This is a genomic window from Neisseria sp., from assembly GCF_030527965.1.
In the GTDB taxonomy this organism is placed as follows: Bacteria; Pseudomonadota; Gammaproteobacteria; order Burkholderiales; family Neisseriaceae; genus Neisseria.
Genome location: NZ_JAUMZU010000015.1, coordinates 1 through 57,671, shown reverse-complemented (window position 1 = coordinate 57,671; position 57,671 = coordinate 1). Strand labels below are relative to the sequence as shown.

The following is a 57,671-nucleotide window of genomic DNA, read 5'->3' as shown; positions in this document are numbered from 1 at the left end:
TTACGGCAGAAAACAAACAGAAACCGCCCATATCGATTGCAGGCTTCCTATTTAAAATTACAGGCAAAACCAGATTCTTCTCCAAACCTCATTTTGCCTGCAAAATTACTCAATATCCATATTTGATTTCTTTGATGGTACTGAACGCCCTAGCCTCACCATTTTGCGAAACCGGCCGCAGTTGCTGGTGTAACATCCATTCTACCGCCGCCTCATCAATCTTTTGAGAACCACTACTGCGAGCCACTTTAATATTTTCAGTATAACCATCCGGCTTGATGGTCAAACGAAGCGCCAATTTGCCTTTGATGGGTGTTTTCGCTTGGCTGGCCTTCTCATAAAACTGCACATCTTCAACTGCGGCCAACGCCATACCTGAAAAAGCCAGGCTTGTAATAAGTCCAAAAAAGATTTTTTTCATAAGATTAAGCTCTCTCTGTTGTTTTGAAGTATTCTAAGATTTATAAGTAACTAAGAGTCATTCTAAATTAAGAAAGTTCCAGTGGCGCATAATAAAACCCGGGCGGTCGATATTTCGAATGAATATCGACCGCCCGGGTTTATGTTTTTCTAAAAACTTATTTATTCATACCTAACGTAGAAGCACTTTGCAGAGTCTGGCTCAATACCTCAGCACCCGGCGTTCCGATTGGGTTGCTATGTGTCGCCAACGTTTGAGGATCGCTCATCAAAATAATTGCCAAAACAACAAATTGCAGAAACAATCCTATTGCTAACGGAATAACAGTATCCATATGTTTTTTCATGACATTTTCCTTAGTTCGTAATGTTGTAAGATGTAATTTTTTTGTATCAGCAAGCGCTTTCGCTGCTTTGCTTGCGTTGTTCTTGAGCGTATTTTGTCTGTTTCAAAGAAAAATATCAATAGCAGTTTTGTCAAAATTATTTTGAAAAACGAAAGAAAAAACCATGTTATCCATATAGGATAACCAAAACGCTTGCCGTTAATAGTCAGCAGATGACAATTTACGTCGTCCAAATAAAAACACATGCCATAATGATAAATTTATTCATTTAAAAACAATGTATTAATTTTTTATTTAAATGGTATTTTCATAATTAAAATGACATTTTTTGTGCATCTCACAATCAATATTTTATTTAAATAAATACCGATTATTTAGATAAATTGCCGTTTATAATGTTTCTTTTTTACCACTTCAACTAAATACAAGGAATAAAACACAAAAGAAATTGTTACGAAATTTACAAAATTCATCATGCACAAAAATATAGCATCTAAAGTTATGTAGCCAAATGTAACCATACTAATTAATACACTTACCTATGAAACAGCTGATTGCTGGCACTGATTAAGAGAAAAAGAAAGCCATAATCCTTGGTATAGGATATAGAACAAGACGAGAGCTTGTGTTATAAAGTCGTCCTGACAATAAAAGACATCGGTTTTGCACTTGCAGCCGGTCAAAAAGGAAGCTGTTTAGAGATGAAAACGCTGAAATTTACAAAGATGCACGGTTTAGGCAATGATTTTATGGTGATTGATGGCATCAACCAATCATTTAATCCAGCTGAAGCACCTTTAACTCAATGGGCTGACCGTCATACCGGCATCGGCTTTGATCAATTGTTATTAGTAGAAAAACCGCAAACCGATACCGCAGATTTCCGATATCGTATTTTTAACGCAGATGGCAACGAAGTGGAACAATGCGGCAATGGCGCCCGCTGTTTTGTGCGCTTTGTAATCGATAAAGGCCTGACCGATAAAAATGAAATTATCGTAGAAACGGCTCGCGGCATTATTCTGCCGAGGTTGGTAGAAAACGGCTTAGTAACAGTCAACATGGGCAAGCCACACTTCTCTCCGGCAGACATTCCATTTATTCCGCCGCATTCTGAAGACGAGCAGGCGCTGACCCATATTATTATGATTGGCTTGGAATCGGTACAAGTGAGCTGTGTCAATATGGGCAATCCTCATGCCATTATTTTGGTTGATGATATTTCAACCGCCCCTGTTGACACTTGGGGAGAAGCAATTGAAGCACACGAACGCTTTCCCAGCCGTGTCAACGTAGGATTTATGCAGGTGGTAGACCCTGAGCATATTAATTTACGCGTATTCGAACGTGGTGTCGGTGAAACTCAAGCTTGCGGAACCGGCGCCTGTGCAGCAGTCGTAGCAGGCATTCGTTTAGGATTATTATCAAGCGGGAGCCTGATTGATGTCAAACTACCTGGGGGAAACTTATTAGTAACTTGGCAGGCAGAAGCGGATGTTCTTATGACGGGGCCCGCGAAAACGGTTTTCGAAGGTAAAGTGCAGTATTGATTCGAACTGCGGGGAAAAAAATGCCGGAAAATTTCGGTTGGTGGTGCCTAATAGTTTATATCGGCATCTTCTTGATAACGGCCTATAAAGAAGGTATGTTTCAATGGCTGTGGGCAAGTGTATTATTATGGCTGGGAACTGGCATGTTAATGGGGAAATTGCTACCCGGCATGGCCGGAATTACCCATCTTTCAGCATTTTATGCTCCTCAATTTTATATTACGATAGCAAGTCTTTTTTTCTTCGTACACAAATGGCACAAATCACCAGATAAAAAACTATGGGTAGCGGATGCCGGCACGTTTATCAGCCTATTTGCCGTCAGCGGTGCCTTGATGCAAATTGCTTTCATGTGTCTGCTGGGCTTGGCTTGGATAAACTATCCCCACGGCCTGTCTAGTTACATCCTACCGGCGCTATTGCAAATGTATGCGTTAGAACCAATTTTCTGGATAGGAATGCAAATATTGATGATTTTGCTGTTTTATTTGCATCGTGTATCAGTAGAAAAACAGCAAGGCAATATATTCAGCTCAGGTCAGCTGCAAAGTGGTTTCTTACTGGCCTTACTATATCAAGTCGTCTGGATAGCTGCTTCAATTTTACGTATCCGCTATTAAATACAAAAAGCATTGATTGAGTTAAAAGCTTAATAACTTTTAGTTGTAAGCATGTTCGAATAAAGTATTTGTTTTTCAGACAGGCATTATTTTAGTATAACCTGTTCGTTAATTTAAGGAGTATTAGGAAATGAATATCGCAAGCAGCATTACTGATTTAATCGGCAACACCCCTTTAATCGAATTAAACCGTTTGGGTAAAGACTTGCCCGGACGAGTCGTCGCCAAATTAGAGTTTTTTAACCCGGGCAGTAGCGTTAAAGATCGTATTGCGGCTGCTATGATTGATGCGGCGGAAAAAGCGGGCAAAATTAATGCAAACACCATCATCGTAGAACCGACCAGTGGTAACACAGGTATCGGCCTGGCTATGGTATGCGCAGCACGCGGCTACAAATTGGTTATCACTATGCCTGAAAGCATGAGTAAAGAACGCCGCATGCTTCTTCGTGCATTTGGAGCTGAATTGGTATTAACACCTGCGGCGGAAGGCATGGGCGGTGCGATTTCCAAAGCGCAAGAATTGGTAGACAGTAATCCCGGCGTATATTTCATGCCGCAACAATTCGAAAATACAGCCAATCCCGAAGTTCACCGTAAAACAACCGCGGAAGAAATTTGGCGAGATACCGACGGTCAGGTTGACATTTTTGTTGCAGGGGTCGGTACCGGCGGTACAGTAACCGGTGTGGGTGAAGTATTGAAAGAGAGAAAAAAATCGGTTGAAGTTTATGCTGTTGAGCCAGAAGCCTCTCCTGTATTGAGTGGCGGTCAAAAAGGCCCTCACCCGATTCAAGGTATTGGAGCGGGTTTTGTACCCAAAATTTTGAATACCGGTATTTATGACGGTGTTATCCAAGTTCCTAACGATGCAGCCTTCTCTGTAGCTCGGGCCGCAGCTGAAAAAGAAGGCATTTTAGTTGGCATCTCCTCTGGAGCAGCAATTTGGAGTGCCTTACAACTTGCCGCAAAACCGGAAAACAAAGATAAATTGATCGTGGTGCTCATTCCCTCTTACGGCGAGCGTTACCTTTCAACTCCGCTATTTGCAGATTTAGCATAATAACGTTTTTCGGATGACTGATAGCTTTACTTAGGTATTTGCCTATTATCAGCAGATAGTTCTTTTGGAAATTCAGTAAATATAAATAAAGGTCTTATCAATGATAAGACCTTTATTCTAACTAGCTGCCGTTTAGAAATACAACAGACATCAAATAGTAAAATCTTTATTAAGCCTAATATATAAAATAACGAAATAATGTAGTTTACATCACATTCAGCGCATGCTCTGCTTGTTCATCTGCATGATAACTTGACCTTACCATAGCACCGATAGCGGCATTGGTAAAGCCCATTTCATAAGCCTCACGTTCAAACGCTTTAAATTGCTGTGGCGTAACATAACGTAAAACCGGTAAATGACCATCGCTCGGCTGGAGATATTGGCCAACCGTAATCATTTCGATATTATGCGCCCGCATATCACTCATGATTTCTCGCACTTCTTCATCAGTTTCCCCCAAGCCAACCATAATGCCTGATTTGGTAGGAATATGAGGCATCATTTCTTTATAACGACGCAGCAACTCGAGAGAATGTTTATAGTCCGAACCGGGGCGAGCCTGTCTGTACAAGCGCGGGTGGGTTTCCAGATTATGGTTCATGACATCAGGCGGCGTTTGCGAAAGGATATCCAAGGCAATATCCAGACGACCGCGGAAGTCCGGCACAAGAATTTCGATTTTAGTGTGGGGACTAGTTTCGCGAATAGCGCTGATGCAATCTGCAAAATGTTGCGCACCGCCGTCACGCAAATCGTCGCGGTCTACCGAAGTAATCACAACATAACGCAGCCGCATGGCGGCAACGGATTCCGCTAAATTTTTAGGCTCCTCTACATCCAGCGGATTGGGTCGGCCGTGGCCTACATCGCAGAAAGGACATCGACGCGTGCAAATATCACCCATAATCATGAATGTTGCCGTACCTTTGCTAAAACACTCGCCGATATTCGGGCAGCTAGCCTCTTCGCATACGGTATGCATTTTTTGGTCGCGCAGAATATTTTTAATCTCAAAGAATTTCTTACCGCTAGGTAATTTGGCGCGTATCCAATCCGGCTTCTTCAATTTTTCTTCGAGCGGCACAATTTTAATCGGAATGCGGGCTGTCTTCGCCGCACCTTTGTGCTTCACACCCTGGCTATTATCCAATATTTTGCTTTCGCTCATTTTGAGGTTTCTTTCATATTCAAATTTAATTTATCGACCAAATGTGCCGTTAGCTTGTCGGCAACCTCCGCCAACGAAGGCGACGGATTTACATAATCTGCGATTTGCGTCATTTCTAGGCCTGCGTAACCACATGGGTTGATATAGCTAAACGGCGTTAAATCCATATCAACGTTCAGAGCCAATCCGTGATATACCGAACCGTTTTTGATTCTCAGACCTAAAGATGCGATTTTTTTATGACCAACATAAACACCCGGGCGTTTCGGATCATTTGTAGAAACGATGCCGTATTCGGCAAGGGTTTCAATAATACTTTCCTCCAGCGCCGTTACAATCGTGCGTACGCTGCTTTTACGTCGTTTGAAATCGATCATTGTGTAGACAACCAGCTGCCCCGGACCATGATAAGTTATCTGCCCTCCTCGATCGATTTGCACAACCGGTATGGCATCGTGCACCAAAAGATGCTCGGTTTTTCCGGCCAACCCTTGCGTAAAAACCGGCGGATGCTCGACAATCCACAATTCGTCTTCCGTATCGTCAGCGCGGTTGCGGTTAAACGCTTTCATCGCTTCAAAAGTCGGCTCGTATTCCACCAACCCCAAATGCACGATTTTCATTTATAAAACCACTTTAACCATAGGATGCGATGTGAGCGTACGGTAGATATTGTCGAGCTGCTCCTGATTTTCTACGTATACGGAAAGCGTGAGTCCAGTATAATTGCCGCTCGAACTTTCTCTTTGCTGCATATGTGCTTCGTTTGTATCCGGCGCATGCGTCTGCACTGCTTTTAATATTTCCGCAGGAAATTCGGCGTGTTTCGCACCCATAATTTTCAGGGGAAAACGACAGGGAAATTCAATAAGCGTTTTTTGTTCTTCAGCCACAGCTGTATTCCTTATAAATTTTTCAGACAGGCATCAATATGAAGACAGATTGTTAATATTCAATCAGTTTAAATTATGTCGGCAAGCGTAATTTAAGCTATACTGAATGCCTGTCTGAAATAAAACACCATATATATTCTAACGCAAAAGCCACTTCCAATCCATGCACCGTCTTTGTTGCGAAAACAAGTCTTCAGAATCCCTTGAAAAAACATTTTCCGACCCAATTTGACATTCATCAAAATACCCGTAAGATTTTTATAGAAAGCAGAAAATCAGATGGCAACCAAACAGTTTGAAGAATACGGCACCCTGCCGTTGTTACCCTTGCGCGATGTGGTGGTTTATCCTCACATGGTGCTGCCTTTATTTGTAGGCAGGCAAAAATCCATTGCCGCGCTTGAAGCCGCAATGGAAAAAGACTCTCCTGTTTTCCTGCTCGCCCAACGCAACCCAAATGATGAGGAACCCTCTGCCGACAGCCTTTATGAAATCGGCACGGTCGCAACGGTTTTACAAGTATTAAAATTGCCCGACGGCACGGTTAAGGTTTTGGTTGAGGGAATGCATCGCGCCCGCACCGTTTCTGTGAATGGAGACGGCGATTATTTTTCCGCCCAAATCACCAACATCGCCGAACCGGAACACACACCGTCAGACGCCGAAGCTTTGCGTCGCGCCATTTTGTCTCAATTTGATCAGTTTGCGAAATCCAATAAAAAAATCCCAACCGAAATCATCAATACCATTCACGGCATCGAAGACAATGGTCGGTTAGTCGACACCATCGCGGCTCATCTGCAATTGAAACTTGAGCTCAGACAAACCATTCTGGAGAAAATCGACGTTCTTGCCCGAATGGAGTTTCTGCTGGGGCAATTGGAAGCCGAACTTGATATTCTCCAAGTTGAAAAACGCATCCGCGGCCGTGTAAAACGGCAAATGGAAAAATCGCAACGTGAATATTATTTGAACGAGCAGGTCAAAGCAATTCAGAAAGAATTGGGAGAAGACGACGAACGCGGCGAACTCGAAGCATTAGAAAACAAAATCAGAACGGCCGGCATGAGTAAAGAAGCTGAAGAAAAAAGCCTGTCTGAATTTAAAAAACTAAAAATGATGCCGCCTATGTCTGCGGAATCAACCGTCGTGCGCAATTATATCGACACACTGCTTGAATTGCCTTGGAAAAAGAAAACCCGAGTTATCAAAGACATTGCGAAAGCCGATTTGGTTTTAAACGAAGACCATTACGGCTTGGAAAAAGTTAAAGAGCGTATTCTTGAATATCTGGCAGTGCAAAAACGCACGGATAAACTCAAAGGCCCGATTTTATGTCTAGTAGGCCCGCCCGGAGTTGGCAAAACTTCGCTTGGCGAATCCATCGCCAAAGCCACCGGCCGCAAATATGTGCGTATGGCGTTAGGTGGCGTGCGTGACGAAAGTGAAATCCGCGGCCATCGCCGTACTTACATCGGTTCAATGCCGGGAAAAATCATTCAAAGCATGATAAAAGCCGGTGTTAAAAACCCATTGTTCCTGCTCGATGAAATCGACAAACTGGGTAACGATTTCCGCGGAGATCCAGCCAGTGCGCTGTTAGAGGTATTGGATCCCGAGCAAAACAACAGCTTTGCCGATCATTTTGTTGAGGTGGATTTTGATCTGAGCGATGTGATGTTCATCGCTACGTCCAATAGTTTCAATATTCCGCCCGCTCTGCTCGATCGCATGGAAATTATCCGTCTTTCCGGGTATACAGAAGATGAGAAAATCAATATTGCCATGCAATATCTAATACCTAAGCAAATCAAGCGCAACGGCGTCAAAGCCGGTGAGGTGGAAATTAAAGACAGCGCCGTTCGCAACATTGTCCGTTACTATACTCGTGAAGCGGGGGTTCGCTCATTAGACAGGGAAATCGCGAAAATTTGCCGTAAAGTTGTCATGAACGTGCAGCTTGCAGAAGATACCCAAAAAGGCAAAACCCGTAAACGCAAGCCAAAAGCCATCGTGGTAGACGACAAAAACCTACACGACTATCTGGGTGTGCGTCGCTTCGATTACGGTGTTGCAGAAAATGAAAACCGAATCGGGCAAGTAACCGGCCTGGCTTGGACGGAAGTGGGCGGAGAGCTGCTGACCATTGAAGCGGCGGTTATGAAAGGCAAAGGCAATATCATACGCACCGGTAAACTGGGCGATGTGATGCAGGAGTCTATCTCCGCAGCGTGGACCGTAGTGCGCTCACGTGCCGACGTTTTGGGCATAGCGCCCGATTTCTACGAGAAAAACGATGTTCACGTACACGTTCCAGAAGGAGCAACGCCCAAAGACGGCCCCAGCGCCGGTATTGCCATGACTTTGGCAATGGTTTCCGCTTTTACCGGCATTCCCGTGCGTGCCGATGTTGCCATGACAGGTGAAATCACTCTGCGGGGCGAAGTGTTACCGATCGGAGGGTTGAAAGAAAAGCTGCTGGCTGCCTTGCGCGGTGGCATCCGCCATGTGATGATTCCGCACGGCAACGTCAAAGACTTGGAGGAAATTCCACAAAACGTTAAAGACGGTTTGGAAATCCACCCGGTAAAATGGATAGACGAAGTGTTCGCGCTCGGCTTGGAGCGTCAGCCTGGAGGCTTTATTGCAGAAGCCGCCGCGCCCATTAAAGCACCCGCCATGCCCAAAACGCCACGCCGCACCAAGTCAAGCACTAAAGCAACGCAACATTAAAAAATGTGATATGTGTTGTAAAGGTCGGATGGGAAGGGTTAAATACGTACAAACCCCTTACCATTCGTACCTTTTCGCTTGACACCTGCTTTTTATACTTGCTATAAAGGCGAAAATGTAAGAAAAGCTTATCTTTCATTACTCAAGAGCCATATTCTCAAGTGGATGCCCGCTTTATAAGCGGTTTCATAAATTTCCAACGATAGAAAGGGACTTAATCGTGAACAAGTCTGAATTAATCGAAGCAATTGCTCAAGAAGCTGACATTTCTAAAGCCGCCGCAACCAAAGCGCTGGATGGTATGATGAATGCCGTTACCAATGCGCTAAAAAAAGGCGATACTGTAACTTTAGTGGGTTTTGGTACTTTCTACGTTGGCGAACGTGCCGAACGTCAAGGCCGCAATCCTAAAACCGGTCAGCCACTGACAATTGCCGCAGCCAAAACGCCAAAATTCCGTGCAGGCAAAGCGCTGAAAGACGCACTGTAAAGAGCCCTATAAAAAGAAAAGCCAGATAGATTTATTACTATCTGGCTTTTTTATATCTCGAACTAAAAACGACGGCTACCAAAGCCTGTCTGAAACAAGACGAGAGGATTCGCTGAAACTTTGAAAAATACCGTGGCTGACCAGATTTTGCGTTTTCATTATTTCGACTTTACTCTACATGACTTAAATCGTCATTCCAAACCGTCAAACCTGTATTACACCGGATATCAATTGATAAGCCGCCACCGAGCGGTAATGCAACAGTGCAGTTACCGTTATTCAGCTGCCTTACCAACGAGCAAATACCTTCCAGACCACCATCGGTTTTTGTTTGAAATGTATTCGCGTTATTTTGGCCAACCATATCTTTGTTAACCTCCAAAACAGGCAAATCGTGCTGGCTTTGCTCATTGCATAACAACAACCAGCAACTGCCTCCTTCCAAACCGGGCGGTTCTGCTTCATTACACCAGCCGACAAGCGCACTGCCGCCGTTCTGCCCAACATGGTTGGCCGCTACCAACAGCGGCTTGCTCCATGCTTCGGTTTCTTTTCCAATCGTTTGAAAAACAGTCGGGCCAGCCAAACCCAAAGCCGCTGCAACGTGGAAAGCGGGGGCATTATGAAGGTTGGAGAGAAAATCTAAAGGCTTAGCCAACTGTTGCTCGAATACATTATCCATCATTGCATTAAACAATGTGGGCGAACTAAACTTACTGCCGACATAAACAGGTGTTTTCTCATCCGGCTGGTATCTTGCCAAAAGTAAGCTGCCTGCCAACGATAACATCGTCAACCTGCTAAGACGGCGCGCGTCAATATGATAATGCGTTTTCAGATAACGCTTTAAATCACGATCCGTACGCCCGCCAACATTGAAACATGAAGCAGCCTTAAGATAAATCTGATGTTTCATGCTTGCCACTTCCATAAGAAGGAAACATTATTGCCGCCGAATCCGAAAAAATTAAAAAGGTAATTACCGTCTTTTAACAAATATTCCGTGTCCGGCAAGGCACCTGCAGTTAAACGGCCTGTTTGCAGCGCCTGATAAAACAAAGCGGTTTCTAACGCCGTACTGGCGCCCAAAGTATGCCCGATCATCGGCTTGAATGCTGCCAAAGGCATCGAGCGGCCGAACACTTCAAGTAAAGCCTCGGCTTCTGCGGAATCGCTGCTCTTACTACCGACCGCATGGGCTTTAACCAAAACGATATCCTCCGGCGCCGCTGCTCCCTGCCGTAATGCCTGCCGCATCACACTACTCAAACCGGCAGCGGCGGTTTCCACCGGATTATGGATTGACGTTGCCGCTGCCGACGAAATCAGACGCAACCGATGACGCTCCGGCATTTGATTTGATAAGGCTAAACAAGCAATTCCTTCGCCCAGCACAAACCCGTCGCCTTCAAAAGGCCGGCAGGTTTCGGCCAACAAGCCCAAGCTGTGAAAATGCATTAAAGTCAGTAAATTAAAACTTTCCACTCCCAACACCAAGGCACGATCCGTCAGCCCGCCTTCAATCATGGCATGCGCCTGCATCAGTGCATGGCCGGATGATGTGCAGGAAGTGGCAAAACAGTAAACTTGATGGTTGCCGCAATACTGCAACAGATCATCGGCAAACTGGTTGAGACTGTGTTCGCCCATATCCGATTGATTTGCCAAGTAAGCCAACTCATAGTCAGAAAGCAAATAGCCTGTAGAGCCGATAAATATCGGTGTGCTCTCCAATGCCTGCATACCCCATCCTGCTGCTTCAGCGGCAAGGGAGAGATGTTGCTTCAAAAGTAAAAACAAGGCCTGACGGCTTAAACGTTGCTCATCAAATGATCGAAAATAAGCCGCTTCTTGCGGCTGGTTCAAAAAATCGAAAGCAATCTTGGCTGGCGGTTTAAACTTGGCCAAGGTAGCATAGACACCCTGCCCCGCTCCTTGCGCACACTGCAGGCTGTGCCCGACTAAATAGCTCATCCGGCATGCTCCTTGCGCACAAAAGCCGCTAAATCGCGTACGCACATCATATGCTTGCGCACCATTCTGTCTCCCTGCAATCGAACTTGGAAATGCTGCTGTAGTGCTACAGACACTTGCAAAGCATCCAGCGAATCCAGACCAATCGGGCTTTCGTCGCCAAATAAAACCGTATCGTCGCCAAAGTTAGCCATATCGATTTCATCCGCTTTGTCAGCTTCGGCAAGAATCAGTTTTTTTAATTCGGTTTCCAGCGAATCCGGAGCCAATGTAAAGGTGTAAGCCATTCGTTTTCCTTGTTTTCAGACAGGCATAGCCAATTGCAGGCTAATCGCCCATCCCCGCCAACAATTCCGCCTGATGTTCGGCAATCAAAGCACCCGTTAACTCATCCAGATCGCCATCCATGATAAAGTCGAGCTTATGCAGGGTCAGGTTTATCCTGTGGTCGGATACCCGGCCTTGAGGATAATTGTAGGTGCGGATGCGCTCGCTTCGGTCGCCGCTGCCGATAAGGGTTTTGCGCTCTGCCGCCTCTTTTGCCTGAGCTTCGCGCTTTTGCATATCGTTTAAACGCGCAGCCAGCACTTTCATGGCTTGGGCTTTGTTGGCATGTTGCGAGCGCCCGTCTTGGCACTCAACCACCATACCGGTCGGCAAATGCGTGATACGTACGGCGGAATCCGTTTTATTAATATGCTGCCCACCCGCACCGGATGCGCGAAAAGTATCGATGCGCAAATCGGCGGGATTTAATTCGATTTCTTCTAATTCGTCCGCTTCGGGCATAACGGCCACCGTACAAGCCGAAGTATGAATCCGCCCCTGGCTTTCGGTGGCAGGAACGCGTTGCACGCGGTGCCCGCCGCTCTCGAATTTCAGCTTGCTATATGCGCCCAAGCCGATAATACGGGCAATCACTTCTTTGTAGCCGCCCAAATCGCTTTCATTGGCCGATACGATTTCCACCTGCCAGCGGTTACGCTCGGCATAGCGGGTGTACATGCGCAATAAATCTCCGGCAAACAAAGCCGCTTCATCGCCTCCCGTACCGGCGCGAACTTCGATGAAAATATTTTTATCGTCATCGGCATCTTTGGGCAAAAGCAGTTTTTGCAGCGCCAAATCCAGCGTTTCGATTTTAGCTTTGGCGCCTTCGATTTCTTCTTCGGCAAAGTCTTTCATCTCCGGATCAGCCAGCATTTCTTGCGCATCGGCCAAATCGCTCTGCGCCTGCCGATATTGCTGGAAAACTTCCACAACCGGCGTAATTTCCGCATGTTCTTTATTTAACTTGCGGTAATTATCCATATCTGCGGTAGATTCCGGCGCACCCAAAAGCTGGGTAACTTCTTCCAACCGGTCTGCCAGTTGCTGCAATTTTTCTAAAATAGACGGTTTCATGCGACCTTTACCATACGAAAAAAGACGATTCCACCGAATCATCTTGTATCAAATCAATTTGCCCGAATTTATTGTTTTTTCAGACAGGCTTCATCAAGCCTGTCTGAAAAACGTGATTGTAAATTATAACACATGCCAAACGTTTGATTAATAAAACACCGCCGGCAAAACTACGCTGTTTTGCAAGAAGGCAAGGCGGCCGGGTAAACCGAAACCTTGGTTTGTGTTAATGCAAATAAGGTTTCGAGCTGCGTTTGAGCCTGCGCCTGAGCATATTTCAAAATATCGGCGCGACAAGCGCTATCGAGAATCTGGGTTTTGGCCTTATTCTGCACCTCTTGAAAAACGGATTTATCCACCGGAGTCAGCCCCAGCGAGCCGGTTTTAATGTCATAAACATCCAAATTATCCAGATTAACGCTGAGAATTTCCACTTGCGGCATGCTAATAATCACCGTGTCGTCAACCACTTGTACGTTTTCCGGCTTCAGCTTATCCAAATCCACGCCGGCCAATACGCGACCCTTGGCCATAAACAAACCCGTTTGCGCGTCTTGCCACAGCAAATACCATTTGCCTTGTTTTTCCGTTTTGATAATGGTGTCAATATAAAAAGCCGTGCTTTCCAAACGGTTCAGCCGTTGGATTTGAGTGATAATGCTTTCGCGGCTAACCGGATGGTGCACTGTTTTTGCAGCTGTCGATAAGGCCTGATACTGCGTATAGAAATACATGGCTGCCGCACCTGCCACAACCAATAACGGCAACAATAGAAAAGACAAAAACTTTTTCATAAACCTTTTACCCGAAATAATGAATAATGCTAAACCTTTATTTCCAATCTAACCCAAATGACGCTACAAACTGGTTCAAAAGCATGCCGTTCACAATTAGAAGCCTATTTTCTGTTGGCTGCACCTCGATTAATATCTGGTTGTAACCAAACATCCGTCTATTACAAATGCCTGTCTGAAAACATTTTTCAGACAGGCATTAATACAGATACAGTAATGCCGCTACATTCTGCCTAATTCACGTTGCAATGCCTGAATATTTTGTTGGCGGTCAAGCACATGGCTTTGCAATCCGCTGATTTGCTGTTGATTGATTACGCCGTCTTTTATCGCTCTGGCCCGAATCAAATCAGCCTGAGCCTGCGCCAAGGCTTTACGCTCGTTATTTAATTCCTGCTCCAAAATAGAGCGTCGGCCGGTACCTTCGGCAGGTTTGGTAGCAACGACACTAGGCACACTTGCCGACGGCTGAGGCATTTTATAAGCGGCCTGCTGTTCTGCAGAAGGCCGCCGCATCGGTAGCGAGCGGGAAACCGTACGTTTGGCTGCCTGACTCGGTGCTCGCTCAACAAAAGACGACATATCCGACACCTCTGCCGCCCTCGGCCTGAGTGAAGTATATTTGCCGATGGAAGGCAAATCGGCCTGTCCGCTACTACGGCACTCGGCACTCGGCTTGTCGGTATAAACACCGTTGCACTCGTAAATCGTACCGGCCTGAACGTAAGCCATACTGCCCAACAGCCCTGAGGCCACGCATGATATTTTTAAAAACGTCTTCATTTTCCCAAGTTACCATATAATTATTCGGCAAATGCAGCATCAATTTCCTGATTGAGCTGCTCCAGCTCATCCTGCCACATCAACCAATTTTCTTCCAATTGGGATAATTTTACTTTGACCGCTGCCAAATCGTTAAGCGTTTGCTGGAGTTTTACTTTATTTTCCGCTAAGTAGGCCTCTTCTTGTGCCAAAAATGCTTCAAACTCAGTCTGTTGCCTGCTTAATTCTGCTATTTCTTTTTCTGCGCTGTTAATTTTCTGTTGTATCGGCTTACTACGGCGTGCCTTCTCCTGCCTCATCTGTGCCTCAAGGCGTTTGGTTTCTTTACGGTTTTGTGCCTGAACGGAGCCTGCCGGGGTAGAAGCCGCATTTTCCTGAGCGAGACGCCATAACCGATAATCGTTCAAATCGCCGTCAAACGGCTGCAGCCGGCCTTTGTCGATTAATAAAAAACTATCGGTAGTGGCTTCCAGCAGGCTTCTGTCGTGCGACACCACAATCAGCGCCCCCTGAAAGCTCTGCAACGCAACGGTCAGCGCATGGCGCATATCCAAATCCAGATGGTTGGTCGGTTCATCAAGCAGCAGTAAATTCGGCTTCTGCCACACGATCATTGCCAAAGCCAAGCGTGCTTTCTCGCCACCGGAAAATGGCTCGATTTTTTGCAGCGCCATATCGCCGACAAACGCAAAGCCGCCTAAAAAATTGCGGATTTCCTGTTCACGCACATCCGGCGAGAGCTGCTGGATATGCCAGACCGGGCTTTGGTCGCCGCGCAAAGTATCAAGCTGATGTTGGGCAAAATAACCGATGTTCAGCTTCTCCGATTTGATAATCTGCCCGGCCAACAAATCCAACTCGCCTGCCAAGGCTTTGATAAATGTGGATTTACCGCTGCCGTTGACACCCAACAAACCATAACGCGCGCCGCTTTCCAGCGACAGGCTCAAATCGTGCAAAACAATGGTCGAGCCATAACCCAAATCGGCCTTTTCCAATTTCAACAGCGGGTTGGGCAGATGATCCGGGCTGGCGAATTCAAAGCTGAATTCACTGTCAAGATGCGCGGGCGCGATGCGCTCCAGTTTAGCCAGCGCTTTCATCCGACTCTGCGCTTGCACGGCTTTGGTCGCTTTAGCTTTAAAACGGTCAATAAAGGATTGCAAATGTTTGATATGCGTTTGCTGCTTTGCATACGCCGCTTGTTGTTGCGCCAACCGTTGCGCACGTTCGTTTTGATAAAAATCGTAATTGCCGCCGTATTGGGTCAGTTTTTGGTTGGCCAATTCAACCGTGTGGGTCGTGGCGGCGTTCAGAAAATCACGATCATGGGAAATGATGATTTGCGTACACGGCAGCCCGGCAAGGTGGTTTTCCAGCCATAATACGGTTTCCAAATCCAGATGGTTGGTGGGTTCGTCAAGCAGCAACAAATCGGCCCGACACATCAGGGCTTGTGCCAAATTCAGGCGCATCCGCCAGCCACCGGAAAACGATTTCACACTTTTCCCGTGCTCTTCTTGGGAAAAACCAAGGCCGCTTAATAGCTTGGCGGCACGGGCAGGTGCGGCATAAGCTTGGATTTCTTCCAGCTTGGCATGATACCCGGCGATTTTCATACCGTCGTTTTCCGCCTCGGCCTGAGCAAGGCCTGTCTGAAAATCTTGCAGCTCTCTATCGCCCTGTAATACATAATCCAACGCGGAAACATCCAACGCAGGCGTTTCCTGCGCTACCGCAGCCAGTTTCCAATGTTTAGGAATCAGAATATCTCCGCCATCCGGCGTAATCTCGCCTTTGATTAAAGCAAACAGGCTGGATTTACCAGTGCCGTTTTTACCGATTAAGCCGACCCGCTGATTAGGGTTGACGGTTAGGCTGGCCTGATTCAGCAACACTTTCAGGCCGCGCTGGAGGGTAAGGTTTTTAAGTTCGATCATGATGCAACGAAGCGGAATTAAAAAGACATTATTTTAGAATTAAACCCTAATATGGGTTTACATGAGCTTGAATGAGATAAATGCCTGTCTGAAAAAAAGATTTCAGACAGGCATCTGATTTTATTCTCCGATAATAACAACCGCATTACTGCCGCCAAAGGCGAACGACGAGCTGGCGCCGATACGGCGTTGTTTCTGCCAATGGCTTTCAAGGTCGGTCAAGCCGATGGCGGGTAAGGCGGGATCAGGGCAGCCGTCCCATATTTGTGGCGGCAGCTTGCCGCTCGGGTTGCAACGGCGGCTGACCATGCCCCACAAAAACGCCGCTTCTATTGCGCCAGCAGCGCCTAAAGTATGACCGGTGCTCGGTTTGGTTGAAGTACACGGCGTATCATTGCCGAAAACCTGAGCAACAGCAATACTTTCCATACTGTCGTTATGCAGCGTGCCGGTACCATGCAAATTAATCCAACCTACGCTTTTCGCCTCAATTTGCGCACGCGCCAATGCAGTTTGAAACGCCTGCACCGCACCCAAACCATCCGGACGCGGAGACGACATATGATGGGCATCACTGCTGGCACCATAGCCCAACAACGGCAAGCTCTCGCAAAAATCAGCCTCACGCGTCATCACAAACACTGCCGCCGCCTCGCCTATGTTGATACCGCTCCGATTAACGGAAAACGGGCTAGCCAAACCGTTAGATAAAACTTCCAACGAAGCAAAACCATTGATGGTTAAAGGAGAAAGCGTATCCACGCCACCGCAAATAACCGCATCGCATAAACCCGCATGCAGCAAACGCGCCGCACTCATCAGCGCACGTGCTCCAGAAGTGCAGGCCGTTGAAACCACATAATTGACATTCTGCAAACCGTAAACTTCGGCAACAAACTCGGCCGGCGCATCCATCAATTGCTGCGCTTGCTTAAACGACACATCCTGCCAAGGCGCACCCTCCGCCACTTTGCGGAACATGCCGATATTCTCGTCTACTCCGCTGGTGGAAGTGCCAATCACCACCGCCACCCGCTCTGCACCAAAACGAGCTTTCGCTTCTTCAATCTGCCCCTCAATTTGCGCCAAAGCATGCCAAAGCAATTGATTGTTGCGGCTGCGGAACGAAGCGGCCAAAGTTTCCGGAAAAGGCCGCAATACCTGCTCGACAGCGCCGCAGGCATAGCTTTTACCTTTGACCCACTGGTCTGAAAAGGCCAATGGCGAAGTGGGCGACGGATTAAGCAACGCATCGATATGCGCCTGCAAACCATCACCCAGCGCACTGGTCAGCCCGGGGGCGGAGAGATAAACGGAAGCATTCATGATTTATTCCTGAATCGGCAGCACAGACCACTGCGTTTGATCGGGGAAACGGATCAGCCAGCCTTTATCTGCCTTCTCAGCACACCACAAAGCTTCCCCACGTTGAAAATAACATTCACCGCCACTTTCGGATTTTCGTTCCAACTCGGGATAAACTTTGCTCGAATCAACGGCAAGCAACGGCAGCATGGCGCTGAACAGACGACGGGCTGCCGCATTAGGCATCACAAAGCCGTCATTGCGCCAACCCTTTTTACCAACAACCTGCCGAGAAAGCGGCGCACCCAGCGCATCGGTTTGAACGAAACGCATTTCGCCTGCGCTTTGCTCCACCGCCAACAAACTGCTTTGCACAACATGCCCTTCCGCATCGCGCTGCTCAAGCTGGAACCAACCGCCATCAGCTTGAAGCTGCGGTACCACCTGCGGTTTAGGCAGGCCCGCCGCGCAAGCTGCAAGCATCAAAGCTGCCGTCAGGCTGACCATATATTTTCTTATCTTCAACTAATATCCTTTTCAGACAGGCATGACATTCGAAGAATAACGCATATTAAGCCGGCTGCATATTACCGACCATTCCAGCCAATGCAGCCAAGCGCTTGGCATGTTTTTCCACAAACGGATTGGTCTCATCCCAAGCATAACCGGCCAATATCGAAGAAATCATGCGGCTGATTTCAGGGCTGCGGTTAGGCGCATAAATGGCATTCTGGAAGCGGGTATCATACCAGCCGTTCACATAGGTGCGAAAAGTGTCCACGCCCTGCATCAGCGGTTCGGCAAATTCTGTCTGCCAATCTGCCGGAGAGCCGCTCAATTGTTTGGCCAACAGATCGGCTGCCAACTTAGCCGAGTGCATCGCAATGGTTACACCCGACGAGAATACAGGGTCGAGGAACTCGGAAGCATTGCCCAACAAAGCAAAATGCTTGCCGTATAAAGATTTAACGTTGGCTGAATAGCCTTGAATGCTGCGGAACGGAAATTCGTTTTCCCATTGTGCATCCGCCAATATCTCAGACAGCAGCGGGCATTCGGATGCAAATTTTTTCAATACGGTTTCCGCATCGCCTGCCAGTTTGTCAACTGTGCCCACCACGCCGATGGAGCAATGATTGTCGCCAAACGGAATCGTCCACAACCACACGTCGCGATACTGCGGATGGGTTGTAATCAGGATTTTATTGCGGTCGAATTTTGGGCTGCTAATGTTGTCTTGAATATGAGTAAAGTGCGCGATGCGCGGCGGCAAATCGGAAGGGATTTCCAAATCCAGCAAACGCGGCAACACACGACCGTAACCGCTGGCATCCAAAACAAACTTAGCCGTCATCTGATAGGTTTCGCCCGCCTCGGTTTCGATTTTCAGACAGGCCTCGTCATTCCGCTCTTCAAATGCCGTTACACTGTGCCCGAATCGGACTTCAACACCCTGCTTTGCCGCTTCATCTATCAGAATCTTATCAAACAAAGCGCGGCGCACTTGAAACGTGGTACCCGGGCCATCAGAAAATTTTTCAGTAAAATCAAAATAAGTGTAGCGGTTGCCCCAAGAAAACGCGGCGCCGTTTTTAAACTGAAACGACGGCTCGGCCTTCACGGCCTCCAGAAAGCCCGCCTCTTCAATCATTTCCATGCAATGCGGCAACAAACTCTCCCCGATAACAAAACGGGGAAAATGCTGCTTTTCCAACACGCAGACCTTAAAACCTTTTTTATTGAGCAAAGCCGAAGCTACCGAGCCGGACGGGCCCGCGCCGATAATCACCACGTCAAATTGAGCATTCATTTTGGAAAAGTTCCTTAAAAACTTCTGAGATTGAAATTTTGCTATTTTATAATAAAAATCAACTGAAAAAACCAAACCCCTTGAGATTTTCTCAAGGGGTTTGATGGTGTCTGGCACGCCCACGGGGAATCGAACCCCGGTTACCGCCGTGAAAGGGCGATGTCCTAACCGCTAGACGATGGGCGCGGATATATTGTTTTTGGCGCACCCGGAGCGATTCGAACGCCCGACCCTCTGGTTCGTAGCCAGATACTCTATCCAACTGAGCTACGGGTGCAATATCGGCTGAAGTTTTTCAACCCAACCAACGAAGAAGCGAGATAATATAGAAATTCTGCCAACCTGTCCAGCAGGCAAACCCGATTATTCTCAAATAAAAAATAAGGAAATGAATTTTAAACAGATTATTTTCAGACAGGCCTCACAAAGCCTGTCTGAAAAATCAAAGCATACCGATACCGGACAATTCTCTTGCCATTTTTGCGGCGGTATTGTCGGTCATGCCGCCGACGAAATCCAGAATTTTCATGTAAGCAGTATACAGAGTGTCTTCTCTATTTAAAGGTTCGTCTGATAAAAGCTCCAGCGCCAGCGAATGACGGAAACTGAGCTCCCCACCGTTTATCCATTGATAAGCAGCCGGAACCAATAAATCGAGCACGGAGCCTAAACAAGGGAAAGACGCGATGGACGTCATCAGCTTGGATTCGTGACGGAATACTCGGGTGCGCGCCAAATCTTTGGCTTTCTGCAAAGTGTTTTGCACGGCCGGGCTGCATAAGGCCAGCAGGTCTTTACCTTTGAATTGCCCGTTGAGCAAATCGGCCTGATGCATCATGAAGGTTTGCGCCACATCGTCTACTGCGCGCCCAATGGCAATACCGCGCAACATGGCGCAACGCTGGCGGCTGGATTGGGCGTGCCACGTATTTTCGGCAAAGGTCAGCTCCGACAGAATGCTTTCTAATTCGATGTCGCCGAGCAAGCCTATTTCAACCGCATCTTCCAAATCGAGCAAGGCATAGCAAATGTCGTCGGCTGCTTCCATCAAATAAGACAACGGATGGCGCGCCCAGCAATCTTTGCCTTGCTCGGGCAACCCCAATTCTTGCGCTACCCGACGGATAAACGGCAACTCGGTCTGATAAATATTGAATTTCTTGCCGCCGCGCGGGTCGAGTGTTGTCCACGGATATTTGATCAGCGCGCCGATGGCAGCTGAAGTAAGCCGCATACCACCTTTGCCGCGGTACATTTCCAGATTGGCTACCAAACGCAGGCTGTGAGCATTGCCTTCGTAGGTTTGAATGTCGGTGCGCTCCGCTGCGCCCAAACCTTGCAGATATGGCTCGTGAACCGGTGCGCGAAACCAGTCGCGCAACGCTTCTTCTCCGACATGACCGAAAGGCGGGTTTCCCAAATCATGCGCCAAACAGGCGACTTGCACGATGGCACCGACATCGCTGGGCGTGTTCTCCTGCGGCAGAAATCCGCCCGCCGCCAGCATCACGCCGACTCTGTTGCCCAAGCTGCGCCCCACGCTGGCCACTTCCACGCTGTGAGTCAGGCGGTTATGCGTATGGTCGTGCTCGGCAAAGGGATGCACTTGGGTTTTTCGGCCTAAGCGACGAAATGCGCTGGAAAAAACCACCCTGTCGTAATCGATATGAAAGTCTGTACGTAGTGCGTTCATACCTTCTTGGGTAGACAAAGTGCTGGTCGGTTCGATAACGCCATCTCTCGGGCGGAAGCGCTGCGGGCTTAAAAGCTGCTGCCAATTCATTTGAGCCATGTTAAGGATTCCTTTTGCTGCGATGCCTGTCTGAAAAAAGGGGGCTGTTTTAAATATTCAGCCGCTTGCTTTCAGACAGGCATTAATGAGTGTCGGTTAATCATAAAACATAAGAGTAAAGGCCGCCCGAATGTTTTCAGACAGCCTTTTTTTAATTTATTTACCGCGCATCAGTTCGAAAAAATCGTTGTTGTTTTTAGAGGCTTTCAACTTGCCGGTTAGGAATTCAGCGGCTTCGAGCTCATCCATCGGATGCAGGAATTTACGCAGCAACCACATACGCTGAAGCTGATCGTTGGGCACCAGCAACTCTTCACGGCGGGTGCCGGATTTGTTGATATTGATGGCGGGGAACAAGCGCTTCTCGGCCATGCGGCGGTCAAGATGCAATTCCATATTGCCGGTACCTTTGAATTCTTCGTAAATCACGTCATCCATCCGACTGCCGGTTTCCACCAATGCGGTGGCGATGATGGTTAACGAACCGCCTTCTTCCACATTGCGTGCCGCACCGAAAAAGCGCTTGGGCCGATGTAATGCGTTTGCGTCCACACCACCGGTCAGCACTTTGCCGGAAGTCGGCACCACCGTATTATAGGCACGGGCCAAGCGGGTAATCGAATCAAGCAAAATAACCACGTCTTTCTTATGCTCGACCATGCGCTTGGCTTTCTCGATAACCATTTCCGCCACTTGAACATGTCGGCTGGCCGGCTCGTCAAACGTGGAAGAAACCACTTCTCCCCGCACCGAGCGCGTCATTTCGGTGACTTCTTCCGGCCGCTCGTCAATCAGCAATACAATCAGCTCGGCCTCCGGATAATTGGCGGTAATGGCATGCGCGATATTTTGCAGCATCACGGTTTTACCGGTTTTCGGCGGCGCCACCAACAGCGCGCGCTGGCCAAACCCGATCGGAGCAACCAAATCAATGGCGCGGCTGGTCAGGTTCTCTTCGGCTTTGATATCGCGTTCGAGTTTGAACTGTTTAGTCGGAAACAGCGGCGTCAGGTTCTCAAACAAAATCTTATGTTTACACACTTCCGGCTTGTCGCCGTTGATGGTATCCAGCCGCACCAGCGCAAAATAACGCTCGTTGTCTTTCGGCACGCGCACGGTGCCTTCGATAGTATCGCCGGTGTGCAGATTGAAACGGCGGATTTGGCTGGGAGAAACATAAATATCATCCGGCCCGGCCAGATAGGAAGTATCGGAGCTGCGCAAGAAACCGAAGCCGTCGGGCAGAATTTCAAGTGTGCCCGAGCAGGAAAAATCTTCGCCCTGCTTCATCAGTTGGCGCACAATGGCAAAAACAAGGTCTTGCTTTCTGAGACGGTTGGCATTTTCAATGCCTAATTGTTCGGCTTGCTCTAACAGTTTGGAAATATGTTGGGTTTGTAATTCGGAAACGTGCATGATATTTGGTTCTGGTTTGCAATAGAAAGATGACGTTAAGATTCAACGCACTCGGAAACGGCATAATTCAATGATGTTTTGGCACATCAAAAACATTACCCACCCAATCTGGCGCTGAATAGCTGGAATACAAAATAAATTTATGAAGGATTTAAACGATTTAGAATGATTTCGGGAAATTATTCGGAAAAATGGAGAAATCCATAGCGGGTTTATTCTATGGAAAACGGCTTTCCATGTCAACAAAATACGTTTTTTCAAAATTAAATATCAGATGCCTGCCTGAAACGTTGTCAAACAGGCTGTTTACCCGCTTACGGTCAAACCGTGTCGGCACGCCCCAAAATCATGGCATCGCCATAACTGAAAAAACGGTATTGTGCTGCAATTGCATGCGCATAAACCTGACGGATATGTTGCGTGCCCGAAAAAGCGCTGACCAGCATCAGCAAAGTGGATTTCGGCAAATGAAAATTGGTAATCAAGCGGTCGACCACCTGAAACCGGTATCCCGGCGTGATAAAAATATCGGTATCGCCCTGCCCCGCCTGCAACTGCCCCGAACGAGCGGCAGATTCCAACGCGCGCATCGACGTGGTGCCCACCGCCCAAATGCGCTTGCCTGCCGCTTTGGCTTGTCTGATTTTTTCAGCCGTATCCGCCGGCACTTCATACCATTCGCTGTGCATGCGATGATCGGCAATATTTTCCACCCGCACAGGCTGAAACGTACCCGCCCCTACATGTAAAGTTACCTCCGCCGTCTGCACGCCTTTCCGCTGTAATTCGGCCAACATTGCTTCGGTAAAATGCAGGCCGGCGGTTGGCGCCGCTACGGCGCCTTGTGCTTTTGCATAAACCGTTTGATAACGGCTGTCGTCCTCTTCAGCGGCCGCCCGCTCGATATAAGGCGGCAACGGAAGATGGCCATATCGCTCCAGTAGCTCGTAAACGCTCTCATTGGCCTCGAAGCGCAAGCAGAACAATTCGCCCTGCCGCTCTTCCATTACGGCACGAACCCCACCTTCAAACTGCAGTTCCGTGCCCGGCTTCGGCGATTTGGAAGCGCGCACATGTGCCAACGCCCTGGAAGCGTCCAATACCCGTTCCACCAAAACCTCGATTTTGCCGCCGCTGGCTTTTTGCCCGAACAGACGCGCTTTCAGCACCTTCGTATTATTGAACACCAGCACATCGCCCTCATCCAGCCACTCGGGTAAATCAGCAAACACTTTATCCTGCAAAGGCAGGTTCGGCAGCGCAACCAGTAAACGGCTGCTTCCGCGTATTTCAGGCGGATATTGTGCGATTAACGCTTCGGGTAAATCAAAATCGAAATCGGAGATATGCATGAGCCAATTATCTGAAAAACTAAAAACGCGATTATACCTGCTACCAACAGGCGGTATGACTTTAAATCAAACAAACTTCGTGATTAGAAAGAACAATGCCTGTCTGAAAAAATTCAGACAGGCATTTGAAAACGTATATTGAGGCCATCACGCTCAACGCATCAGATTGCAATGCTTCACAACCAATGGAGCTGTTGGAACAAATCGCACACAAACCACCAGCAATAATGCAAACTGATGCCAACAAACCAAGCCAACCCGATACGGTTATTATCCTGAAAGGTACGGAAACAAACGTGGCGGTCTCGCGTTTTAATCGCCTGATATTGCTGCCATTGCCAATACACAACCAAGGGCAGCATCAGCCAATAGGGCCAAGTCGCGTTAATTTTAATGCCCAACACAATCATCAACACGGTAAACCAAAAATGACACAGCATTACGGCGGCAACGTCATTTTTACCGAACGTAATGGCGGAGGTTTGGATACCGATTTTCAAATCGTCTTCCTTGTCTGCCATCGCGTAAATCGTATCGTAGGCCAGCGTCCACAACACATTGGCCATAAACAACAGCCACGCAATGGAAGGCACCCGCTCCTGCACCGCCGCAAACGCCATCGGTATGCCGAATGAAAAAGCCAAACCGAGATAAAACTGCGGCAGCGGGAAAAAGCGCTTGGTAAACGGATAAGTAACGGCCAGAAACAGCGCAGGCAGGCTCATCAGCCAAGTAAGGTTATTCAAAGGCAACAGACACAACGCCGCCAGCATGCACAGAATCAGCAAAAGCAGCAACGCCTCGCTTTTACTGACCAAACCGCGTGCAAACGGGCGCATTTTGGTACGCTCGACCGCACCGTCGATTTCCCGGTCGGCGAAATCATTGGCCACACAGCCGGCGCTGCGCATCAGAAACGTGCCCATAATGAATGCGGCCAGAATAATTAAATCGGGTATGCCTCCCGAGGCAATCCATAAAGCCCAGAAGGTCGGCCAGAGCAGAAGCAGCGTACCAATCGGCTTTTCCACCCGCATCAGGCGGCCGTACACCCAAATCCGCCCGACCATATAACGGGGCAGTATTTGCAAAAGTAAGCGTTTAATTTCCATGAAAAATTGGTTTTCCGTATTCGTTTTAAAACCGCCGGTTCATTTATTATTATCCGTGCGGCCACTATCTAATTTTCAGGCCTTCCGAAACAGGCCGGTTATATCATTATTATATGACTTATGCATCAAAAGGCGGCTGAATTATATAGCAAATACAGCCGGATAAGCTGTTAAAAAACACAAAAGGCAGTAACGCAGTCAAACTCGTTTCAAAAAGAAGTAAAAACGGCGTAAACCTGTTTTCCTCAGATGCTCGTCGGAACGGCTATAAAAAACATTCCACCAAACCCAGCTTGTTGCCGTTCAAATCAAACACCGAGCGTCGAAGCGCCCACATGGGCAAGCCATCATGCGGCGAAACCATACCGCCCCCCGCGCAAAATTCCAACGGAGAACGCGCCAGCGGCAACGTACCGTCAAACAAACGCTCGCCCAACGGCTGTGTGCCGCAATCGAGTACTTCCCGCCAACGCACATCATCACAATGGCAAACGCTGCGCGCCCAAACCACAGGTTTGCCGCTCAAACAAAGCAAAACATCGCGGGCAAACACTTCATCGGGGAAAAGCTTGTCTGAAAACCATACGCCGCGTTCAGACAAACCCAAATGCAACAAGCGCACGGAAAACGGCTCGTCCAGCGATTTCAAAGCAGCCGTTAGCGAAGGTTGCGCCGCAAGCCATTGCTGCTTTTCAGATAAACCCAAAGGCAATGTTGGCTGCCAGTTTAATAAAGGTTGCATCAATCTATCTTTACATATTCGACCGACAAAATTTCGATTTCCTCGTTGCCCTCGGGCATACGCAGCAACACCTCATCGCCTTCCCGCGCCTTAATCAGCGCACGAGCCAACGGCGAAACCCACGATATTTTGTTGTCCGCCGTATTGATTTCATCAACGCCGACAATCCGCACCGTTTGCTCGCTGCCGTCGCCGCGCAAAATACAAACCGTCGCGCCGAAAAACACCTGATCGGTCGCCTCGCGCGTTGCCGGATCAACAACTACGGCTTCTTCCAAACGCTTGGTTAGAAAACGGATGCGGCGGTCGATTTCGCGCATCCGTCGTTTGCCATAAAGATAATCGCCGTTTTCACTGCGGTCGCCGTTGCTCGCCGCCCAGTTCACAATCTGCACGATTTCCGGCCGCTCTTTGTTGACCAGTTGGAAAAGCTCGTCTTTCAAAGTCTGCCAACCAGAAGGCGTGATGTAATTTTTCGGTGGAGACTGCGGGTTGTCGGTACTCATATCGTTTTTAAAATGGATTTATTTAGAAATTGATGAACAAACATTTTACTGCATTTTCAGGTAAAGCAAGCCTTTGCCAATCAAATGCCTGTCTGAAACCGGCTTTCAGACAGGCATTCCAACGAAAAACCTTATACGTCCAATTCATCGCTCAGATACACTTTACCACCGCCATCGCGCGGCATAACCAAATTCATCAGCAACGCCGCCATACCGCCCATGCAAATCGGATTTTGAAACAATTCCTTCAAAGGCAAGAGCGCAAACACTTCGGGCTTGAAACTCACGCCCAAGCCCAAGCCGATGGACGTGGCCGCAATAATCGTTTCACGGCGATTAATCCCGTTAGTCATCATAATGCGCACGCCCGCCACCGTAATCAGACCAAACATCAACACCATCGCACCACCCAAAACCGGGCTCGGAATGGTCGTAAACGCCCTGCCCACCATTGGAAACAGGCCCAACAACACCAGAATAACCGCAATGTATTTCCCCACATGGCGCGAAGCCACGCCGGTCATCTGAATCACACCGTTATTCTGCGCAAACGTTGTTAACGGCAACGAGCCGAGCGCCGTCGCAATCACTGAAACCAAACCGTCGGCAAACACACCGCCGCGCAAACGCTTTTGAAACGCCCCGCCCTCATAATCTTCGCCCGACACCATCGCCGTAGCAGTCAAATCGCCCACCGCCTCGAAAATACTCAAAAGATAAACCAAAGCTGCCACCAAAAACGGAACCGGCTGAAAATCAAAGCCGTATTTAAAAGGCACCGGCACGGTAACCAACGGCAGCTTGTCGAGCACCGAAAAATCCACCATCCCCATCGCCAGCGCCGCAAGATAACCCGCAATCATCCCGACCGCAATGCCGCTCATCCGTAACAACGGGTTTTTCAAAGTATTGAAAAACAGCACCACCACCAGCACGAACGTCGCCAAACCGATATTCTGCCAAGCGCCGAACGTATTATTCGCCATCGAAGCATAACCGCCGCCATATTCGGTAATCGCCACGCCAATCAGGCTCAACCCGATCATCATCACAACCACGCCACTGACCGTCGGCGTAATGACCCGTTTTAAATAAGGCAGCACCCAAGCCGAGGCCGCTACCAGAAAAGCACCGGCAAACGCCACGCCCAGCAGCGACGAAACCATGGCATGCTCGTCCATTCCCTGCGCTTTCATGCCGGAACCCAAAGCAATCATCACGCCGACAAACGAAAAATTAACCGATTGAATCGACAACATGCCCGAACCGACCGGCCCGAAACGGTTAACCTGTAAAAAAGTGCCGATACCCGATGCCACCATCGCCATCGACACCAAATAAGCCGTCATTTCCGCCGGCAGCTTCAGCGCACCGCCCACAATCAGCGCCGGCGTAATCATCGGCACGAAAATTGCCAGCAGATGCGTTACCGCGCTCAACAGCGCATTGGCAAACGGCGGTTTGTCTTCCAAACGGTATACCAAATCCGGCGTATCAGAATCTCTTTGAACAGGCGCGCCCATCAATCATTCCTTGAAAAAGCAAACCTTTAACCATCCGCAGGATGCAGAAGAATCCGCCCCGCGGCAATCGCCAAACGTTTGCGTTAAATGTCAAATTTTGTAATGGCGCGCATTATAACCCAAGCCCCTTTATCCCACCCATTTTTTACCATCTATCAGAAACAAAAGCCGAACAACATCAATTGCATGCCGAAACGGCACGTCACCACTCTTCACATATCATGATAATGCCTGTCTGAAAATTACTTGCGCTCACATTACCCCTATTTCACAATGCCGGAAAAGTAAGCTACAATCCGCCATTATTATTGACGTCTGACAAAGGTTCTCACTATGTTACAAGGCAGTTTGGTCGCACTCATCACCCCAATGAACAAAGACGGCAGCATAGATTACGAGGCATTTAAAAACCTGATCGACTGGCACATCGAAAACGGCACCGACGGCATCGTTGCCGTAGGCACCACCGGCGAAAGCGCCACCTTATCCGTTGACGAGCATAAAAAAGTCATCGAAACCGCCGTTAGCCACGCCGCCAAACGTATTCCCGTCATTGCCGGCACCGGAGCCAACAACACCATCGAAGCCATCGAGCTTTCCAAAGCGGCCAAAGCCGTGGGCGCCGATTACACCCTCTCGGTTGTTCCCTATTACAACAAACCTTCCCAAGAAGGCATTTACCGCCATTACGAAACCATCGCCACAACCGTAGACATTCCAATGATTGTCTACAACGTACCCGGCCGCACCGTCGTCAGCATGACCAACGAAACCGTACTGCGGTTGGCGCAACTGCCCAATATCGTCGGCGTAAAAGAAGCCAGCGGCGACGTTGCCCGAGACATCGAGCTGATTAACGCCGCACCCGAAGGCTTCGCCGTTTATTCCGGCGACGATCCAACCGGCCTGCCCTTCATGCTGTGCGGCGGCCACGGCGTGATTACCGTCGCGGCCAACGTCGCCCCCAAACTTTTCGCCGACATGTGTCGCGAGGCATTGGCCGGCAACATCGCCGAAGCCCGACGCCTGAACGAGCAACTCATTCCGCTCTACAACGTCATGTTCTGCGAGCCCAGCCCGGCCGCGCAGAAATGGGCGTTGAGCACTTTAAACAAATGCAGCCCCACCGTACGCCTGCCGATAATGGAACTATCCCCAACCGCGCAAGCCAAAGTGAAAGCTGCCTTAGAAGCAACCCGACTGATTTAACCCCCTACAGGAACTGTTTATGAATCGCATGAAACCGGCCGTATTGGCCATCGCCTTAATCGGCTTGGCCGCCTGTTCCAGCAATAAAGAGCACCCCAAGCTCGATTACCAAACCCAAAACCGCAAAGTGGTGGACTTATCCGTGCCACCCGATTTGACCGACCCCAACCAAGGCAACCGCTACAGCCTGCCGGCCAACAACGGTGCCGTGCGCGCCAGCGACATACAAAAAGGCAATAATGCGCAGCAAACCGCCAACCAAGCCGTTTTACAAGGCGTGAAAGGCGTGGAAATCAAGCGCTCGGGCAACCAGCGCTGGCTGGAAATCAGCGGCAAGCAACCTGCCGAAATCTGGCCTTTGCTGAAAGTGTTCTGGCAGGAAAACGGCTTCGTCATCAAATCGGAAGAGCCGGCCATCGGCCAAATGGAAACCGAATGGGCGGAAAACCGTGCCAAAATTCCGCAAGACGGCCTGCGCAACTTGTTTGAAAAAGTCGGCCTCGGTGGCATCTATTCCACCAGTGAGCGTGATAAATTCACCATCCGTCTCGAACGCGGCGCCAACGGCACCACAGATGTGTTCTTTGTTCACAAAGGTATGAAAGAAGTTTATGCCGACAAGAAGAAAGAAAACACCATGTGGGAACCACGCCCCAACGACCCGACGCTGGAAGCCGCTTTCTTAGGCCGCTTCATGCAATATCTGGGCGCGGATCAACAACAGGTTGACCAACAGCTGAAACAAAGCCAAAGCAAAGCCGCAACGGCCAACGATTCAGCCAGAATCGAAGGAAACAACCTGCTGGTCAGTGGCGACTACCAACGCAACTGGCGCCGTACCGCACTGGCGCTTGACCGCATCGGCCTGACCGTATTGGGTCAAAACGTAGAAAAACACGCTTTTCTAGTACAGCCCGTACCGGATGAAACCGCTAAAGCGAAAAATAAAAAACCCGGTATGCTGACCCGTATTTTCGGCAAAAGCAAAAAAGACGGTGAAACGTCAGCCAAGGCCATGCCTGAGTTGATCGTGTTTATGGAGCCGGTACAAAACGGCTCGCGCATCAGCATACTCAACAAAGACGGCAGCGCTTATCAAGGCAAAGAAACGCAGACTTGGTTGAACAGCCTGCAAACCGAATTACGTTAAGTATTTGGCCCAAAAAATGCCTGTCTGAAAAATCTTTCAGACAGGCATTTGCTTTACCGTTAAAATAATACGTTTTTCCACTCCGACATTAGAAAATGTTAGTTCTAGGCATTGAATCTTCCTGCGACGAAACCGGCGTTGCACTTTACGACACCGACCACGGCCTGATAGGCAATCAGCTTCACACCCAAATGGCCATGCACGCCGAATACGGCGGCGTGGTGCCCGAGCTGGCAAGCCGCGACCACATCCGCCGCCTTGTGCCGCTGACCCATGCCTGTCTGAAAGAGGCCGGCAAATGTTTTAGCGACCTTGATGCGGTTGCCTTCACGCAAGGCCCGGGACTCGGCGGCGCGCTGCTGGCCGGTTCCGGCTATGCCAACGCTTTGGCCTTCGCTCTCGGCAAACCCGTGATTCCCGTTCACCATCTGGAAGGCCATCTGCTTTCGCCGCTATTGGCCGACGAGAAACCGACCTTTCCCTTTGTGGCCCTGCTGGTTTCCGGCGGACACACTCAACTGATGGCCGTACACGGCATCGGCGATTACACGCTGTTGGGCGAAAGCGTTGACGACGCGGCGGGCGAAGCCTTCGACAAAACGGCCAAACTGCTCGGCCTGCATTATCCCGGCGGCGCCAAGCTCTCGGAGCTGGCAAAACTCGGCAATGCCGACGCCTATCTGTTTCCCCGCCCGATGCTGCATTCGCACGATTTGCAAATGAGTTTTTCCGGCTTGAAAACCGCCGTGCTGACTGCCGTGCAAAAAGCCGAAGCAGGCTCTCCCGACGGCATGCTTTCCGAGCGAACCAGAAACGACATTTGCCGCGCCTTCCAAGATGCAGTGGTAGACGTTTTACTCGCCAAAGCCGGCAAAGCCCTGCGGGATACCGGCTTGCGCACGCTGGTTGTCGCCGGCGGCGTGGGCGCCAACTGGAAACTGCGCGAAGCGCTCTCACGACTAACCATCAAATCCGCCCCGAAAGCCAAACCTGAAAAAGTGCAAGTCTTCTTCCCGCCGTTGAGTCTGTGTACCGACAACGGCGCCATGATTGCCTTTGCTGGCGCCATGCGCTTGCAAAATGCCTCGCCGGCGGGTGCTTTCAACGTCAAACCCCGTTGGCCGCTGGCCGAGATTGTTCACGCAGCTTAAAGAGCTTCAAAAACAAAATGCCTGTCTGAAAAATGTTTTTCAGACAGGCATCATTCCATCAGAAGCCAAAGATTTATTTGGCCGCCATTTGCTCAGCTTGAATAGCCGTCAGCGCGATGGTGTAAACGATGTCTTCCACCAAAGCACCGCGCGACAAATCGTTAACCGGTTTGCGCAAGCCTTGTAACATCGGGCCGACGCTCAACACATTTGCATTACGCTGAACGGCTTTGTAAGTGCAGTTGCCGGTATTCAAATCAGGGAAAACGAACACAGTGGCTTTGCCGGCAACCGGGCTGTTCGGCGCTTTGGATTGGGCCACGCTGGCCACACTGGCCGCGTCGTATTGCAGCGGGCCGTCCACCGCAATATCGGGGCGCTGCTGTTTAACCAGCTCGGTAGCCGCAGCCACCGCTTCCACATCAGGGCCGGCGCCTGAAGTACCGGTAGAATAAGAAATCATCGCCACACGCGGCTCAATGCCGAAAGCCTTGGCCGAATCGGCCGACTGAATGGCGATTTCCGCCAATTGCTCCGGCGTCGGGTTCGGATTGACCGCGCAATCGCCGTACACCAGCACTTGACCGGGCAGCAGCATAAAGAAAACGCTTGATACGATGCTGGCACCGGGCGCCGTTTTAATCAGCTGAAACGCCGGGCGGATGGTGTTGGCCGTAGTATGCACTGCGCCGGAAACCAAACCGTCCACATCATTTTGCGCCATCATCATGGTGCCGAGCACCACGGTGTCTTTCAACTGTTCACGCGCCTGTTCGGGCGTAAGGCCTTTACTTTTACGCAGTTCGCACATCGGGCCGACATATTGCTCCACCAAGGTTTCAGGATCAATGATTTCCACCGAATCCGGCAATGTTACGCCGATTTGCTGCGCTACTTCCAAAACAGCCGGACGAGGTGCCAGCAATACGCAACGGGCAATGCCTTTTTCATGGCAAATCGCAGCCGCATGCACCGTACGCGGCTCCGCGCCTTCGGGCAATACGATGCGTTTGTTCGCTTTACGCGCCGATTCCATCATATTGAAACGGAATTGCGCGGGCGACATACGTGTTTCTTGCGGAGCAACCAAAGCCGCGGCATTATCCAAAGCATCCGGCTTGCCCAAATAAGCCAAACCAGCTTCTTTCGCCGCTTCGGCGCTGCCGCCGGTTACACCCATGATTTCCGCTTTTCCTTCAAATACCTGTTTGGCCAACCGCAAACGCGAGGCCGTACCGCATTCATTGCTGGAAGCAAACACCACCCGCGCGTTAAACGCAGAAGCCAAGCCCGCATTATGAGCCGATAAAAAAGCATGATCGGCATCAGTCGCAATGCCCTGAATCACAACATTCGATTTTCCCAATGCCGACAAACGGCCAACCAACAAATCAAACCAATCATCCGCCTTGCCCGCGCCAATCAGCCGCTCTGCTTCCGCCGAATCGGCCAGCGGATTAAACACCGCAGCATCAGGCAAACCGGCCGCCACAGCCGCCGTTACCGCCGCCAAGTCAACATGAACACATACAGGTACAATCAAAATATTTGCCATAACGCATTATCCTTTTACAGTTTGATTCATTCGCATCACAATAAAGCGCCAATATACTCTAAAACCGCTCAAAATCCTACCCTGCAACCACTCTGCCGATTCAATATCTCCACCGTGTTCATGCCTGTCTGAAAATCGAATCCTTTATCAAAAAACAATCCGATTATTCCAACCGCAACCGGCTGCGATAAAATAGGAAAATATCCGGCAGCATCAACCGCATCACAACCCCGTATTTAAAAAGGAAACACCATGCGCCCCGTATCCGTGCTTAATCTCGTTCCCGTCCGCGAAGGGCAGAACGGCGCTCAAGCCATCTCATCCATGATCGCTTTGGCGAGGGAAACGGAAAAAATTGGTTACGCGCGCTATTGGATAGCCGAGCATCACAATATGCCTCACCTAGTCAGCTCGGCTACACAAATCTTAATCGGCCATACCTTAGCGCATACCAACCGCATACGAGTCGGCAGCGGCGGCGTTATGCTGCCCAACCACAGCCCGCTCATCGTGGCCGAGCAATACGGCACACTTGATACCATCTATCCCGGCCGCGTTGATTTAGGCCTCGGCCGAGCACCCGGCACCGACCAGCTTACTGCTGCCGCAATACGCCGCAGCGAACGCGATCTTTCATTCAGTTTTCCTGAAGATATCCAAACGCTGCAACGTTATTTCGGCCCGAGTGAAGCGCAAGGCTATGTATGCGCATTCCCCGGCGTCGGCCTGAACATTCCGCTTTATATCCTGGGCTCCAGCACCGAAAGCGCCTATCTTGCCGCCGAACTCGGCCTGCCCTACGCATTTGCCGCCCATTTCGCACCTCGAATGCTGGAATCTGCGCTGGAAATCTACCGCCGCAAATTCAAACCTTCGGCAACACTGGCGCAACCGTATACCATCGTATGCCTCAACGTCATCATCGCCGATACCGACGAAGAAGCTCATTATCTCTCCACTTCGCAGCAGCAGTTTTTCCTGAACATCATCCGAAACAGCCGCCGCCCGCTACAACCTCCTGTGCCAGATATGAATACACATTGGCAAGCCGGCGAAGAAGCAATGGTACAACAAATGCTTTCCTGCTCGATTATCGGCGGCAAAGCCAGTGCTGCCGCCAAACTGGATGAATGGCAAACACGCCTGCGTGCCGACGAATGGATGGCGGTAAGCTACATCTACGACGAAGAAAAGCAACACCAATCTTACCGACTGTTTTATGAAATCTCAGCAGTGTAAGCTCACATACAGCCCAAAACAAAAAGCCTGTCTGAAAGTTTTCAGACAGGCTTTTCTTTTATTCAAACCCAATAGGGTTTTATTACTTCAACGTAGCCACGATGTTTGCAACCACTTCACCCAAAGCTACGCTTTTCGCTTCGTTATCAACACGTCTGGCATACTCTACCAAGCCTTCTTTCAGGCCGCGGTCGCCAATCACGATGCGGTGCGGAATGCCGAGCAATTCCGAATCATTTAGCAACACACCTGCGCGTTCATCGCGATCATCCAACAAAACATCTACTCCGGCAGCCAACAAATCGGTATAAATCTTATCTGCGGCATCGCGCACGGCTTCGGATTTTTTGTAATTCATCGGCACAACCACCACTTGGAAAGGTGCCATCGCATCGGTCCAGATAATGCCGCGTTCGTCGTTGTTTTGCTCGATGGCGGCTGCTACGATTCGGGTAATGCCGATGCCGTAGCAACCCATCTCCATGATTTGCGATTTACCGTTATTGTCTAAGAATGAGGCATTCATGGCTTGGGAGTATTTGTCGCGCAGCTGAAAAACATGGCCGACTTCAATGCCGCGCGCCAGTTTCAGACAGCCTTTGCCATCAGGGCTGGGATCGCCTTCCACCACATTGCGCAAATCGGCAAATTCAGGCTCGGAGCAATCTCTGCCAAAATTGAAACCGGTATAGTGGTAATCGTCTTCGTTGGCGCCGATAACCATATCGGCCAGTTTTTCAACCGCATAATCCGCATACACTTTGCCCTTGAAACCAACCGGCCCGAGCGAGCCGCCGTTGGCGCCGAACTGTGCCTGAATCAGCGATGCAGGCGCCATGATCAGCGGAGTTTTAACACCGGGCAGCTTTTCCGCCTTAATATCGTTAAACTCATGATCGCCGCGCAACAGCAGCAACACCAGCTCGCCTTCTTCTTCGCCTTCCACCACAATGGATTTCAATGTGCGCTCAACCGGCAGTTTGAGAAACGCCACCAATTCGGCGATGGTTTTCACGCCGGGCGTATGGATTTTGGTCAGACTCTCGGCTGCCTCGGCGCGTTCGCCTTGCTGCGGCAAGGTCGCTGCCAGCTCGACATTGGCGGCAAAATCGGAAGTATCGCTATAAGCAATCACATCCTCTCCACTTTCGGCCAAAACTTGGAATTCGTGCGAGCCCGTGCCGCCGATGCTGCCCGTATCCGCTGCAACAGGACGATAGTTTAGGCCGAGACGGTCGAAAATACGGCAATATGCGTCATACATCGGCTGATAGCCGTCGCGCACCAACGATTCATAATCGGCATGAAACGAATACGCATCTTTCATCACAAACTCACGCGCACGCATCACGCCAAAACGCGGGCGCACTTCATCGCGGAATTTGGTTTGAATATGATAGAAATTCTTGGGAAGCTGCTTGTAACTGGTGATTTCTTTGCGCACAATGTCGGTAATTACTTCCTCACAGGTCGGACCCATGCAGAAATCACGCTCGTGCCGGTCTTTAATCCGCAGCAATTCTTTGCCATAAAATTCCCAACGGCCGCTCTCCTGCCACAATTCGGCCGGCTGCACCACCGGCATCAGCAATTCCACGCTGCCCGCTTTGTTCATTTCTTCTCGTACGATATTTTCCACTTTACGCAACACGCGCAATCCCATCGGCATCCAAGTATACAGACCCGAAGCAACGGCTTTAATTAAACCGGCCCGTATCATCAGGCGGTGGCTAGATAAAACAGCTTCGGCAGGGGCTTCTTTTAAAGTGGAAATAAAAAATTGGCTGGCTTTCATCGTCGGCTCTAATCAAATTCTGGTTACGGAGATGGTGGATTGTACCCCAAACCGGGCACAACCGTGTAAACGGAATGCTTGTCTGAAAAATCATGTGTTATTCATTTTGAAAAATCCTTTTCAAATCAACAAAAACAGATTAACTAATTGATTTTATATGAAAATATTTGCTTCATTTTTAATCAATCATAGACCACCCTCGACTTGCCAGCCTGTTTTTCTGCTTACCACTACCTTACCCACAAGGTTATCCACAAAACATGTGTATGGCTTCGCTTGGCCCATCTGCTTTTTTTCAGACAGGCATAATCTTGCTATAATCCGGCGATTCAAACGATTTGCCCCGCCCGATATGACGCCTACTCAATTAGACCACACCGCCGCCGTTCTTGCCGACATACTAACCTTCAAACAACCTGCCGATACGATGCTGTCGGGCTATTTTCGCGAACATAAAAAACTGGGCCGCCAAGACCGGCACGAAATTGCAGAAACTGCCTTCGCCGCTTTGCGCCATTATCAAAAAATCAGTGCCGTTTTACGCCGCCCGCATGCCCAGCCGCATAAAGCCGCCTTAGCGGCTCTGGTGCTCGGCCGCGGTGTGAACATCAGCCGCATCCAAGCATTACTGAACCAAGAAGAAACAGAATTTCTAGCCCAATTAAAGGCACGTAAAAACGAATTTTCAACCAATCTATGCACCGCCGCCGAATTGCCAGAATGGCTGGTTGAAGTTTTAAAAGCTCAACTTTCTGAAGAAAACATACTGCAATTCGGCCGTAGCGCCAACCAAACCGCGCCGCTAGACGTGCGTGTTAATCTGCTGCGAGGCAAACGCGATAAAGTTTTAGCGCAACTGACTGAGGAAGCATTGGCGGCAGAAGCAGCGCCCTATTCGCCGTGGGGCATTCGTTTTAAAGACAAGCCGGCGCTAAACAAACACCCGTTGTTTCTTGACGGCACACTGGAAGTGCAAGATGAAGGCAGCCAGCTATTGGCACAATTACTCGGTGCGAAGCGCGGCGAAATCGTTGTTGACTTCTGCGCAGGCGCAGGTGGCAAAACACTGGCAATTGGCGCCATGATGGCCAACAAAGGCCGCATCTACGCTTTCGATATTTCCGAAAAACGCCTTGCCAACCTCAAGCCGCGCATGGTGCGCGCCGGGCTGACCAACATCCACCCCGAACGCATCAGCAATGAAACCGACCCTCGCATCGCGCGCCTGTACGGCAAAGCCGATCGCGTCTTGGTTGACGCGCCCTGCTCCGGCTTAGGTACTTTACGCCGCAATCCCGATTTGAAATATCGACAATCTCCCGATTCGTTAGCCGCGTTGCAAACGCAGCAAGCCTCGATTCTGGCCGAAGCCGCCAAATTAGTCGCACCGAAAGGCCGTTTGGTCTATGCCACATGCAGCGTTCTGCCGCAGGAAAACGAGCAGCAAGCCGCCCGTTTTCTGGCCGAACATCCGGATTGGCATGCGGTTGATTGCGCCTCGGTATTAAATCACTATAAAATTCCGCTCGATACAGGTGTATACTTGCGCCTGAACACCGCCGAACACCACACCGACGGCTTTTTCGCCGCCGTGTTCGAACGAAACTAATCCCAACCATTCTAGGAATTCGTAATGAGCATTCAAGATCAAATCAAAGAAGTCGTAAACACCCATCGCGTCGTATTATTCATGAAGGGCACCAAGCAATTCCCGCAATGCGGCTTCTCCTCCCGTGCCGTACAACTCTTGCAAGCCGCCGGCTGCACCGATTTCGTTACCGTCAACGTATTGGAAAACGATGAAGTGCGCCAAGGCATCAAAGAATACAGCAACTGGCCAACTATTCCCCAGCTTTATGTAAACGGCGAATTTCTGGGCGGTTCCGACATCATGATGGAAATGTATGAAGCAGGCGAATTGCAAGAAGCGCTGAAAGCCTAATACACATCCAATCTGCTTCCCGTTAACAAAGCCTGTCTGAAAAATTCAGACAGGCTTTATGTATCCCGCTCATTCCGCCGCAGTATAAAGCCGCTTCCTGCTTGATTAAGAAAAGCACCAAACAGCATACCTTAATGATTGGTACAAACGGGCAAAAGTTTTATAATAACGCCGCCCCGAAAGACGAACAAAGAGAGCTCACGATGAAAATAACCGTCATTGACCATCCGCTGGTCAAACACAAGCTGACCCTCATGCGCGAAGCTGAATGCAGCACCTATAAATTCCGCACGCTAACCACCGAACTCGCTCGCTTGATGGCCTATGAGGCCAGCCGCGATTTCGACACTGAAAAATACATTATCGACGGCTGGTGCGGCGAAATTGAAGGCGAACGGATTAAGGGCAAAACCTTAACCGTAGTGCCTATTCTGCGCGCCGGCCTCGGCATGCTCGACGGCGTATTGGATTTGATACCCACCGCCAAAATCAGCGTGGTCGGCCTGCAACGAAACGAAGAAACACTGAAGCCCGTTTCTTATTTTGAAAAATTCGTCGACAGCATGGCTTCCCGCCCCGCACTGATTATCGACCCCATGCTGGCCACCGGCGGCTCTATGGTTGCAACCATCGACTTGCTCAAACAGAAAGGCTGCCGCAATATCAAAGCCTTAGTTTTGGTCGCCGCACCGGAAGGCGTGAAACTGGTCAACGAAACGCATCCCGACGTAACCATCTACGCCGCCGCACTCGACAGCCATCTTAACGAACACGGCTATATCATTCCCGGTCTGGGCGATGCGGGCGATAAGATTTTCGGCACACGCTAAAGGCCAGATGCACGACTGCAAACCGGAGAAGGCCAAACGAAATAACCGGCTAATGTCATGGCAAACCATAAACATCATTCAAATTGGCTGCCACTGGTGTACGCTTCATACAAACAGCCGTTTTCCAACCAATGCCTGTCTGAACATTTTACAGGCAGGCATCACTCATTAAGAAAGCACGATATGAATTTCCAAGAAAACCTCGCCGCCATGCCCGATATCAACCATCTTAGCGGTTTGGATGTTACCGATGCCGAGGGAAAAGTTTTACACCAAATCCCGGCCTCCCCCGGCAAACTGGGTTCTTTAAAACTTTACAATGCACTGGCACAACAATTCCACGGCACACTCAACGCCGAAGCCGCCCGACAAGGCTTGGCATGGTTTGCCGAACACGTTGCCGATGCCCAAAACCATCCGGGCAAACACCCCAATATTGATTTACTCTTCCGCGTTCAAGCTCAAAATCTTGAATTGAAATTGCTGCCTATCGGAGCAGACCAATAATACGTCATCGAAACTTGATATCTGCTCCTTCAAAATAAAGCTTTCTTCATAATAAAAATGCCTGTCTGAATAATTCAGACAGGCATTTTTATTACAAACCAATCAATCGAAATGAGCGATGCTTTGCGCCAAAATCGTACGTTTTCCATTAGGCTCGGCCGGCGAAATCACACCGTTGGCCTCCATCATGTCAAACAAAGTGGCCGCCCGGTTATAGCCGATGCGCAGATGACGTTGCAAATTGGAAATGCTGGGTTTTTGCGTTTTAATGATGGTGGCTACCGCTTCATCATACAGATCGTCCCGATCATTGTTGCCGCCCGCCGCATTGCTAAACATATCGTCGCCGCCGACCCCCGTAGTCAAAATATCATCAATGTAATCCGGCTCGCCGAATCGTTTCAGATAATCCACTACCGCATGCACTTCGCTATCTTGTACAAACGCACCATGAACCCGTTGCGGATAACCTGTTCCCGGCGGTAGAAAGAGCATATCGCCCTGACCCAGCAAGTTTTCCGCCCCCATCTGATCGAGAATGGTACGGCTGTCGATTTTACTGGAAACCTGAAAGGCAATGCGAGTCGGGATATTGGCTTTAATCAAACCGGTAATCACATCAACACTCGGGCGCTGCGTGGCCAAAATCAGATGGATGCCGGCTGCACGCGCTTTTTGAGCCAGCCGGGCAATCAATTCTTCGATTTTCTTACCTGCCGTCATCATCAGATCGGCAAACTCATCGACCACCACCACAATAAACGGCAGTTTTTCCAACGGTTCGGGCGTTTCGGGCGTCAAGCTGAAAGGATTGGCAATATTCCTGCCCTGAGCGGCTGCTTCCGCCACTTTCTGATTAAAACCGGCCAAATTGCGCACACCCACATGGCTCATCAGGCGGTAGCGTTTTTCCATCTCGTTCACACACCAGTTCAACGCATTGGCCGCCAGCCTCATATCGGTTACCACTGGCGCGAGCAAGTGCGGAATGCCCTCATAAATGCTCAATTCCAGCATTTTCGGGTCTATCATAATCATGCGCACGTCTTCCGGCGAAGCTTTAAACAGCATGGAAAGAATCATGGCGTTGACGCCCACCGATTTGCCCGAGCCCGTCGTACCGGCAACCAAAAGATGCGGTGCCTTGGCCAAATCCGTTACCACCGGCGCGCCGGTAATATCCTGCCCCAAAGCAAGCGTCAATTTGGATGCACTTTCATAAAAGGCAGGAGAATTAAATACTTCGCTCAAGCGGATAACCTGTCGGCGCGGATTAGGCAGCTCTAACCCCATACAGGTTTTACCCGGAATGGTTTCCACAACACGGATAGACGCAACCCCCAACGAACGGGCCAGGTCTTTCTCCAAATTCAAAACAGCATTGCCGCGCACGCCCACGTCCGGCTCGATTTCATAGCGTGTAATCACCGGCCCCGCATAAGCGTCCAACACCTTTACCTTGACTTTAAACTCCGCCAGCTTTTCTTCGATAGTAATGCTGTTTTCCAACAAAGCGTCTTCGCTCTGCGTGGCTGCAGCATCAAATTGCGGCGGCAGCAACAATGAGGCATCAGGCAGAGAATAGCCTGTCTGAATATCAACTTGCGATTGCAATGAGGTAGCCGCTTCTTCAGCAACAGATAAAACATTGCCTATGTTTTCAGACAAGCCGTTATCCTGTAGTCCGACATTTTCAGAATCCAACGTCTGCTCAGGCAACACAATCTGAGCCTCAAGCTCTTGCGACGGAATTTCAGGCGCAGATTCGCTGATTAGCCGTTCGCGAATCAGCGAACCTGGCACATCCGTAATGTGCGCATTAACCGATGGCGCAGCAGACTGAAGCGATGGCGCGTCTCGGTTAAAGACCGGCGGTTCCGGAATATCCACCACCGGTTTCGGCGTTTCCGGCACCACAGGCGGCTCAACCACTGTCGCATCAGGCGCAGGCAGCACACTCACAGGCGCAGAAACGGTGCTTCGCGCCTGATAAAGCGGCGTAGCGGCAGGTTTATTCAAGCCAGCCGCCACCATCGGTCGCACTTGAGTAACATGCGCCTGATCAATTCGGGTACTTTCAGGAATCACACTTTCATGAGCAGAGCTGCTGGCACGGCGGAACCGACGTGAAGCAGGCAAGCCGTTGCGTATGCTGTTGGCAAAAACCTCTTCCACCGGAATCACATCAGGGCCGGAATGTTGGGTACGAATGTTTTCTTGTATATGTTGACGGTTGTAATGGGATACGCGCTGCCATTGCAGATTGGTCTGAATATCCGTTTCATCGATAACGGTATGCTGCGGCGGCAAATGGCGTGTTTCCTGTATTTCCGGACGATAATTTTCTAAATAAAGTTTGTTGACTTCGGCCAACGTGCGCGCACGGGTGCGAGCCACAGCCGGATCATCCAAAGTAATGGTCTGACGGCGGGCAGACGCTCCTTGCCTCGCTTGCCCAACCTTCGGTCGCTCCATAATCGGCGGCACTTGCACCCACGGGCTGCGGGTCGCCTCTTCCAAAGAAATCACCGGCAAGTTGGCATCAGGTTTATGCGGCTTGCGCAACATGCGCGGATCCATATCAAAATCAACGATATCAGGAACGGATTGCGGCATAGCCAAGGCCAAAGAGAGCTCGTCTGGTGTTACCGCAGCGCGGTTTCGCTCTGCGCTTTCCTGCCTTTGCCCACGTTCGGCATCAGCCAAATAAGAAGCGATGGAAGGAATGGGCGTTGAAGAACGCACCGGATTTCTGCCAAGCATCTGGCGCAAACGATCGGCTGCCTGCGAACTACTACTCGCTTCATCAGGCAATTCAACAAATTCGTTTGTTTGCCTGTCAGCCCCTGCAAAAATCGGCAACTCTTCCAAACCGCCCTGCTCTTCAGGATTCAATTTACCCATCAAAGCATCTAGTTTGCGTACGCGCTTAGGCGCCACTTCGCGCAATTTTTCAATAGTACGCTCGTACACCACTTTACTTTCTTCAGCCGTTTTTCGGGTGTCACGGCTGTTTTGCAGATTGGGAGAAGTACCGCGGATGACTTTGGCTTCTTTAATATTTTCCGGCAAATCCGGCCTTTCGTTTTCATGGCGACGCAGATAAGTCATCTCCATCTGCCATTCGCGCTCCTGGCGCTGGCGCAACCACAACAGCACGCCGATGGCAGCAAGTAAAACAATCAGTAAAACAATCCACAACATAACAAAAGCAGCCTTCGCTAGGTTTTCTGCAAAGCGGCTATTTTAGCTTGTTTTTTAAATTTCTTCTATGAAGGAAAACAAGATTGCCTAACAGAAACAAGGATTCAAGCAAACATTAACTTCTATATCATTAACAGGCTAAATCCTCATAATAAACAACGCAACGCACTCAGCCTGCAAACTATGTTATAATTTCTCAACATATTGCTTGTTATCAATATTTTTCATTCATTTCAATTCAAGGAGCGCATCATGTCTTGCACAACTCATCCTAATCATGAACATGTTCACGGTGCGAATTGCGGTCACACTGCCATCAAACACGGTGATCATACCGACTATCTTCATGACGGCCATCTTCATCATGCGCACAACGGCCACTACGACGAGCATACTTTAGAAATCAATGCGACTAACCCAGACGGCTGTCATCCGATACAAGACTGCGCAGGCCATGTGCACGGAGAAGGTTGCGGTCACGAAGCCGTACCGCACGGCGATCATATTGATTATATCGTTAACGGACGCTTGCATCATCCGCACGGCGATCATTGTGACGATCATGGGCAGGTTGAAATCGTTAAATAATAAATCTTTAAAATCAAAGCTCTATTCAACCATAGGGCTTTTTATTTGCCTTCGGCTATTTCAATCTGGATAAATCTTGACATATGGGGAGATTTTATCTGTATCTTAACTTAATTCAGAACCACTATCCTTCTTATCGATTATCGACATAGCCAGAAAACCCTATTCAATGATTTTGCCAATGCATCAGGCATTCTTTATAATCTCTAAGCTTTAGAATAATCTCTAAGCTTTAGAAAATAGAAAAAACACCATTCTTTAATATTCCCACTAATGGCCGGTTTATGAATTTCCTTGCCGCATGGTTTGAGCCTGCTTGGTTTTATATTGCAGACATTGTATTGGTGCTTCTGCTGGCGGCTTTTACCCCAAAAGCTTGGGCGGTTTTACGATATCGCCCGCGTGCCGCAGCAGCAGCTTTATTATGGTTGGCATTACTATGGAGCTTGCGTGCCAATATAGGCGGAGGCCAACTTACCGGCATGAGCTACCACTTACTTGGCATGAGCCTGGCAACCTTAATGCTCGGTGCACCAGCGGCCTTCTGGATAGGCAGCTTGCTGCTCCTACCCTATCTATGCATCACAAACGGCCTTTCGGGACTGAATACGTTTGCCTTAAATGCCTTATTCGTTTTATTGCCTCCGGTTATGGCGTGTCGCCTTTTACTTTCTCTGGCACAACGCCATTTATCCCCCAACTTGTTCATCTATATTTTTGTAAACGGTTTTATTGCCGCAGCATTAGGCATGCTGCTAACCGGCGCATTAATTGTTGCCCTATTGGAATGGTCGGGCACCTTCCCCAATGTTTTACTTTGGCACACCGCATTTAAAGTGTTTTTCCTGATCGCTTGGGGCGAAGCATTTTTAAGTGGTATTTTTTCTGCTATTTTTGTCGCACTGGTTCCCACTATGTTAGGCACATTCGACGACGCCCGTTATTTGAACCGCAAAGCCGACATCTGGAAATAAAGATACCCTCAAAAAACCACAATGCCTGTCTGAAAAGTTTTCAGACAGGCATTGTCTATCAAAACATACTCATCAAGTTAAGGCTTCTCTGCTTTATCCCCAATTTTACGCTCGCTACCTTTGAGCAACTTCTCAATATTACTTTTATGACGATAAATCACCAACAATGCAATAAGCAAAGTCGCCAATATCCAAGAACTTTGCGACATCAAAAAATACGCAGCTATCGGGCTAACACCACTCGCCACCAAGGCTCCGAGAGAGGAAACTTTAAAACGAAAAACCACCAGCAACCATGCAGCAACACACACCAGCGCAGTCGGCCAAGACATAATCAGCAACACGCCTAAAGCCGTCGCCACACCTTTACCGCCTTTAAATCCGAAAAATACCGGCCACAAATGCCCGATTTGTGCTGCGACCGCCACGGCTGCAATCGTCGCATCGCTCAAACCCAAGCGACTCTGCCATACCAAGGCTAGCCAAACGGCAAAGCCGCCTTTGAACGCATCACCCAACAAAGTCAACACCGCCGCTTGCTTCTTGCCGCTACGCAGCACATTAGTTGCGCCCGGGTTTCCCGAACCGTACGTACGCGGGTCATCCATACCGTAAAGTTTCGACACAATCACCGCAAATGAAAGCGATCCGATTAAATACGCTGCGACAACAGCCAATAAATTTACCAACATGGAATCTTTTTTGCTTTAGAATAAAAGACGCATGATTCTAACTGAAACGGTTGAAAAAAAAAATGGATAAAATCTTTCTACACGGCATGAAAGCCGAAACCCTAATCGGCGTTTACGACTGGGAGCGCAAACAAAAACAAACCTTATTGCTAGATTTAGACATTGGCATTCCCGAAAAACCGGCCACCTCCGACGATATAGCCGACACTGTTCATTATGCAGACGTGTGTGATGCAGTACGTCGCAGCTTAAGCAACCAAAATTTTATGTTGCTCGAAGCACTGGCAGAACATATCGCCAATTTGATTCTGCAAGACTTCCGAGCACTTTGGGTGCGCATCCGAATCGTGAAACCAGGTATTCTGGCAGGCGTCAAAGAAGCCGGAGTAGAAATCGAACGCAGAGCCGAATAACCTCTCCAAGCCTGTCTAAAATGTATTAATGAATTTCAGACGGGCAGATATAATCCAATTTCCCACTCTATTCAAAAAACATTCTCAAATTAATAATGATGCAAAAAAGTTGCGGAATCTGCTAAGCCTTGAATTCTCTCAATAAACCATATACCTTTGATTTATATAAACATCATTATTTACAATTCGATACTTAACCATATCTTTGCAAATCCATCACTATAACCTTAAAAATTATTTTGCTATATTACGCGCAACACGGAGAAAACGATTAACAAAGTCCATTTGTTATTCAAAATAAATACTAACACTCACTGAAGTTGCAAAAGCAAGTGAAGTCGTCCTCAAAATAATTATTTTTATATCATGTTCAAGCAATTCTCGAACATGACATTAAATTTAATGTCTACTGATTATTTCACGATACTATGCGGCCTTAGATGTGAGCCACCTGAACACTACGATTGTATTTCATACGATCTACTCCCATCTCTCAGTTGATTTAAGGACGATAATTATGGATAAAACACGAAATGTCACTGGATTAGAAAAACTCCAAGGTTCCTCGACCAAACGTTACCGCAAAGTTACCATCTCAGTTGCTGTTTTTCTGGTGTTCATATCTGGCGTAATGATTGTCAACAGCCAAATATCCCAGCAAATCCAAGTCAACCAAGTACAAATTGATGCTGCCGGCACGCTGAGTGATACAGCCTATGATATTGTTACTGCTACCCAAGCATTACAAATTCTGACCTTGGAAAAACACGACGAGAAAAAACATAGAGCCGAAAAAAACGAAACGGCTTACCAAGCTAAACTGCAAGAAAATGATGCAGAAAGCATGGAACTACAAAAAAAATTGGAAAAATCTCGTCATCAGTTCCAAGAAATCATTACTGCTCTGGATAAAGGCGGTCACTATACTATCGTTGAAGGCCATAACTTCCTGCAACCTCTCAGCGCAGAGGGGACCCGTGAAGCCTTAGCTAAAGTACAAGGTATCTGGAAGGATTATCAGCCCCTGATTCATAAGGTCGTGAAATATAAAGTTACTTCTAATGAAAATCCTAATTTTGCTCAAGAAGTTTCTGAATTTACTCACGATAATTATCAAGACATTTATGAAAACATTGATGACATTATTGTTTCCATCAATAATGACATGAACAAAAAAGCGGTTTTGATGCAACGCATCCAAATCACCGGCATTACTCTTTCCCTGCTCTATTTCTTATTATTCATCGGCCTTTTCATGCGCCGGTTAGGCAAAGCCGACCAAGCTGCCGCTGCCGCCAGGAATGAAACTAAAGAAATCTTGCAAACCGTTAGCAGCGGATTATTCCTATTGGACAGAAACCTGAACATTGGCTCCCAATATTCCGCTGAACTTGAACGTTTATTAGGCAAAAAGAACCTAGCGGGGAAAAATTTATTGGACTTATTATCCGATATGGTTGCCAATGCAAGAGATTTAGATACTGCGGGCAGTTTTGTACAACAGCTCTACAATCCCCGCACGAAAGAGCGACTAATTGCCAGTTTGAATCCGTTGGTTCGCTGCCCAGTCAACATGATTAACGATTCAGGGGAAAAAGAAATTCGTTATTTCGATTTTAAATTCAATCGTGTTTATCATGAAGACAGCATTGCCCGCGTGTTAGTCAACGTTAACGACGTAACTCATGCCGTGTTGTTAGAAGATAAAATCGAAGCGGAGCGCGAACAGAATGATCTGCGTATGGAGATGCTTAACACCATATTGAAAACGGATTCGCAGCTTTTGTCTGATTTTATTACCCACACTAAGACCAGAAATGAAAATATCAACGGAATTCTGAAAGAACCTGTTCAAGGCCAATCTGAGTTTTCAGACAAAGCCCGTCGTATTTTCCGTGAAGTTCACGGTATGAAAGGCGATGCCAGCTCACTTAATCTGCAAGGATTTGTTTCCTTAGCCGAAGTGCTGGAAACCTTGCTAAAAGATTTACAACGCAAAACCACCCTTGTTGGAGAAGATTTCTTACCACTAACCGTTTCATTGGAAGAGTTATTTAGTTTAACGGAAGTAATTGAAGACTTAAATAATCGTATTGCGGGCAATGGTGGTGATTCAGCGCGCCATGTTTTCAACTCCGAGCCCATCAAGGAACAGCTATCAAAATTTGTAAAAGGGTTGGCTGAAAGAAATGGAAAACAGGTCGATTTCAGTTGTACCGGTATGGATAATACTCCTCTAAATGTCAACGTAAAAAGCCATTTGAATGAAATGGCAATCCAAATGCTGCGTAATGCTGTAGTACATGGCATTGAACCTCCGGAAGACCGTTTGAACAAACATAAATTGGCTGCAGGTCATTTACGCTTGGATTTAGAGGAAACCAGCAATGGTTCCATAAAATTAACAGTTCAAGATGATGGCACAGGTATAGATCATGAAAAAATCCGACGAAAACTAATTGAAAATGGCACTTACTCCCAAGAACAAGCTGCCCGGTTAGACACCAAAGAGTTAGTGCAACAGATCTTTGAACATGGCTTCTCAACCGCCTCAAATAATACCGAAGATGCCGGCCGAGGAATAGGAATGGACATAATCAAAGAGCGTGTTCAGCAGTTAGGAGGGAAAGTTGCTCTTGCCACCAAAATCGGAGCTTATACGCGTATTGTATTGACAATACCCAAAAAACTTTAATCTGATACCATAAGAAAGAATAAAGATGCCGACAATTATGATTGTTGATGACTCGAATGTTATTCGCAACCGCATTACTCGCAGTTCAGAAAGCACGGGATTCGAAGTGGTCGCTACCGCCGCAGATGGCAAAGATGCGGTTGCACTTTATGAAATTCTACGTCCTGATTTAGTAACAATGGATTTAACTATGCCTCAAATGGACGGGTTAACCAGTATACAACGAATTATCGAACTGGATGAAAATGCCAATATTTTAGTTATTTCTGCCCTATCCGACAAAGCAACAGGAATTAAAGCTTTGGAATACGGAGCAAGAGGGTTTCTTTTCAAACCTTTTTCAGACGAAGATCTATTTAGCGCACTAAAAGAAATGACTGAAGATTTATAAACAGGAAGACGAAGAACTAAAATGAAAGAAGCTCAATTACAAGTATTTTTAGAAGGTGTCCAACAATATTTCAATCATGTCGCAAGCGAAGAAATTTTCGTAGGAACACCTTATCTCGTAGAAAATGCTATGCCCGCTGCTCAACAATATTCCGGAGTCATTGCGATTTCGGGTTACGCACAAGGGATTGTATATTTTACCTCACCCAAAGAGTTAGCTCAACGCCTATTAACCTTAATGGGAGAAAAAGATACTTCAGAAGAAAATATCATAGACATTATCGGAGAGGTATCCAATACGATCGCTGGTAATGCACGCAGAGTACTAGGAGAAACGCTCCAAATATCGGTACCGATTGTTATTCGTGGAGAACCAGATGAAATTATGTTACCAAGGCGTGATCGTTCATTTGTGATTCCAATCGAATGGGGACGATACGATGCAGCTATTGTTATCGCCTTGCAAAAAAGCTGATATCTCGCTCATGATATAGATAAAATGCCTATCTGAAAATTTTTCAGACAGGCATTTTTCTTAATTCTATTTATAGCAACTTAAATCAATCCAAGGTCCAATGTACCCAACCCATTTTCCAAGTCAACAAAATCAAAGCGCCAAAAATAATTCTGTAATAAGCAAACGGAACATAATTTTTTGCACTGACAAATTTCAACAATGCTTTTACTGCCAACAAACCTGCCACGAAAGCTGCAACAAAACCAACAGCAATGAGACCGACATCTTGCAGATTAAAAAATTTATAATTTTTCAAAATATCATAAGTTGTTGCAGCAATCATAACAGGAACGGCAAGAAAAAATGAAAACTCTGTTGCCACTTTACGATCCAAGCCCCATAACATACCGCCCATAATTGTACTCCCTGAGCGTGAGGTTCCAGGAACAAGCGCACAGATTTGCGCCAAACCAACGACCAATGCATCCTTCGATGTCATATCGTCTACATTGAAAACTTTTGGCTTATGAGATAATTCCCGTCGCTCCACCCATAAAATAAAGAAACCGCCTAAAACCAGCATAGTCGCCACACTAATCGGATTAAACAAAACTTCTTTAATCTGTTTGCTAAATAAAAAGCCAACCAAAGCAGCCGGAATAAAAGCAATAATCAGATTCAGCACAAAACGATTTACTGCTTTATCCTTTCCTACATTGGTAATTACATGAGTAAATCGAGCCCGATACTCAAAGATAACAGCCAATACAGCGCCTAGCTGAATAGCTATTTCGAATACTTTACCATTACTTTGAAAATCCATTAGGTTGCCGAAAACAATCAAATGCCCGGTACTGGAAACCGGAAGAAATTCAGTCAAACCTTCAATAATGCCCAAAATTAGAGCTTTAAACAGCAACACAATATCCATATTTTTTGTCGGCTAAAAGCCTCTATCCTCATTGATTAGCAATTTATGTTTGATAAAACTATATTGGCCACTTCACACAAAAAGTGGAAAAAAGACTTATATCATAAATATAACTTTTACCATCTTATAAAAGACAGGCAGCCTTAAAGACTGCCTGAAAGGATTAACACTTATCAACTTACTGATTGGCTAACTTCGCGAAGGAAGCACCCTTACTTTTCAGCTTGTTTGCATTTTTCGGAGCTGGTGTTTTCATACCACGTTCTTCACGCACCTTATTAACCAATTCCTCAATTGTTTGTACACCGGCATTCCAATCGCCACCTTCAAACTTAACCTGATATTTTCCGCCGACGATCACAGTGGGCGTTCCATCAATTTGATAATCCATCGTCATTTTAGCCATTCGTTTGGTCGCTGCTTCGCTGGCTGGAGAATCATATGCGGCAATCAATTTTTTAGCATCAAAGGAAGTTTGCTCTGAAGCCCATTTCTTGAATGTCAAAGGATCTCCTAAATTGATTTTCTGCTCATAGACGGCTTTAAAAACGGGAGGATTCGCTTGATATTTTAAACCGGATTGATTTACCGCTGCCGCAACACGAGCAAGTCCCTCCATTTCAGGCTGCCAAATCACATGTTCGCTGCGCAGATAAGTATCACCCGGCCATGCCTTAGCATGCTTCAATAGAATCGGATCAAGGTGGTAGCAATGTACGCAGAAGTACCCAAAAAATTCTAATACTTCAATTTTTCCAGGTTGCTCTTGTGGAATGGGTTTAGCCAGCACAGTATAATTTTTACCCTCAACCAACGCGGCTGACGCATTTGCCGCGATAGAGAGCATCAAGCCGGCCAATAATACGATTTTCTTTGCTTTCATATTGAAAATTTCCTTGTTATTTAACAGAACGGGCAAAGCTAGCAATGCCGCGTTGTTGCAATTTTTTCTGGGTCACAGTAGCTTCAGACGCACTCAATACACTAGTCTGAACACGATAGATAGTGCTGCCATTTACTTCCGCCTGAACCACATTAGCTGATACCCCTGCCATAGCCAATTTACTACGTTGTACGTCGGCAGCCTGTTGGTTATTATAAGAACCAATTTGTACAATCACTTTGCCACCTTTATTAGAGGAAGTATTCTCAGTTACGGGCGATTGTCGGTTGCTGGAAACTGGCTTACTGCCCTGTTTTTCACCAAACCCACTTCTACCGTTCAAAACATCTTCTGCGCGTTTATGCTCTGCATCATCTGCCGCACGCTTGCGTGCTTCCTGACGCGCTTTTTCCACGCTACCACTATCCAGAATCTGCTCCGGCGTCGGATTGATTTTTGCCTCTTGTTTGGTTTTGCTTTCAGCCTGTTTTCTGATGCGCTCGGCTTCAGCTTTTTTTATCTCCGCTTGTTTTTTTATCAGAGCCTGTCTTCTGGCTTCTTTGACAGCTCTGCTTTCTTCCGTTGGGACTTTCGGAGGGACGGGAAGCATTGTCGTTTCTTGTGAAGATTGCCCGTCTATTACTTGTTGCTCTTCGAAAGCCGTATTATCTCCACCAGACGCCTTATTCGGCTGCTGATCTGTATCTTCACTATGTTTCTCGTTAGAAGCTGGAGACGTTACAGTTTCCGATTTCGGTTCAGATGTCGGTTCTGAAGAATGAGACGATGCACCCGGAGGCACCAGAATCTCAGGTTTCGGCGCTTTTTCTTCTGGTTTAGGCAACTCTTTCATGGAAGATTGTCCGTTTTTGTTCAGAAAGAACAGTACACCGGCAATAACGGCGGTAGCCAAGAGCAAACCGATAAAAAAGCCGGAAAGACCTTTTCCATGTTGTTTTTTCGCGTTCATTACGATACCTTTTAGATTTTCTGGTTTTCCTAAAGCTGCAGGCAAACGGAAAATCAGATTAGCCTGCAATAAAATTAGCCGCTTATTCTAGCAAAATATCAAGGCGACTGCCTAACCCGTTTTACTTTCCATTACAAATAACTTCCAAGTTAAATAATCAATCAGATTATTTAACTTACAGACCGATTATAAAGCCCTTCGAAAGCCTACTGCCCGCAACATATGCTGGCGGCCAACCTCTTCGTCGGCGTTTAAATCAGCTAACGTCCGCGCTATCCGCATAATCCTGTGAAAACTCCGAGCCGAAAGGGAAAGTTTTTCCAATAATCCGATCAATGCTTCTTTTGCTTCGTCACTAATTACGGCGATTTCCTCTAATTCCGTTACGCTTAATTGTGCATTAATCTTACCTTGCCTTGCCAACTGCCTGCCTCGGGCTGTTATTACCCTTTGCAGTATTACTGAGCTACTTTCCCCTGTTTGTGCTTGTGTCAATTCGCTTGCAGATAAACTAGGAACTTCTATGGTCAGATCAATTCGGTCTAGCAGAGGACCGGAAATTTTATCGCGATAACGCCGTATGCTGTCAGGTGTACAGCGGCATGGTTTGACGGGATGACCGAGATAACCGCAAGGGCAAGGATTCATTGCAGCAACTAACTGAAAATTGGCCGGATAAGTGACTTGACGCGCAGCGCGTGAAATATGGATTTCACCACTTTCCAACGGTTCGCGCAAAACTTCCAAGACTTTTCGGTCAAATTCAGGTAATTCATCTAAAAACAAAACACCCTGATGAGCTAAAGAAATCTCTCCTGGGCGCGGGTCAGAACCACCACCAACCAAGGCAACGGCGCTAGCACTATGATGAGGCGAACGGTATGGTCTGGCCGAACTGAGATTTTGCATATATTGCGGCAATAAAGATTTTAAAGCCCATACGGAAATCAGTTCGTCATCGGTTAGCGGCGGCAGAATACCAGGCAACCGTTGCGCCAACATTGATTTTCCGGTTCCGGGCGGGCCGACCATCAATAGACTGTGGCCACCGGCGGCGGCAATTTCCAATGCCAATCTGGCCGTATGCTGCCCTTTTACATCTTGCATATCCGGCAAGTTCGAACTTTCAGACAGGCATGTTGTTTGCAGGGCTATGGCCTGAGATAAAGGCTCGATACCATTCAGATGAGCTGCAACCTGACCTAGGTTTTCAGCACCAAAAACGGCAATGCTACTTACCACAGCCGCCTGCTCCGCATTTTGCCTGGGTAATACAAACGAACGACCGGACTTCGCGCCTTGCCACGCCATAGCCAATGCGCCTCGCACAGGCCGAAGCGCTCCGGACAAAGCCAACTCACCGGCAAATTCATATTCTGCCAATTTGTCTTGCATAATCTGACCTGACGCAGCCAACACGCCCAATGCAATCGGCAAATCGAAGCGACCAGATTCTTTAGGCAAATCGGCGGGCGCCAAATTGACAGTAATTTTAGCGGCGGGAAAATCAAATCCGCTTTGCAAAATGGCCGCACGCACTCGATCGCGGCTTTCTTTCACCTCTGTATCCGGCAAGCCTACAATATTGAATTGAGGCAAGCCGTTGGAAAGATGCGCCTCCACCTCCACTAAAGGTGCGTCCATACCGCTCAAGGCGCGGCTATAGATAACCGCTAAAGACATTTTCTGCTTATTCCTCAGGCTTTTCGCCGTGTGCTTCTACAGAGGAAGACGCACCCGAGGCCGCTTCCAGCTTGGACAAACGCTCTTCCAATTCTGCCAGTTTGGTACGGGTTTTAATTAAAACCTGCTGCTGAATATCAAACTCTTCTCGAGTAATCAGATCCATACGGTTAAATGCGCTACCCAACATGGATTTCACATTTTTCTCAACATCTTTTGCGGGGCTGTTGGCGATAGTTTCACTTACTTTCGCGCTTACTTCCTCAAACAATTTTTGGCCCAACATAACGGCATCCTTTCTTTTATAAGGCAACGGAGAATAGAGTTATTGTATAGAATAAATGCCTGTCTGAAAACGCGCTTGGCCAGTTCACCCGCTTAAACCTGTTCATTTAGCAGTAAAGCCTGTCTGAAAAGTCTGGTTACCGATATGGATGTCGGCTAGATAATCGCGCCTACCGGCGCTACACACGGGTAATCGCACCTGATTCGCACGCCATGAACCGTCGGCTTGTCGCTTCAAATCGTAACGATTAAAGCCCATATCCATGTCACGCATACTAAAACTAATGTAAACGGCTTCGGTATTCTTCGGTACATTTTCCAATTGAATATCAAAAGGTATACGAGTAGCAAGCGGCCCATTGAAAATAACTTTACTACCGTCAGGCAAAACGCAGCCGTTCTCTACATTACAAGCAGATGCAACCTGATGTACAGGATTCTGTTCACGATTCCAAAAATACAAAGCTGCCAGCTTCACTGCCGCAAAAATTAATAACAAGACGCCTGCCAACAATAACTTTTTGTGTTTTTTATTCGCCATCAAACCAACCCTGTTCCAGAATCCGTTACCACCGCATGAGCTCCTGCCTCCAGCCAAGCATCGCGGTATTTTTCAGACAGGCCTGTTTGAGCCAATACCACCAGCGGCACACCAACGCCTTCGCGCAGAACTTGAAAAAGCTGCTCCACTCCCAAATCGCTTGATATGCTCCAAACCAATACGTCAGCATCCGGTACACGTACCAACTGTGCGGCATTTTCTATGATTACCCACACACTTTCCGCCTGTGGCCGTCTACCATAATGACCCAATTCGGATTCACTGATTAAACAAGCGTGGTGCGTAGGCTCCCACAAAGCAAACGGCACGACACGGTATTCGCCAACCCTATTCTCGCCTGTGAAGCCATGTTCTACACTGCCTTGTAATTCAGTGGGTACGGCCAATGCAGCCAACAAAGGCCCATTAGCCGGAAGCATGGGCGACACAGTAAAATCACCCGCTCTCTGCCACGACCATTGTTGTCCTTCCCGCGCCTGTAAATGTCCAGACCAATCTTTCGCTCGAACTCGGAAAAAACGCAGGTGCACCCGTGCATGCTCGTAAGCATGGATTTTGGTCAACCACGGCGTCGCATGATGAATGTGAATACCCAATTCCTCTTCAAATTCGCGTCTCAACGCCTCAAGCTCGCTTTCGCCCGGTTCCACCTTCCCTCCGGCAAACTCCCAATATCCGGCATAAGGCTTGCCTTCAGGGCGAGAGGCTAACAAGTAATCGCCGGCTTCGTTTAAAACGACACCGGCAACCACATACAACAAAGGGAGTGAATCTTCAGAAGTTTCCATATTTTCAGACAAGCATTGATTGACAGGCTAATTTTTCGGAACAGCACTTAAAGACTGATATCGCGCCGCCTCTTGCAGAATCTCCGGCTTGACAACACCTTGCAATCGTTCGAAAGGAATGACTAGTTTCGGGCGACCTAAAGCATAAGGAGCGATTTCATAAGGCTGGAAGAAAAAAATCAAGCCGTTGGGATGAAAATTCCAATTACCAGTAGCTTGAAACGGAAAATTGCTCAAGATTTGCCCTATCTCCACGTTACTCATCTTTTTGTCTTTCCGAGGATATTCCAACCAAGCCTGTTTTTGTTCGGCTTGCAAACGTGGCATTTGATCGGGTAACACAATATCCGCCAACATTATCTTTTTCGGCGCGCCATTACGGTTTAAAACATAAAAACTTGTATAGCCATTACCGTGGGCACCGCCTAAATATTCGTAGTAATCCTTTTTCAAAACCATATAAGCCGGTGTGTAACCCTCAAGCTTCACACTGCTTTTAAACTGCATGCGTGAATCTTTGCCTGATTTCGCCTCAGCCTTCGTTTTGCTAATCAACCACTGCTTCAAAGCAGACTGACTGGGTGCTGTCAATCCGTCCAAATCTTTCAGTATCAAATTATCGGCATATTGCGTAAATGCCAAATTATCAAAAACCAACCGATTAATCTCCGCCGCGCTGCATTGTTGTTGTTTTTGCCGGTAACAATATCCGGTCTCAATTCTTTCCACGGCAATCTGTGGTGCTTGCGCATGCACTCCAACTGCCGATAAGGTCAAAGCAATAGCGGCCAAACAATATTTTATTTTCATCTCACTTTCCTCTGCCGTCTGAAAAATATTTTTCAGCCACGGCAAACGCCTGCACCATATCGTTTTCATCACTCATACTCAAATGGACTTGCCGAATACCCCGCTCATCCAACCATGCTTGCAAAGATGGTTCACAGATAAACTCAGGCTGTCCCAATTCAGTATGCCCGACACTTATACGATAAAACGACACCACCCCGCGAATACCGGTACCTACTGCTTTAGCAAATGCTTCCTTGGCAGCAAAACGTTTGGCTAAAAAATTAACCGGCTTACCCGCCTGTGCAAATTCCAGCAATTCAATCTGACTAAGCAAACGTTGGGCAAAAGCGTAACCGTATTTCTTATGCAGCCGCGCAATACGACTCAAAGAAACAATATCCGTACCGACTCCGTAAATCATGCTTTTTCCTTAATCTTCAAGATTTCCAGACAAGCCTGTCTGAAAACGACCATGCTAATTCAGTTCATTTGACTATCAACCTGCACGCTGGTTCCTATCAAAAAGCACGTGCTTGATTCATTACGTTTTTCATCTGACGAATAGCTTCAGGCAGGCCTAAAAATAGAGCCTGCGCCATTAAAGAATGACCGATATTCAATTCGCGAATAGCCATAATGCGTGCGATAGGCGTAACATTATGAATGGTTAATCCATGACCGGCATTGACAATCAAACCAAGCTCATCCGCAAAGCCGGCACCTGTTTCAATACGTGCCAATTCCACTGCCTGCTCTTGATGACCACGTGCATCAGCATAAGCGCCGGTATGCAGTTCGATAACCGGAGCACCTACGTCTTTCGCCGCTTGAATTTGTGCTTTCTCGGCATCAATAAAGAGAGAAACACGAATACCTGCTTTGGCTAAAACTTGAATAAAAGAAGCAATCTTTTCTTGTTGTGCCAATACATTTAAGCCACCTTCCGTGGTTACTTCCTGCCGTTTCTCCGGCACAATACACACATCCGAAGGCATCACTGCCAAAGCGTTTTCCAGCATTTCTTCCGTTAAAGCCATTTCCAAATTCATACGCGTGCGAATCGCACTCTTAATGGCAAATACATCATCATCTTTAATGTGCCGACGATCTTCCCGCAAATGTAAAGTAATCAGGTCTGCACCATAAGTTTCCGCTACTAATGCCGCTTCCAAGGGGCTAGGATAAGACGTTCCTCGCGCATTGCGTAAAGTGGCTACATGATCGATATTAACACCTAAAAGCATTTTATATTTCCTTCTTTTTATATCCGAATATAGTGAATTTAAGCTTTCAGACAGGCATTCGGTTTAAGTAATTTGAAAAGCCTGCATCTGCTGCAATACCTGTCTCGATTTAATGCCATTCGGCAAGTGGAAATCAATGAGCATACGAGTCAATTTCAAGGCCTGTTGCAAGTCCTCTCCATTATCAAATTTACCATTATCTAATTGGATCAAAACATTACCACTGATTACCACACCCAAATTATTCCTTTCAGACAGCCTATCGTTCCCATCCAATAAAACCGCCCCTTGCTCCGCACCCAACCAATAAATTTGTGTAGAGTCTATCATTCTACCCTGCTCATCTTGTCTCAAATCCGGAGCAAAACCCAATTCTTTCAACAAAATCCACTCAAAACGGCGCAGCGCGGCAATATCATCCGGTGTATCAGAAATCGAACGCATCAACCCAGCCAGCGCATCGTAAAGCTTTGGATGAGGGTCTTCTCGAGCAGTCAGTCTCAATATCAACTCATTAACATACAAACCGCTAAATAATGCCCTTCCCTGCGGTAAAGCCCATCCACCCAACCATTCAGCACGATGCAACGTCTTCAATTCTCCACTACCATACCACGATGCGCTGATCGGCAAAAATGGCACCAACACACCGCGCAACTCACTTTGCCTCTTGCGCGCACTACGTGCCAACAAAACCACTCTCCCATAATTACGGCTAAACACCTCCAACCGTAAACTACTCTCTCTCCACGGCAATGCAGTCAATAAAAATACAGGCTGATGGTTGATACGAAGCGATTTATCAGACATTATTATCGATCAAAGACAACAAATAAAGGTTGTAATAATGAAGGCTTTTGAAGCAGGAAGCAAGCCTGCTCTACATAGATATTAACCAAAATAAATCTCTCGCCTCTGATCAACTATTCCCATTATTGCAACCGGAGCCGAACTGGTTATGAAAGATTCCTTAGCTGAATAGGATTCGAATGCCCGAACAGG

The 57,671-nt window shown here is 47.9% G+C and carries 56 protein-coding genes and 2 tRNA genes; 19 read left to right on the top strand and 39 right to left on the bottom strand.

The window, feature by feature from the left end:
* Window positions 1-109: 109 nt before the first annotated feature.
* Window positions 110-421: a TonB family protein gene (locus Q4A84_RS08060; RefSeq protein ID WP_303088417.1), complete on the bottom strand. Its 312-nt coding sequence runs from the start codon at window positions 419-421 to the stop codon at window positions 110-112.
* A gap of 157 nt (window positions 422-578) precedes the next feature.
* Window positions 579-767 (bottom strand): hypothetical protein, encoded by a 189-nt coding sequence (locus tag Q4A84_RS08055; RefSeq protein ID WP_303088416.1) that lies wholly within the window; start codon window positions 765-767, stop codon window positions 579-581.
* A gap of 701 nt (window positions 768-1,468) precedes the next feature.
* Between Q4A84_RS08055 and dapF the strand changes: the two genes are divergently transcribed.
* The 3 genes from dapF (at window position 1,469) to cysK (ending at window position 4,000) form a co-directional block, all read left to right on the top strand.
* Window positions 1,469-2,317, top strand: a complete 849-nt coding sequence (gene dapF / locus Q4A84_RS08050; RefSeq protein ID WP_303088415.1) for a diaminopimelate epimerase — start codon at window positions 1,469-1,471, stop codon at window positions 2,315-2,317.
* Between the two features lie 20 nt (window positions 2,318-2,337).
* The gene (locus Q4A84_RS08045; RefSeq protein WP_303088414.1) at window positions 2,338-2,937 is read left to right on the top strand and encodes a hypothetical protein; all 600 of its coding nucleotides are present in this window, start codon (window positions 2,338-2,340) and stop codon (window positions 2,935-2,937) included.
* A gap of 130 nt (window positions 2,938-3,067) precedes the next feature.
* Window positions 3,068-4,000, top strand: coding sequence for a cysteine synthase A (gene cysK / locus Q4A84_RS08040; protein WP_303088413.1), 933 nt, complete (start codon window positions 3,068-3,070; stop codon window positions 3,998-4,000).
* A gap of 205 nt (window positions 4,001-4,205) precedes the next feature.
* Here the strand turns inward: cysK and lipA are convergent, their stop codons facing one another.
* The 3 genes from lipA to Q4A84_RS08025 are packed head-to-tail and all read right to left on the bottom strand — an operon-like array spanning window position 4,206 to window position 6,064.
* Window positions 4,206-5,171, bottom strand: a complete 966-nt coding sequence (gene lipA, locus Q4A84_RS08035; protein ID WP_303088412.1) for a lipoyl synthase — start codon at window positions 5,169-5,171, stop codon at window positions 4,206-4,208.
* Window positions 5,168-5,794 (bottom strand): lipoyl(octanoyl) transferase LipB, encoded by a 627-nt coding sequence (gene lipB / locus Q4A84_RS08030; RefSeq protein WP_303088411.1) that lies wholly within the window; start codon window positions 5,792-5,794, stop codon window positions 5,168-5,170. The genes lipA and lipB overlap by 4 nt, the downstream gene beginning before the upstream one ends.
* Entirely contained in the window at window positions 5,795-6,064 is a 270-nt protein-coding gene (locus tag Q4A84_RS08025) for a YbeD family protein (protein WP_303088410.1), read from the bottom strand.
* Window positions 6,065-6,343: 279 nt separating this feature from the next.
* On the opposite strand from Q4A84_RS08025, the gene lon reads away from it, so the two are divergent.
* Window positions 6,344-8,797 (top strand): endopeptidase La, encoded by a 2,454-nt coding sequence (lon, locus tag Q4A84_RS08020; RefSeq protein WP_303088409.1) that lies wholly within the window; start codon window positions 6,344-6,346, stop codon window positions 8,795-8,797.
* Window positions 8,798-9,017: 220 nt separating this feature from the next.
* Window positions 9,018-9,287, top strand: a complete 270-nt coding sequence (locus Q4A84_RS08015) for an HU family DNA-binding protein (RefSeq protein ID WP_303088408.1) — start codon at window positions 9,018-9,020, stop codon at window positions 9,285-9,287.
* Between the two features lie 169 nt (window positions 9,288-9,456).
* On the opposite strand, the gene Q4A84_RS08010 is transcribed toward Q4A84_RS08015, so the two are convergent.
* From Q4A84_RS08010 to Q4A84_RS07920, 19 genes are all read right to left on the bottom strand, one after another.
* The gene (locus tag Q4A84_RS08010; RefSeq protein WP_303088407.1) at window positions 9,457-10,203 is read right to left on the bottom strand and encodes a hypothetical protein; all 747 of its coding nucleotides are present in this window, start codon (window positions 10,201-10,203) and stop codon (window positions 9,457-9,459) included.
* Window positions 10,200-11,261, bottom strand: coding sequence for a beta-ketoacyl synthase N-terminal-like domain-containing protein (locus Q4A84_RS08005; RefSeq protein ID WP_303088406.1), 1,062 nt, complete (start codon window positions 11,259-11,261; stop codon window positions 10,200-10,202). Before Q4A84_RS08005 ends, Q4A84_RS08010 begins: the two co-directional genes overlap by 4 nt.
* Window positions 11,258-11,548 (bottom strand): acyl carrier protein, encoded by a 291-nt coding sequence (locus tag Q4A84_RS08000; RefSeq protein ID WP_303088405.1) that lies wholly within the window; start codon window positions 11,546-11,548, stop codon window positions 11,258-11,260. The genes Q4A84_RS08005 and Q4A84_RS08000 overlap by 4 nt, the downstream gene beginning before the upstream one ends.
* Before the next feature lie 40 nt (window positions 11,549-11,588).
* On the bottom strand, window positions 11,589-12,665 hold the full coding sequence (gene prfA, locus Q4A84_RS07995; RefSeq protein ID WP_303088404.1) for a peptide chain release factor 1: 1,077 nt from the start codon (window positions 12,663-12,665) through the stop codon (window positions 11,589-11,591).
* Window positions 12,666-12,835: 170 nt separating this feature from the next.
* A complete protein-coding gene (locus tag Q4A84_RS07990) occupies window positions 12,836-13,399 on the bottom strand; it encodes a DUF4230 domain-containing protein (RefSeq protein ID WP_303088434.1) in 564 nt (187 codons plus the stop codon).
* Between the two features lie 282 nt (window positions 13,400-13,681).
* A complete protein-coding gene (locus tag Q4A84_RS07985; protein ID WP_303088403.1) occupies window positions 13,682-14,191 on the bottom strand; it encodes a hypothetical protein in 510 nt (169 codons plus the stop codon).
* Between the two features lie 71 nt (window positions 14,192-14,262).
* The gene (locus tag Q4A84_RS07980; RefSeq protein WP_303088402.1) at window positions 14,263-16,182 is read right to left on the bottom strand and encodes an ATP-binding cassette domain-containing protein; all 1,920 of its coding nucleotides are present in this window, start codon (window positions 16,180-16,182) and stop codon (window positions 14,263-14,265) included.
* Between the two features lie 120 nt (window positions 16,183-16,302).
* Window positions 16,303-17,508: a beta-ketoacyl-ACP synthase gene (locus Q4A84_RS07975; RefSeq protein WP_303088401.1), complete on the bottom strand. Its 1,206-nt coding sequence runs from the start codon at window positions 17,506-17,508 to the stop codon at window positions 16,303-16,305.
* Between the two features lie 3 nt (window positions 17,509-17,511).
* Entirely contained in the window at window positions 17,512-17,970 is a 459-nt protein-coding gene (locus tag Q4A84_RS07970) for a hypothetical protein (protein WP_303088400.1), read from the bottom strand.
* Window positions 17,971-18,058: 88 nt separating this feature from the next.
* Window positions 18,059-19,297, bottom strand: a complete 1,239-nt coding sequence (locus Q4A84_RS07965; RefSeq protein ID WP_303088399.1) for an NAD(P)/FAD-dependent oxidoreductase — start codon at window positions 19,295-19,297, stop codon at window positions 18,059-18,061.
* A 111-nt stretch (window positions 19,298-19,408) separates the two neighbouring features.
* Window positions 19,409-19,483 (bottom strand) — tRNA-Glu (locus Q4A84_RS07960).
* Between the two features lie 14 nt (window positions 19,484-19,497).
* Window positions 19,498-19,574: transfer RNA gene (locus Q4A84_RS07955), tRNA-Arg, on the bottom strand.
* 165 nt (window positions 19,575-19,739) lie between these two features.
* Window positions 19,740-21,080, bottom strand: coding sequence for a deoxyguanosinetriphosphate triphosphohydrolase (locus Q4A84_RS07950; RefSeq protein WP_303088433.1), 1,341 nt, complete (start codon window positions 21,078-21,080; stop codon window positions 19,740-19,742).
* A 165-nt stretch (window positions 21,081-21,245) separates the two neighbouring features.
* Entirely contained in the window at window positions 21,246-22,505 is a 1,260-nt protein-coding gene (gene rho / locus Q4A84_RS07945; RefSeq protein ID WP_303088398.1) for a transcription termination factor Rho, read from the bottom strand.
* Window positions 22,506-22,825: 320 nt separating this feature from the next.
* Window positions 22,826-23,857 carry a tRNA preQ1(34) S-adenosylmethionine ribosyltransferase-isomerase QueA gene (gene queA, locus Q4A84_RS07940; protein WP_303088397.1) on the bottom strand — a complete coding sequence of 344 codons (1,032 nt, stop codon included), beginning with the start codon at window positions 23,855-23,857 and terminating at the stop codon, window positions 22,826-22,828.
* 176 nt (window positions 23,858-24,033) lie between these two features.
* Complete coding sequence (ubiA, locus tag Q4A84_RS07935; protein WP_303088396.1) at window positions 24,034-24,969, bottom strand: 4-hydroxybenzoate octaprenyltransferase; 936 nt, start codon at window positions 24,967-24,969, stop codon at window positions 24,034-24,036.
* A gap of 265 nt (window positions 24,970-25,234) precedes the next feature.
* A complete protein-coding gene (locus tag Q4A84_RS07930; protein ID WP_303088395.1) occupies window positions 25,235-25,711 on the bottom strand; it encodes a chorismate lyase in 477 nt (158 codons plus the stop codon).
* The gene (gene greB / locus Q4A84_RS07925; protein ID WP_303088394.1) at window positions 25,711-26,217 is read right to left on the bottom strand and encodes a transcription elongation factor GreB; all 507 of its coding nucleotides are present in this window, start codon (window positions 26,215-26,217) and stop codon (window positions 25,711-25,713) included. The genes Q4A84_RS07930 and greB overlap by 1 nt, the downstream gene beginning before the upstream one ends.
* A 131-nt stretch (window positions 26,218-26,348) precedes the next feature.
* Window positions 26,349-27,740, bottom strand: coding sequence for a nucleobase:cation symporter-2 family protein (locus Q4A84_RS07920; RefSeq protein ID WP_303088393.1), 1,392 nt, complete (start codon window positions 27,738-27,740; stop codon window positions 26,349-26,351).
* A 333-nt stretch (window positions 27,741-28,073) separates the two neighbouring features.
* Between Q4A84_RS07920 and dapA the strand changes: the two genes are divergently transcribed.
* The 3 genes from dapA (at window position 28,074) to tsaD (ending at window position 31,250) form a co-directional block, all read left to right on the top strand.
* Window positions 28,074-28,949: a 4-hydroxy-tetrahydrodipicolinate synthase gene (dapA, locus tag Q4A84_RS07915; RefSeq protein WP_303088392.1), complete on the top strand. Its 876-nt coding sequence runs from the start codon at window positions 28,074-28,076 to the stop codon at window positions 28,947-28,949.
* A gap of 19 nt (window positions 28,950-28,968) precedes the next feature.
* Entirely contained in the window at window positions 28,969-30,099 is a 1,131-nt protein-coding gene (gene bamC, locus Q4A84_RS07910) for an outer membrane protein assembly factor BamC (RefSeq protein ID WP_303088391.1), read from the top strand.
* 95 nt (window positions 30,100-30,194) lie between these two features.
* Complete coding sequence (gene tsaD / locus Q4A84_RS07905; protein ID WP_303088390.1) at window positions 30,195-31,250, top strand: tRNA (adenosine(37)-N6)-threonylcarbamoyltransferase complex transferase subunit TsaD; 1,056 nt, start codon at window positions 30,195-30,197, stop codon at window positions 31,248-31,250.
* Window positions 31,251-31,323: 73 nt separating this feature from the next.
* On the opposite strand, the gene pta is transcribed toward tsaD, so the two are convergent.
* Complete coding sequence (pta, locus tag Q4A84_RS07900) at window positions 31,324-32,805, bottom strand: phosphate acetyltransferase (RefSeq protein WP_303088389.1); 1,482 nt, start codon at window positions 32,803-32,805, stop codon at window positions 31,324-31,326.
* 252 nt (window positions 32,806-33,057) lie between these two features.
* On the opposite strand from pta, the gene Q4A84_RS07895 reads away from it, so the two are divergent.
* Window positions 33,058-34,044: an LLM class flavin-dependent oxidoreductase gene (locus Q4A84_RS07895; RefSeq protein ID WP_303088388.1), complete on the top strand. Its 987-nt coding sequence runs from the start codon at window positions 33,058-33,060 to the stop codon at window positions 34,042-34,044.
* An 82-nt stretch (window positions 34,045-34,126) separates the two neighbouring features.
* On the opposite strand, the gene Q4A84_RS07890 is transcribed toward Q4A84_RS07895, so the two are convergent.
* Window positions 34,127-35,839 carry a proline--tRNA ligase gene (locus Q4A84_RS07890; protein WP_303088387.1) on the bottom strand — a complete coding sequence of 571 codons (1,713 nt, stop codon included), beginning with the start codon at window positions 35,837-35,839 and terminating at the stop codon, window positions 34,127-34,129.
* A gap of 352 nt (window positions 35,840-36,191) precedes the next feature.
* On the opposite strand from Q4A84_RS07890, the gene Q4A84_RS07885 reads away from it, so the two are divergent.
* The 4 genes from Q4A84_RS07885 to Q4A84_RS07870 all read left to right on the top strand — a co-directional run bounded on the left by Q4A84_RS07885 (window position 36,192) and on the right by Q4A84_RS07870 (window position 39,118).
* Window positions 36,192-37,448 carry an RsmB/NOP family class I SAM-dependent RNA methyltransferase gene (locus Q4A84_RS07885; protein ID WP_303088386.1) on the top strand — a complete coding sequence of 419 codons (1,257 nt, stop codon included), beginning with the start codon at window positions 36,192-36,194 and terminating at the stop codon, window positions 37,446-37,448.
* A gap of 24 nt (window positions 37,449-37,472) precedes the next feature.
* Window positions 37,473-37,781, top strand: a complete 309-nt coding sequence (gene grxD / locus Q4A84_RS07880) for a Grx4 family monothiol glutaredoxin (protein WP_303088385.1) — start codon at window positions 37,473-37,475, stop codon at window positions 37,779-37,781.
* Between the two features lie 203 nt (window positions 37,782-37,984).
* Window positions 37,985-38,611, top strand: a complete 627-nt coding sequence (gene upp / locus Q4A84_RS07875; RefSeq protein WP_303088384.1) for a uracil phosphoribosyltransferase — start codon at window positions 37,985-37,987, stop codon at window positions 38,609-38,611.
* A 183-nt stretch (window positions 38,612-38,794) separates the two neighbouring features.
* A complete protein-coding gene (locus Q4A84_RS07870) occupies window positions 38,795-39,118 on the top strand; it encodes a DUF2322 family protein (RefSeq protein ID WP_303088383.1) in 324 nt (107 codons plus the stop codon).
* A gap of 102 nt (window positions 39,119-39,220) precedes the next feature.
* On the opposite strand, the gene Q4A84_RS07865 is transcribed toward Q4A84_RS07870, so the two are convergent.
* The gene (locus Q4A84_RS07865) at window positions 39,221-42,322 is read right to left on the bottom strand and encodes a DNA translocase FtsK (protein WP_303088382.1); all 3,102 of its coding nucleotides are present in this window, start codon (window positions 42,320-42,322) and stop codon (window positions 39,221-39,223) included.
* 252 nt (window positions 42,323-42,574) lie between these two features.
* Between Q4A84_RS07865 and Q4A84_RS07860 the strand changes: the two genes are divergently transcribed.
* Together Q4A84_RS07860 and Q4A84_RS07855 are read left to right on the top strand one after the other, a co-directional pair.
* Complete coding sequence (locus Q4A84_RS07860) at window positions 42,575-42,910, top strand: hypothetical protein (RefSeq protein WP_303088381.1); 336 nt, start codon at window positions 42,575-42,577, stop codon at window positions 42,908-42,910.
* A gap of 284 nt (window positions 42,911-43,194) precedes the next feature.
* Window positions 43,195-43,884 carry an energy-coupling factor ABC transporter permease gene (locus Q4A84_RS07855; RefSeq protein WP_303088380.1) on the top strand — a complete coding sequence of 230 codons (690 nt, stop codon included), beginning with the start codon at window positions 43,195-43,197 and terminating at the stop codon, window positions 43,882-43,884.
* Between the two features lie 77 nt (window positions 43,885-43,961).
* Here the strand turns inward: Q4A84_RS07855 and plsY are convergent, their stop codons facing one another.
* A complete protein-coding gene (gene plsY / locus Q4A84_RS07850) occupies window positions 43,962-44,573 on the bottom strand; it encodes a glycerol-3-phosphate 1-O-acyltransferase PlsY (RefSeq protein ID WP_303088432.1) in 612 nt (203 codons plus the stop codon).
* Between the two features lie 65 nt (window positions 44,574-44,638).
* On the opposite strand from plsY, the gene folB reads away from it, so the two are divergent.
* From folB to Q4A84_RS07830, 4 genes are all read left to right on the top strand, one after another.
* Entirely contained in the window at window positions 44,639-44,989 is a 351-nt protein-coding gene (gene folB / locus Q4A84_RS07845) for a dihydroneopterin aldolase (RefSeq protein WP_303088379.1), read from the top strand.
* Window positions 44,990-45,506: 517 nt separating this feature from the next.
* Window positions 45,507-47,684: an ATP-binding protein gene (locus Q4A84_RS07840; RefSeq protein WP_303088378.1), complete on the top strand. Its 2,178-nt coding sequence runs from the start codon at window positions 45,507-45,509 to the stop codon at window positions 47,682-47,684.
* A gap of 25 nt (window positions 47,685-47,709) precedes the next feature.
* Window positions 47,710-48,075, top strand: a complete 366-nt coding sequence (locus Q4A84_RS07835; protein ID WP_303088377.1) for a response regulator — start codon at window positions 47,710-47,712, stop codon at window positions 48,073-48,075.
* 21 nt (window positions 48,076-48,096) lie between these two features.
* Window positions 48,097-48,549, top strand: a complete 453-nt coding sequence (locus tag Q4A84_RS07830; RefSeq protein WP_303088376.1) for a chemotaxis protein CheX — start codon at window positions 48,097-48,099, stop codon at window positions 48,547-48,549.
* A gap of 85 nt (window positions 48,550-48,634) precedes the next feature.
* Here the strand turns inward: Q4A84_RS07830 and Q4A84_RS07825 are convergent, their stop codons facing one another.
* The 11 genes from Q4A84_RS07825 to recO all read right to left on the bottom strand — a co-directional run bounded on the left by Q4A84_RS07825 (window position 48,635) and on the right by recO (window position 57,479).
* Entirely contained in the window at window positions 48,635-49,462 is an 828-nt protein-coding gene (locus tag Q4A84_RS07825) for an undecaprenyl-diphosphate phosphatase (protein WP_303088375.1), read from the bottom strand.
* A gap of 178 nt (window positions 49,463-49,640) precedes the next feature.
* Complete coding sequence (locus Q4A84_RS07820; protein ID WP_303088374.1) at window positions 49,641-50,345, bottom strand: thiol:disulfide interchange protein DsbA/DsbL; 705 nt, start codon at window positions 50,343-50,345, stop codon at window positions 49,641-49,643.
* 16 nt (window positions 50,346-50,361) lie between these two features.
* Window positions 50,362-51,315 carry an SPOR domain-containing protein gene (locus Q4A84_RS07815; protein ID WP_303088373.1) on the bottom strand — a complete coding sequence of 318 codons (954 nt, stop codon included), beginning with the start codon at window positions 51,313-51,315 and terminating at the stop codon, window positions 50,362-50,364.
* A gap of 186 nt (window positions 51,316-51,501) precedes the next feature.
* A complete protein-coding gene (locus Q4A84_RS07810; protein ID WP_303088372.1) occupies window positions 51,502-52,998 on the bottom strand; it encodes a YifB family Mg chelatase-like AAA ATPase in 1,497 nt (498 codons plus the stop codon).
* Window positions 52,999-53,005: 7 nt separating this feature from the next.
* Window positions 53,006-53,284: an accessory factor UbiK family protein gene (locus Q4A84_RS07805; RefSeq protein WP_303088371.1), complete on the bottom strand. Its 279-nt coding sequence runs from the start codon at window positions 53,282-53,284 to the stop codon at window positions 53,006-53,008.
* A gap of 102 nt (window positions 53,285-53,386) precedes the next feature.
* Complete coding sequence (locus Q4A84_RS07800) at window positions 53,387-53,824, bottom strand: hypothetical protein (RefSeq protein WP_303088370.1); 438 nt, start codon at window positions 53,822-53,824, stop codon at window positions 53,387-53,389.
* Window positions 53,824-54,633: an NUDIX domain-containing protein gene (locus Q4A84_RS07795; protein WP_303088369.1), complete on the bottom strand. Its 810-nt coding sequence runs from the start codon at window positions 54,631-54,633 to the stop codon at window positions 53,824-53,826. Before Q4A84_RS07795 ends, Q4A84_RS07800 begins: the two co-directional genes overlap by 1 nt.
* 27 nt (window positions 54,634-54,660) lie before the next feature.
* On the bottom strand, window positions 54,661-55,443 hold the full coding sequence (locus Q4A84_RS07790) for an RsiV family protein (protein ID WP_303088368.1): 783 nt from the start codon (window positions 55,441-55,443) through the stop codon (window positions 54,661-54,663).
* Window position 55,444: 1 nt separating this feature from the next.
* The gene (acpS, locus tag Q4A84_RS07785) at window positions 55,445-55,846 is read right to left on the bottom strand and encodes a holo-ACP synthase (RefSeq protein ID WP_303088367.1); all 402 of its coding nucleotides are present in this window, start codon (window positions 55,844-55,846) and stop codon (window positions 55,445-55,447) included.
* Between the two features lie 97 nt (window positions 55,847-55,943).
* Window positions 55,944-56,669, bottom strand: a complete 726-nt coding sequence (gene pdxJ / locus Q4A84_RS07780) for a pyridoxine 5'-phosphate synthase (protein ID WP_303088366.1) — start codon at window positions 56,667-56,669, stop codon at window positions 55,944-55,946.
* A 63-nt stretch (window positions 56,670-56,732) separates the two neighbouring features.
* The gene (gene recO / locus Q4A84_RS07775) at window positions 56,733-57,479 is read right to left on the bottom strand and encodes a DNA repair protein RecO (RefSeq protein WP_303088365.1); all 747 of its coding nucleotides are present in this window, start codon (window positions 57,477-57,479) and stop codon (window positions 56,733-56,735) included.
* Between the last annotated feature and the right edge of the window lie 192 nt (window positions 57,480-57,671).

Coding starts and splice junctions, on each gene's coding strand:
- pta (WP_303088389.1), bottom strand. CDS start 32,805: ATGGCAAATATTTTGATTGTACCTGTATGTGTTCATGTTGACTTGGCG.
- folB (WP_303088379.1), top strand. CDS start 44,639: ATGGATAAAATCTTTCTACACGGCATGAAAGCCGAAACCCTAATCGGC.
- Q4A84_RS07810 (WP_303088372.1), bottom strand. CDS start 52,998: ATGTCTTTAGCGGTTATCTATAGCCGCGCCTTGAGCGGTATGGACGCA.
- Q4A84_RS07855 (WP_303088380.1), top strand. CDS start 43,195: ATGAATTTCCTTGCCGCATGGTTTGAGCCTGCTTGGTTTTATATTGCA.
- Q4A84_RS07990 (WP_303088434.1), bottom strand. CDS start 13,399: ATGTATTTCTATACGCAGTATCAGGCCTTATCGACAGCTGCAAAAACA.
- grxD (WP_303088385.1), top strand. CDS start 37,473: ATGAGCATTCAAGATCAAATCAAAGAAGTCGTAAACACCCATCGCGTC.
- dapA (WP_303088392.1), top strand. CDS start 28,074: ATGTTACAAGGCAGTTTGGTCGCACTCATCACCCCAATGAACAAAGAC.
- Q4A84_RS08000 (WP_303088405.1), bottom strand. CDS start 11,548: ATGGCTTACACCTTTACATTGGCTCCGGATTCGCTGGAAACCGAATTA.
- bamC (WP_303088391.1), top strand. CDS start 28,969: ATGAATCGCATGAAACCGGCCGTATTGGCCATCGCCTTAATCGGCTTG.
- queA (WP_303088397.1), bottom strand. CDS start 23,857: ATGCATATCTCCGATTTCGATTTTGATTTACCCGAAGCGTTAATCGCA.
- Q4A84_RS08055 (WP_303088416.1), bottom strand. CDS start 767: ATGAAAAAACATATGGATACTGTTATTCCGTTAGCAATAGGATTGTTT.
- Q4A84_RS07790 (WP_303088368.1), bottom strand. CDS start 55,443: ATGAAAATAAAATATTGTTTGGCCGCTATTGCTTTGACCTTATCGGCA.
- Q4A84_RS08005 (WP_303088406.1), bottom strand. CDS start 11,261: ATGAGCTATTTAGTCGGGCACAGCCTGCAGTGTGCGCAAGGAGCGGGG.
- Q4A84_RS07980 (WP_303088402.1), bottom strand. CDS start 16,182: ATGATCGAACTTAAAAACCTTACCCTCCAGCGCGGCCTGAAAGTGTTG.
- Q4A84_RS07890 (WP_303088387.1), bottom strand. CDS start 35,839: ATGAAAGCCAGCCAATTTTTTATTTCCACTTTAAAAGAAGCCCCTGCC.
- Q4A84_RS07815 (WP_303088373.1), bottom strand. CDS start 51,315: ATGAACGCGAAAAAACAACATGGAAAAGGTCTTTCCGGCTTTTTTATC.
- rho (WP_303088398.1), bottom strand. CDS start 22,505: ATGCACGTTTCCGAATTACAAACCCAACATATTTCCAAACTGTTAGAG.
- dapF (WP_303088415.1), top strand. CDS start 1,469: ATGAAAACGCTGAAATTTACAAAGATGCACGGTTTAGGCAATGATTTT.
- Q4A84_RS07860 (WP_303088381.1), top strand. CDS start 42,575: ATGTCTTGCACAACTCATCCTAATCATGAACATGTTCACGGTGCGAAT.
- Q4A84_RS07840 (WP_303088378.1), top strand. CDS start 45,507: ATGGATAAAACACGAAATGTCACTGGATTAGAAAAACTCCAAGGTTCC.
- Q4A84_RS07820 (WP_303088374.1), bottom strand. CDS start 50,345: ATGAAAGCAAAGAAAATCGTATTATTGGCCGGCTTGATGCTCTCTATC.
- pdxJ (WP_303088366.1), bottom strand. CDS start 56,669: ATGCTTTTAGGTGTTAATATCGATCATGTAGCCACTTTACGCAATGCG.
- Q4A84_RS08045 (WP_303088414.1), top strand. CDS start 2,338: ATGCCGGAAAATTTCGGTTGGTGGTGCCTAATAGTTTATATCGGCATC.
- Q4A84_RS08060 (WP_303088417.1), bottom strand. CDS start 421: ATGAAAAAAATCTTTTTTGGACTTATTACAAGCCTGGCTTTTTCAGGT.
- recO (WP_303088365.1), bottom strand. CDS start 57,479: ATGTCTGATAAATCGCTTCGTATCAACCATCAGCCTGTATTTTTATTG.
- Q4A84_RS08010 (WP_303088407.1), bottom strand. CDS start 10,203: ATGAAACATCAGATTTATCTTAAGGCTGCTTCATGTTTCAATGTTGGC.
- Q4A84_RS07835 (WP_303088377.1), top strand. CDS start 47,710: ATGCCGACAATTATGATTGTTGATGACTCGAATGTTATTCGCAACCGC.
- Q4A84_RS07975 (WP_303088401.1), bottom strand. CDS start 17,508: ATGAATGCTTCCGTTTATCTCTCCGCCCCCGGGCTGACCAGTGCGCTG.
- Q4A84_RS07800 (WP_303088370.1), bottom strand. CDS start 53,824: ATGGCGAATAAAAAACACAAAAAGTTATTGTTGGCAGGCGTCTTGTTA.
- prfA (WP_303088404.1), bottom strand. CDS start 12,665: ATGAAACCGTCTATTTTAGAAAAATTGCAGCAACTGGCAGACCGGTTG.
- Q4A84_RS07920 (WP_303088393.1), bottom strand. CDS start 27,740: ATGGGCGCGCCTGTTCAAAGAGATTCTGATACGCCGGATTTGGTATAC.
- Q4A84_RS07985 (WP_303088403.1), bottom strand. CDS start 14,191: ATGGCTTACGTTCAGGCCGGTACGATTTACGAGTGCAACGGTGTTTAT.
- acpS (WP_303088367.1), bottom strand. CDS start 55,846: ATGATTTACGGAGTCGGTACGGATATTGTTTCTTTGAGTCGTATTGCG.
- Q4A84_RS07870 (WP_303088383.1), top strand. CDS start 38,795: ATGAATTTCCAAGAAAACCTCGCCGCCATGCCCGATATCAACCATCTT.
- greB (WP_303088394.1), bottom strand. CDS start 26,217: ATGAGTACCGACAACCCGCAGTCTCCACCGAAAAATTACATCACGCCT.
- cysK (WP_303088413.1), top strand. CDS start 3,068: ATGAATATCGCAAGCAGCATTACTGATTTAATCGGCAACACCCCTTTA.
- Q4A84_RS07950 (WP_303088433.1), bottom strand. CDS start 21,080: ATGAATTGGCAGCAGCTTTTAAGCCCGCAGCGCTTCCGCCCGAGAGAT.
- Q4A84_RS07930 (WP_303088395.1), bottom strand. CDS start 25,711: ATGCAACCTTTATTAAACTGGCAGCCAACATTGCCTTTGGGTTTATCT.
- Q4A84_RS07965 (WP_303088399.1), bottom strand. CDS start 19,297: ATGAATGCTCAATTTGACGTGGTGATTATCGGCGCGGGCCCGTCCGGC.
- Q4A84_RS07970 (WP_303088400.1), bottom strand. CDS start 17,970: ATGCTTGCAGCTTGCGCGGCGGGCCTGCCTAAACCGCAGGTGGTACCG.
- lipA (WP_303088412.1), bottom strand. CDS start 5,171: ATGAGCGAAAGCAAAATATTGGATAATAGCCAGGGTGTGAAGCACAAA.
- Q4A84_RS07830 (WP_303088376.1), top strand. CDS start 48,097: ATGAAAGAAGCTCAATTACAAGTATTTTTAGAAGGTGTCCAACAATAT.
- Q4A84_RS07825 (WP_303088375.1), bottom strand. CDS start 49,462: ATGGATATTGTGTTGCTGTTTAAAGCTCTAATTTTGGGCATTATTGAA.
- Q4A84_RS07805 (WP_303088371.1), bottom strand. CDS start 53,284: ATGTTGGGCCAAAAATTGTTTGAGGAAGTAAGCGCGAAAGTAAGTGAA.
- Q4A84_RS07895 (WP_303088388.1), top strand. CDS start 33,058: ATGCGCCCCGTATCCGTGCTTAATCTCGTTCCCGTCCGCGAAGGGCAG.
- Q4A84_RS07795 (WP_303088369.1), bottom strand. CDS start 54,633: ATGGAAACTTCTGAAGATTCACTCCCTTTGTTGTATGTGGTTGCCGGT.
- ubiA (WP_303088396.1), bottom strand. CDS start 24,969: ATGGAAATTAAACGCTTACTTTTGCAAATACTGCCCCGTTATATGGTC.
- upp (WP_303088384.1), top strand. CDS start 37,985: ATGAAAATAACCGTCATTGACCATCCGCTGGTCAAACACAAGCTGACC.
- Q4A84_RS07865 (WP_303088382.1), bottom strand. CDS start 42,322: ATGTTGTGGATTGTTTTACTGATTGTTTTACTTGCTGCCATCGGCGTG.
- tsaD (WP_303088390.1), top strand. CDS start 30,195: ATGTTAGTTCTAGGCATTGAATCTTCCTGCGACGAAACCGGCGTTGCA.
- lon (WP_303088409.1), top strand. CDS start 6,344: ATGGCAACCAAACAGTTTGAAGAATACGGCACCCTGCCGTTGTTACCC.
- lipB (WP_303088411.1), bottom strand. CDS start 5,794: ATGAAAATCGTGCATTTGGGGTTGGTGGAATACGAGCCGACTTTTGAA.
- Q4A84_RS07885 (WP_303088386.1), top strand. CDS start 36,192: ATGACGCCTACTCAATTAGACCACACCGCCGCCGTTCTTGCCGACATA.